The 57,671-nt window shown below is 65.6% G+C and carries 3 protein-coding genes (2 of these 3 running past the window's edge); all 3 read right to left on the reverse strand.

Annotated features, from left to right (window positions below; translation table 11 throughout):
• Tightly spaced (at most 22 nt apart), the 3 genes in view from RUU78_RS15905 to RUU78_RS15915 form a layout consistent with a single transcriptional unit that may run on beyond the window.
• Positions 1–17,675 carry the 5' portion of an SDR family NAD(P)-dependent oxidoreductase gene (locus RUU78_RS15905; protein ID WP_313918318.1) on the reverse strand. 12,070 nt of this gene lie to the left of the window's left edge, so only the first 17,675 of its 29,745 coding nucleotides appear in the window; the start codon lies at positions 17,673–17,675; its stop codon lies off the left edge, out of view.
• Entirely contained in the window at positions 17,668–32,340 is a 14,673-nt protein-coding gene (locus tag RUU78_RS15910) for an SDR family NAD(P)-dependent oxidoreductase (protein ID WP_313918320.1), read from the reverse strand. Before RUU78_RS15910 ends, RUU78_RS15905 begins: the two co-directional genes overlap by 8 nt.
• Before the next feature lie 22 nt (positions 32,341–32,362).
• Positions 32,363–57,671: the 3' portion of an SDR family NAD(P)-dependent oxidoreductase gene (locus RUU78_RS15915; protein WP_313918322.1), read on the reverse strand. The gene runs 2,324 nt beyond the window's last position; only the last 25,309 of its 27,633 coding nucleotides appear in the window; its start codon lies beyond the right edge, outside the window; it ends in the stop codon at positions 32,363–32,365.

Genomic DNA, 57,671 nt, shown 5'->3' on the forward strand with positions numbered 1-57,671 from the left:
TCCTGCGGCCTGCGGCCCAACCAGACGAGCTGCGCCTGGTAGCGCGTGATCAGGTGCTCGCTCCAGACTTCGCCCAGCCCGCCTGCGCCACCGATGACGACATAGACGCCCCGATGCACATACGCCGGGGCCGAAGTGCCGGTCATCTCGCAGGCGATCAAGCGCTGCGCAAACCACTGGTCGCGCCGATACGCCATCACATTGCCGAACGGATCGGCTGTCTGCTGCAGGCATGCCTGGACGAGCGAGGCGTCGATACCACCGCCGGTTTCCTGCGACGACGGCAGATCAAACGATGCGGCATGCCAATGCGGGTATTCCTTCGCAAACGAGCCGGCGAGGCCATGGATGGCGGCATCGGCGACGTTGCCGGGTATGGATTCGTCGCATGGCAGTTGCTGTGTGCCCTGCGTGATCACGCGCCAGTCGAGGCTGCACGTTTCGTAGCCACAGGCCAGGAAGCCCTTGATGCAGCGAAACAGCAGCAGGACCCCCGCGTCTTGCCGGGCTACGATCGCCGGATCAGACAGCGTTGCGATGCACGGGTCGGAAAACACGCAGACCACCTGCTCCACCGACTTGTCCGCGCCGGCCATGGCCGCGAATGCCGGGACATCGGTTGCCGGCCCCACGACCTCGATGCGCCCCCTCATGCCGGCCTCGGCGAGCCGGGCTTTCAATAGAGTGGAGTCAACCAGGATCAGTCGCGTCACTGGCGACCGCGCAGGCGCTTCGTGTTGTGCCGCAGCACAGTCCAGTGCCTCCCACACCGGTGCCAGCAGCACTCGACCGTCAATGACCGGCATCGCCGCCGCCGGGGCATCGACAGACGCTGCGGCAACGCGAGCCGGCACCGCGCGGCCGCGCGCTGGATGCTCCTGTGGCGGCGCGACGGGAGCCGCCTGCTGCGTGATCACGTAGTGCGCGTCGGCGGAACCGCTGCTCAGAGAAAAGCTCGTGAGCCAATACGAATTACGCGCAAACGGGTAACAAGGCAAGCTGATGCGCTGCGGCGCCTTCGCGCCGTACAGCGACCGCCACGGCACGTCCACGCCGCGGCACCAGAATTCCGCCGCCTTGGCCAGCTTGCCCTGGCGCAGCCACTGGCTGGACAGCTCCAGCAGATCGCCATCCCTGTCGTTCCACAGCGCCGCCCCCGGCTCGGCCTGGCCAGTCATCAGCTGCGCATCCGCACTGCCGGCCAGGAAGGCATCCAGCCTGGTCCGCAGTTCCTCGATCGAGTTGACCACGAGACCCAGGCGACTGGACATGGCCACGCGTCCCGTCTGAAGCGTGAATGCGATACGCGGCAGGTCTGCATCACCCCTGCCGCGGCGTTCGATACCGCGCAGCAGGTTTTGCACCTGTTCGCGCAGTTGCGGCTGAGTTTTTGCGGACAGCACGATGACCACCGGCGCGCGAGGCACAGCCTGATCTACATTTACACTATGTTCCTGAACGATCAGATGGGCATTTGCGCCGCCTGCACCGAAAGAAGACACGGATGCGGTGCGCAACACCTGGCGCTGCTCGCCTGCATGCCTGACGAGTGGACGTGCCCAATCCTCGTATACCTGCTGCACCACGAACGGCGTGGCGGCGAGATTGAGCTGCGGATTGGGCGCTTCCGCGTGCAGGCTGGGCACCAGCTTGGCGTGCTGCAATTGCAGCAGCACCTTGGTCAGGCCGGCAATGCCGGCGGCGGATTCAAGATGACCGATGTTCGACTTCAGCGATCCTATGCGGCAATGGCGGGCAGCCACGGCTTCGACATCGCTGATACGCGTCGAGAATGCCTCGGCCAACGCCGACACCTCGATGGGATCGCCCAGCGCCGTACCTGTGCCGTGAGCTTCCACGTAGCTGATCAGCCGCGGATCGATGCCGGTCTTGCGCAGCGCGTCGATGACCAGCTGGCGCTGGGCCGCCGGGTTCGGCACGGTGAATCCGTGGGTCTTTCCGCCCGCGTTGATGCTGCTGCCCTTGAGCACCCCGTAGATCTGGTCGCCATCATCCAGCGCCTGCGACAGGGGCTTGAGCAGCACTGCGCCGACGCCCTCGCCGTCCACGAATCCGTCAGCGCCAGCGCCGAAGGATTTGCAGCGATTGCCGGCCGTCAGCATGGTCGCGCCACACAGGCCCAGATAGTGCTCCGGCCGTACGATAAGGTTCACCCCGCCCGCGATGGCGAGCTCGCTGCTACCGCTGTAGAGGCTCTCCAGCGCCAGATGAACCGCCGTCAGGGATGCCGAGCAGGCCGTGTCAATGGCCATGCTGGGGCCGTGCAGGTCGAGCACGTAAGACACCCGGTTGGCAATGGACCAGAAATTGCTCTGCAGTCCATATGTACTGTTCATCGCGCCTACATAGACGCCGACTTTGCGGCTTGCGCACAAGTTCGCAGGGGTGTAACCGGCGTCTTCGATGACGTGGTAGGCGGTCTCCAGGAACAGACGTTCCTGCGGGTCGATGAATACCGCTTCGCGCGGCGACATGCTGAAGAACAGCGGATCGAATTTGTCCACATCGGCAATGAAGCCGCCCCAGCGCGAATAGATTTTTCCCGGCTCGCCTTTGACGTCGGAATGGAAAGCGCGCCAGTCCCAGCGCATCGGCGGGACCTCCCCGATGCAATTTTCCCCATTGACCAGATTGTCCCAGAAGTCATCCAGCGTGGCCGCCATCGGGTAGCGGCCTGTCAGGCCGATGACGGCGACATCGATGATCCCACCCCTGGGCAGGGACTGCGCGGTGCCGTGTGGATACGCAGGCGCGCCAGCTTGCCGGTCATCGCTGGCTGAACCCAAAAACGGATTCCATAAGTCAGCCCCGCCCGATCTGGTCGCGCGCGCTGGCGCCGGCAAGGAATCTGCGGTCTGCGGCAGCGACACACGCTGCAATAGCTGTTCGCGCTGCCGGGTGACGAAATAGCGAGCCAGTGCGGTGACGGTCTGATGCTCAAAGAACAGCGGGCTGGACACGTTGTCGAGGATTTCCCCCACCGCGTTGGCCAAGCGAACCACGATGATCGAATCCACCCCGTAGCGCTCGAACGGTGTATCGGCGTCCAGCCGCTCGGGCGGCAGCTTCAGCGCTGCGGCGATCGGCGGCTTGAGCAGTGCAACGGTCGCAAGAATCAAGGCATCGGTAGTGGTCGGCACCGCGGCAGTCCCAGTCGCTGGCGCGCTTGCCAGTTCCTCACCTTGCGGCACCAGCACGCCGTCGGCGCGCGTCTTGTCCGGGTCACCGCCGACGCGGCGGCTCTGAAAGCCGCGCAATTGCGCGCACACACGACCTTGCAGGTCGATCAGATCGACGTCGAGCTTTACTGCCGCGCCGCTGCCCTCACCGCTTTCTTCACTCAGCCGGATATGCGCGACAGCGCGCCGGGGGCAAGGCCGCAAGACCAGTACCTGCTGCAGTGCAAAGGGCAGGTAAAGATCGGCTGTTGGCGTGTCGCCGCTCAGTCCAATGGCGCCCTGCAGCGCAGCGTCGAGCATTCCCGGATGCAGCGTATAGCGCTCGAAATCCGGTACGCAGTGGGTCGGCAGATGCAGTTCGCTGAGTACCTCGGCACGCCCTTGCGCGTCGCGGCAGGTGAACAGTCGTTCGATGGCGCGGTGACTGGGGCCGTAGCACAGGCCTACCGCCTCGAAGCGGCTGTACAGCGCGTCTGCGGCAATGCCGCTGCCCTCCATGCGCTGACGCAGCAGGTCGATATCCACGACCGGCGCGACGCCGCTATCCCGGCGATAGGTAATCTGTCCCTGGCTGAACAGTACCTCGTCGTCCGCGACGGCCGGTGCCGCGGCCGACGTGATGCGAAAACGAGCGGAAGCCGGCGATGCCGCCAGCAAAGCCACCTGTAGCTCGGTCACCGGAGTGTCAGCCGCCACCGGTGCTGACCAGACGATATTGCTCAACTCTAGGTGCACATCGCCATCGGCATTGCCAAAAGCGGCAATGAACGCGGCGCAGGCGATCTCCAGCTGAGCAGCTCCCGACAGCACCGGCCGGCCTCCCACCACATGGTCGCGCAGGCACCTCTCGTCGCGATGCAACTGCGAGCGGAACGCCAACCCACGTAGCGTCGAAATGTTCTCCGTCAGGAGCGGGTGCAACGCCTGGCTGCGCTTCGCCCCACCGTGGTCGTCGCCGTCGCCGTGCACAAGCGTGGCACCGACACCGACCGCATTGGCAATCACCGTGGGCGGCAGCCAGTAACGTTGCGGGTCGAATGGATAGCCCGGCAGACGCAGCGGCACAGGACGCCGACGGCCCTGCACCGGCCAGTCGATGACAATTCCTTTTATCCATAAATCCAGCAACGCGTCGGTAGCGGCCGGCGCGCCGTCACTGGCCTGCGGCGGATCGGAATCGAGCTCCTCCCGCGCCACGCCAGACAGGATATCGCTGCCGTCGCGGCCATCGGCGATACGCCGCAGCCCGTCGATCACCTGCTCCGCCGAGGACGCCATGAATCCGAAACGCTGCGGCATTGCCTCGCGGCCTGCCTGCAAGGTATACGCGAACCGGTGCAGGAAACCGACCTCCCCCCTGGCTGGCTGCGCAAGCAGTGCATCCCAGCAGCGCACCAGATCCGCTGCACGCTGGCGCGCCTGCGCTATCGTCATGGCCGACAACACCACCGCGACGGCAGCGGTGTATTCCTGTGCCGCCGCCTGCCCAGGCGCGGCAACGTACTCCTGCACAATAAGATGCGCGTTTGAACCGCCGGCACCGAACGACGACAAGGCCGCACGCAAGGGCCATTCCGGTCGCACCGGCTGCCAGGGCGCCAGGGTGCGCTGCAACTGGAAGGGAGTACGCGAAAATTCGATGTTGGGGTTGAGCTGGTCGGCATGCAGACTGGGCAGCAGCATGCGCTGCTGCAGTTGCCAGATCAGCTTGGTCAGTCCGGCAATACCCGCTGCCGCTTCAAGATGGCCGATATTGGATTTCACCGATCCCAGCGCGCAGTTGCCGGCGGCAATTCGTTCAAAGCCGAATTGCCGGCGCAAGCTCTCGTTCTGGAACGCGAGCGTCAGACCTTGCACCTCGATGGGATCGCCCAGCACGGTGCCCGTGCCATGCGCCTCGACGCAGGTGATGGAGCGTGGATCGATACCGGCCGTCTCTATCGCTTTGACAATCAGCCGCGACTGGGCGACCGGACTAGGCACGGTGAATCCGTTGGTCTTGCCGCCGTGATTGGTGCTGCTGGCCAAGATGCAGGCAAGAATGTTGTCGCCGTCTTCGAGCGCCGTATGCAGAGGTTTCAGCAGCACCGCACCTACGCCTTCGCCCGGCACGAAGCCGCTTCCGCCTGCCCCGAAGCTCCTGCATTTGCCGTCGCCAGCCAGCATCAACTGGGAACACATGGCGATGTAGTTGACCGGGTGCAGGTAGAAGTTGACTCCGCCAGCGATCGCCATCTCGCATTCACCAGCGCGCAGCGCGCTGCAGGCCGCGTGGATTGCGGTCAGCGAAGACGAGCACATGGTATCTACCGGCTGGCTGGGCCCTTTAAAGTCGAACAGGTAGGAGACACGGTTCGCGACGGAACTGAATGAGGTATACGGCGCAATGTCATGACCGCTGCGCCACAGGTCCGGTCCGTGCAATTCGAAGCCCGTCTTGGTGATGCCCACGAACACGCCGACGTTGCCGTCGTGGCGGCGCCGGACCAACTCGCGCGTATAGCCTGCGTCCTCCAAGAGGTGGTAGCAGCACTGCAGGAAACGCCGCTCCTGAGGATCCAGGTTGGTGGCTTCATGCGGCGACAGGTTGAAGAACAGCGGATCGAATTCGTCGAAACCACGCACGAAACCGCCCCACTTGCTGTAGCTCCTGCCAGCGCGGACAGCCGCATCAACGTCGGGGTTGAAGAATCCGTCGGTCGGCCAGCGCCGCGACGGAATTTCTTCGATGCAGTCACGCCCTTCGCGCAGATTTTTCCAGAATGTCTCGACATCATCTGCCTGCGGGTATTCACCGGCCACGCCGATGATGGCGACAGGTCCATCGAGCTTTTGCCTCGCCGGAAGCGGCTCATGCACGGAAACCGAAGGGGCCGGCGAATTCGATGGAGGCGCGGTGTGGACTACCGCCGGCGATACGATTGCATGCGCCGCCATCGTTGCAGCCGGCGGCGGCGGTACGGCCGATCCGAACACCCAGCGCGCGCAGTCGACGGCATGCGCCTGCACCAGGTGGCCGGCCAAGGCGTCGAGACAATCGAACTCGTAGAACAACGTCTTAGGGATGGTGCTGAAATGCGGTGACAGTGCCTCATTCAGCTGCGAAATCATGATCGAGTCGAGGCCGAACTCGTCAAAGGTGCGCCGACGGCTTATCCGCGCCGGCGGGATCCGCGTCACCGCGGCGAAAATTTCCGTCAACTGCCCGAGCGCGGCTACTTTGAGCTGACCAGCCTCCAAAGCGATGTCGGCTTCGGCAGCGCGCGGCGGATCGGCCGCCGTGCCGCGCGGTGCCGCGCCGGCCAGCAGCGCCCGTGCGGCCTGTTCATTCCCGCACAGAACGACGATCTGCGCGACACCTGTGGAAGCCATCGCCTGTCGGAACGCTTCCAGTCCCCGTTCGTCGGACAGTTCCGCCAGTCCCGCTTCGCGCAGCGCAGCCAGCACCGCCGGCGTTGTCTTCATGCCGCCGTTGCTCCAGTACGGCCAGTTGATCGAGATCGAGCGTCCACGCCGCGTGCCCACTTTGGCGCATTCCAGGCGGTGCGCCGCAAACAGGTCGAGAAATCCGTTCGCGGCGGCGTAATCCGCCTGCCCGGCGCTGCCGGTCAGCGCTGCCAGCGACGAGAACACGACGAAGAAATCGAGCGGGCTGTCCTTGGTCAGCTCGTCGAGGTTGACCGTGCCGGCGACCTTCGGCGCCAGCGTGCGCGCGATGTCTTGCGCCGATTTGCGCAGGATGAAGCCGTCCGACAGGGTGCCGGCGCAATGGATCACGCCATTGAAATCGCCATGTGCGCAACGCAGCGCGGCGAGAGCCGATGCCAATGCCTGCGCGTCGGCCAGATCGACGGCGTGGTAGGCCGCACGCGCGCCCAGGGCTTGCAGCTGCGCAAGCTGCGTTTCCACCCTCGCGTCGGTCGCACGCAGGCCGAGCAGGAGCAGGGTCGAACCTGGTGCCTGGGCGGCGATATGGCAGGCAATGAGAAACCCTACCCCGCCCGTGCCGCCCGTTACCAGATAAGTGCAGCCCTGGCGCAGCAGAGCCGTCTTTACCGCGGATGCGCCGGACTCTTCTTCCGACAATGGCCGGTATCGCAGTACTTCGCGGCGCTCGCCGACGTAGCGGATGTACGCCTCCGGCTGCGCGGACTCCAGCAGCAGCCGCTGGCGCAGTACGGCGGCAACCGGCATGTCGTCGATTTCCATCAATTGTGTTTCGACCTGCGGGTTTTCCAGCGAAAGGGTGCGCAGCAGGCCGCCGAGTCCTGCGCCCAGCCGCCATCCTTGCCGCTGTCCGCACACCACGACCTGCAGCCGTTTCACCGTGCGCTGCAGCAGCAGGTTGCGCGCGAGGTCGATTAGGCCCGTCGCGAGTTCGCAATACGCCGTCGTCACGCACGAAGCGCCGATGCGTAGCGCAGCCACTGTCGCAGTGGGCAGCAGCGCAACCAGGTTCGCCAGGAGATCGTCCGCCAGGTATCCGCTGGCATGCTGATCAACGACCAGACATACCATTGTCGTTTCATCGTAGCCGGCCGCGGCCGCCTGTGCCGGCGCCTGCGCCAGCCAGTGCGGGCTGGCCAGCAGCAGCGAAGGGGGGAATTCGTGCGCCGGCTTCGGCTCCGCCGGCGCGGGCACGACCGCGCTCGCGGCCAGGCCGGCCAGCGCTCGCTGCATCAGCGTGCTGGATCGGTCGAACTCGACCGCCTCGCCGTCGCCGCCGACCCAGTAGGACTCGCGCTCAAATGGATAGGTCGGCAGCTCCACCCGCCGACAGCTGCCAGGCTCAAACAATGCCGCATAAGACAATTCATAGCCTTGGATAAAAAGTTCGGCGACAGCCGACAGGCGTGTCATGTACTCGGCAGGTGGTAATCCTTCGCGACACGCGCGAATGCAATCGTCGCCATGCTGTTTCAGCGATTCCTGCTCACGCCGGTCTTTTTCCTGCAGGTGAGCGCAATACACCTTGGACGAGTGGCCGCTGGCCAGCCATTGGTCGAGTCTGCCGGCCAGTTCGCCGAGACTGCGCACGACGGTCACCAGCTTGTGCTCAAACCTGCGGCGTCCCAGCAGCAAGGTGAAGCTGACGTCGCTCAGGGCTGGCGCCGCAATGTCACGCACAACACCGAGCAGGTTCTCCACGCAGCGCTGCAACTGCGCCTCCGTACGCGCCGAGAGACAGACCAGATACGCCGACGCATCGACGCGCCGCAGCGCGAGCGGCGTTGCTTCCTGGATGACCACGTGGGCATTGGTGCCGCTGAATCCGAACGAACTGACGCAGGCAGTGCGCCTGCCCCCCGTTGCGGCTACCCAGTCGCGCAGCTGCGTATTGACGTAGAACGGTGTTTCGTCCAGCTGGATATGACGGTTCAACGCCGTGAAATTGATGCTGGGCGGGATTTTCCCGTGCCTCAATGCGAGCAGGACTTTGAGCACGCCCGAAATGCCCGCCGCGGTCAGCGTATGTCCGAGGTTGCTCTTGATCGAACCCAGTGCGCAGTAGTTGCGTTTCTGTGTGTAGTGCGCAAATGCCGCGCCCAGCGCCTGCACCTCGATAGGATCGCCCAGCTTGGTCCCCGTGCCATGCGCTTCGACGTACTGGATATGCTCCGGATTAATATCAAAGCGCGCATAGACTTCGCGCTCCAGCGCTTCCTGTGCGCGCCCGTTCGGCGCCGTGATGCCGTTGGTGGCACCGTCCTGGTTGACACCGGACCCGATGATCACGCCGTGGATGTTGTCCCGGTCACGCAGCGCGTCATCCAGACGCTTGAGCACCACGACGCCAACGCCTTCGCCGGGCACGAAGCCGTCCGCCGCATCATCGAAGGTCCTGCAGCAGCCACCCTTGGACAGCATGCCCGCGGGGCTCGCCGACAGGTAGAAGCGCGGAGTCAGCATCAGCGAGACACCACCGGCCAACGCCAGATCGGTCTCTGCGCTGGAAAGGCTCTGGCAGGCCAGATGCAGCGCAACCAATGAGCTGGAACACGCCGTATCGACGGCCAGCGCCGGCCCCTTGAGGTTCAGATAGTAGGCAATGCGTGCGGCAAGGATGGACGAGGAGTTGCCCCAGAACGCCTGTGCCGGCGGCTGCCCGGTAAGAAATTCGCTGTATTCGCCAGCCAGGCAGCCAACGTAGACGCCACAGCGCGCGCCGCCGATCGACTGGCCTACATAGCCAGCGTTTTCCAGTGCCATCCAGGAGTGTTCGAGGAATATCCGCTGCTGCGGATCCATGTAGGTCGCTTCGACGGCGGCGATGTTGAAGAATTCCGCGTCGAAACGATCAATGCCGTCGAGAAAGCTGCCATCGGCACGCAGCGGGTTTTCGACGGCGCCAAACCGGTCGTCGTAGCGCGGCAGGTCCCAGCGCGTTGCCGCGCTGACCAGATTATCGCCGCCGGCCAGCCTGTCCCATAACTGCTCCAGATCCTGCGCGCCCGCGAAGCGGCCGCTCATGCCGATCACGGCGATCTGATCGCCGCGTGGTGACACGGGCCGCGGCGACACGGCATCGTGCGTCCCGGCGCCAACCGGCATGCGCGGAAGATCGCCGGGCTGCACTGGCGACGATACCCAGTCGGCGCCGAGTGCGGCGGTCGCCGCCGTGAGCCGAGGCCCCGCTGATGCTGGCGGCACGTCGGCGGGATCGTGCTGCGCCAGCGCGCCGGGGAACAGCCCCAGTAGATGGCTGGCAAGCTCGCGCACCGAAGCGTGGTTGAACAGGCTGGTCGTCTCCAGAGCAACACCCAGGCGCTGCCCCAGCGCCTGAGCGACCTGCACGCCGGAAATCGAATCGATGCCCAACTCGCCGAACGCACTGTCGATGTCGATCTCGTCGCGGGGAATCTCAAGGCGCGAAGACAGCTCATCCAGGATGCAAGACTGTAGCTGCGCCCGATCCATGTCCGAGCCGGTCACCTGCAATGTGGATGAAACTTCGTTGTGGATATTTTCTACCGCAGCGCCGACGAGTGCGCGACCGATTTCAAGGCCGTGCTCTTCGCTGATATGGCTGACCAGATCGTCAATGGTGGTGTGGTTGAACAGGCTGGTCGTTTCCAGTCGGATACCCAGTGCGCGGCCTATGCCCTGCGCAATCTGAACGCCGCTGATCGAGTCGATGCCGTAGTCGGTAAACGCACCCGAGCGGTCAATGTCGCGGCGAGAAACGCTCAGCTGTTCCGACACGATGCCTATCACGCAGTCCCTGACATGTTCTTCGACCAGTTGGCTGCTCGCGCGCGCGATCGAACGGCCCTCGTGTGCCGGGCCGGCGCGGACGCCAGACCGGGTGGCAGCGGCCTGTGCCGGCAACACCCCAGGCAGGATGGGATTTCGGGGGGAACGCAGGATGCCGTCGCTGTAGGCCACGATGACCTGTTGTCCCAACCCGTGCGCTGCGGCGGCCGGGAACTGCAGTGCGTGGAATCCGCTTTGCCGCAGCGCCTGGGCCCAGCGCTCCGGGGCCAGACCCGGACAGCCCGGCAGACGGATATCGCCATCGTCGTAGTTCCACCAGCCATCCAGCAGGCCGAACGTGAGATGCGTGAAAATCGGATTGTTCGTGATCTCGTTCAGCAGCACGACGCCGTTGTGCCGCAGCAGTGCCTTGACGTTGCGCAACGTGTCAAGAATGTTGCGGGTTGCGTGCAGCACATTGGTGGCGACGACGAGGTCATAGCTGCCCTCCTCGATGCCTTGTGCCGCTGGTGCCTGCTCGGCGTTGAAGATGCGCGTTTCGAAGCCGCGCAGTTTGTCCGCGAGGATACGGCTTCCATGTTTGAGAAAAGCGTGCGAGACATCGGTATAGGTGTAGCGGGCCACTACGTACGGTTCGGCGGCAAAGCGTGCGGCAAGCCGCTGCGTGGTGCTGCCGGTGCCTGCCCCGATTTCGATGATGCGAAGTCCGTCGCCGGCCTGCACGCCGCGCGTGCCGATGATGCTGGCCGCGGCCTCGGCAAGCGCATCGTTGTAGTAGTCCGACAGCGGATTGCCGCCGTACATGAACTTGATCGAGTCGACCGAGGAATCGGCGAACAATATGTCCGTCGCGGGGCGCTGGCCGCGCAGTACCTCCGGCAGCGCGGCAAACATTGAATCGGCCAGCGTCAACTGGGCGTGCAACTCGCTCCGGCGCAATTTCTCCTGCTGCCATTGCAGCCGCACGGCGGCGACGTCGAAATTCTGCGGCAGACGCAACTGCCCGCCGCGCGCCGGGTCTCGCGCTGTCACGCCCAGCGCGCAGAGAAATTCGATGCTGGCGCCCAGCCAGGCCCGGTATTTGCCAACCAGACCGCGACGCTGTGCCTTGGCAAGCACGCTGTCGACTGAGTCGGCACCGTCACCGAGGAACCCCGATTCGCGCAGATGCACGAACAGCAGCTTCGCAAGAAGTTGGTCCAGCGCCTTCGACGCTGCACCGTCAATATCCAGCGCCGGTAGGGGCAGAGCGTCGACCGCACGACTGATTTCTTCGCGCAGCGCCGGATCCGGTGCAACGGCGCGCGGCAATGCGCGCAGCGGGCTCGCGTTGTCGGCCAGTTGCGCGTCCCGCGCTGAGGCGCTGAGCGAGGTAAAGCAGACTTGGCGTGCGGCCGTCGACAGCAGCTGTTCCAGCACCTGCATGGCTGCGCGCGGTTCGACAGGCATTACGCCTGCCGCGGCCAGGCGGCGCCGGTAGGCCGGTGCGGCCACACTGCCTACTTCCGCCCAGTAGCCCCAGTTGATCACGCGTACGTCGCAGGGGAGTGCCTGCGCCAGTGCTGCGGCGTAGCTGTCCTTGTAGGTGCAGCCCGCCGCGTAGTTGGCCTGACCTGCGGCCTTGGTGAAACTCTGCAGCGAGGAAAAGAACAGGACGAAATCCGGTGACAGCAGCACTGGCGCGACGGCGCAAAGCACGTGGCCCATTGCTGCGCATATTGCGATCTTGGCCTGCAGTCCGGCGCGGAAGCGCGCCTCATCCATATTGGCCAGGCTTTGATCGCTCAATTCCAGCGCCGAATGCACCAGGCCGTTGACCGGACCTATCGTTTCGCGGACCTGCTGCAGGACAAATTCCAATTGTTGCGGATCTGCCGCATCGGCCTGGAAGTAACAAGGCGCCGGGCCGTGCGCGCCAATGCGCCGTATCGACGCGGCAATGTCCGCGTCGGGCGCACGCCGCCCTATCCAGACCACCCGTGCCGCATAAGTTTCGACCAGATATTCGCTATAGGCCTGACCGACGCCGCCGGCACCGCCGATAAGCACATACACGCCACCGTGGCGGTGCCTCGAAGGCAGTAGCCGCTCATCAGCCAGCAGCGGTCGCAGGGCCTGGCGATACCAGCGGCCACCACGCCAGGCCAGAGGGTCGCCGCGCTCGCTGAAGGGCAGCGCGAGCGAATCAGCCAGCACGGAAAAGACACTTGCCTCGGACTGCAGCACTGCGTCAGGCCAGTCGAGCACGCGCATCTTCCACAACGGATATTCCTTGGCCAGCGTGCCCAGCAGGCCATGCATGCCTGCATGATCGGGAACGACCGGGTCATCGCCCAGAACCGCGCAGGCCTGGGCGGTGACCACAGTCAATTCCAGCGGCTGGCTGCCGCGCCCCTGGGCCAGCAGCGATTTGATCAGCCGGAAACAGGCGATCAGTCCGTGCTCCTGTGCCGCCATGCGTGCGCTGAAGTCGACCAGCCCGGCGTCGGCCGGCGGCGTATGCGCAAGTACCAGCACAAGCTGGGTGGCCGCGCCGTCGATGGCCGGCTCCGACCCCGCATCGCCGCTCCAGCACGACAGCGGCAGCGCGCCCGCCCGAGGATAGTGGCGCGCGGCAGACTGCAGCCATTTTTCGTCGCCGAATACAAACAGCGTACGCGCCGCGTCCAGCGCCTCCGGCAGCGCCGTTGAAGCATGCGTATCCACGACTTCCCAGACCGGCGTCAGCCGCAACGGATGGCTGTCGTCCGGCGGCGCGGAAGCGATCAGCGGCGCATGCACTGCTGCGCGGGAAACAACCGCCGCGCTGGCTGCGCGGGACATGAACTCGCGTATCGTCAGCACCGGCTGGCCCTGCGCATCAATCACGTCGATGTCGACGCTCCTGGCCGCATTGCGCCCCGGCGAGGCTTCGTGGAAGCGGCAGCGCACCTGACAGCGTCCTGTCAGCGGCCGGTGCAAGCGCAACTCGCGGATCGCAAACGGCAGCACTGCGCCGCCGGACGCGGCGGTGGTCTCCCGCTCGTCCATCAGGATCAGGCCCAGCGGCGATTGCAGCACGCTGTCGAGCAGGCAGGGATGCAGGCCCCAGCTGGCGTCGGCCGAGGCGGCCGGCGGCAGCTCGATGATGGCCTCGCACAGTCCCGCGCCACTGCCGTCACGTCCCAGACGCAGGGAGTGGATGCCGCGCATGCGCGGGCCGTGATCTATCCCGCCCTGCCGGAACCGCTGGTAAAGCGCCGACGGGTCGATCAAAGCAGGCAAGTTCGTGGCAAAGGCCGGCAACTGCGCATGGCGCGGCATACCGCTGGCATACGTTCGGGCACTGCCCTGGCTGCACACACCAGCGTCGCCCTGCGGCCCCGCGTGCACGATGCGATAGGCCAGCGTATCAGCCCCGCGCCATTCGACCACGACCTGCAACTGGACGTCCGGCGCGGCAGCAACCACCGGCTGCAGCCATACGACATCAAGCAGCTCGATGGCTGGCGCCCCCCGGCCGTGACGTGCGAGCACGGCACGCTCCAGCGCCTGCCGTGCAAATTCCAGATGTACCGCGGCGGGTAACAAGGCGACGCCGTGGACACGGTGATCGGCGAGGAAGAAATTTGCATCCGAAAGGCGGAAATCCATCCGGCCGCCGTTTTCATCGAAGCATTCCGTCGCCGGGGAAGTGGTGCTGGCGGCCGCGCCAATGGCCAGCGGCCCTGTCCAGTGGGAATCGGACGCAAATGGATAGCCCGGCAGCGTAATGCGTCGCGCGTCGACACCTTCGAACAGGGCGGAATAATCCAGTGCGTACCCGTCAACGAACAGTTCTGCAACCGTCGTGAGCAGGCTTCTCGCCGCCTGGGCCTGTTCGGCAGGTAGCTGGCGCAGATCGCTGATGCACTGGTTGCCGACCTGGTTCAGCGCGGGCTTGAGCAGCTTGCGCTGCTTCTCCTTGCTGCGCCCGCACAGCACACCTGCCGGCTGCCCGCCGTCGAGCCACGCCTGCAGCGCGCTGCGCAGTCGAGCAACGTCATCGGCGACGATGGCAAGCCGGTGTTCCAGATGGCGGCGGCCCAGCAGCAGCGTGACACTGATGTCGGCCAACGTCAGGTCCGGTTGCCCGGCCAGACGGTTGGACAGGTTCTGCGCAAGCTGGCGCCGCTGAGTTTCATTGCGTCCCGAAAGGACGGCCAGCATCGGCTGCTTGCTGGCCGCGCGCGGGCGCGGCGGCGGCGCTGCCTCGATCACGAGGTGCGCGTTGGTTCCGCTGAAGCCGAAGGAACTGATGGCTGCCAGGCAACGCTGACCGTCGTGGCGAGGCCAAGGCAGCAACTGCGTGTTGACGAAGAACGGACTTGCCGTCATCTGGATTTCCGGATTGGGCGTGCGGAAATGCAGCGAGGGCGGAATGGCATCGTGCTGGAGGGCCAACAGCACTTTGACCAGGCTGGTCACTCCGGCAGCCGATGCCGTATGGCCAAGGTTGGTCTTGATTGAGCCCAGCGCACAGTATTGGCGCCGACGGGTGAACTGCCGGAACGCTTGCGACAGGGCATGGAACTCGATCGGGTCGCCGAGCTGTGTCCCGGTTCCGTGCGCCTCCACGTAGCCGATGCGCTCCGGATCGATCTGTGCGCGCCTATACAGCTCACTGATCAGGCGTTCCTGCGAACGCGCGCTGGGCGCGGTGATGCCGTTGCTGGCACCGTCCTGGTTCGCCGCGGAAGCAACGATGGTGCCGTATACGTGATCGCCGTCCCTGACCGCATCAGCGAGACGTTTCAGCACGACCGCAGCCACGCCCTCGCCCGGCACGAAGCCGTCGGCGGCAGCGTCGAAGGTGTGGCAACGTCCGCTCGGCGACAGCATCCCGGCGCGCATCGTCAGCACGTGGAAACTTCGGGTGCAGGTCAGCGTGACGCCGCCTGCCAGCGCCAGCGAGATCTCGCCTGCATTGAGTGCCTGGCAAGCCAGATGCGTAGCGACCAGGGAACTGGAGCACGAGGTGTTGACAGCGACGGCTGGGCCCTGGAGGTCCAGGAAATAGGCGATGCGGGCAGGCAACACCGCCGTCGAATTGCCCCAGAACGCCTGGGCGGGCCAGTCGTCGCCGAAGTTCAGGTGATAGTCACCGTCAGCGCAACCGACGAACACACCGCACAGGCTGCCTTCGATCTGTCGGCCTGCATAGCCCGCATCTTCCAGCGCCAGCCAGGCTTGCTCGAGGAACTGGCGCTGCTGTGGATCCATGTAGCGCGCTTCGCTACCGGAGATATTGAAGAACAGCGGATCGAAAGCGTCGATGCGTTCAAGGTGGCTGGCGTCGCCGCAGAATTCCGCGTCCGGATAGACGTCCCGCAGATCGTCCAGCTGCCAACGGCTGACCTTGTCGACGAGGTCGTGTCCAGCCGCCAGATGCTCCCATAGCGCATCCAGATCCGCGCAGCGGGCGTAGCGTCCACTCATGCCGATGATGGCGATGCGGGTGTCGGCACTGCCGCTGTCCGCAGCTGCCGCAGGATCTGCAGCAGGCAACGGCAGTTCGTACACTGGTTCATAAATGCGCGTGACGCCCGCAGCCGCCAGGGCGCCGTCATCGTCGCCGGGCGAAACGGCAGGCGCGTCCGGCCAGGTCTGCACCAGATGCAGCGCCAGCTTGGCGATCGAGGTATGGCTGAACAGGCTGATGGTGCTGAGTTCGACCTCGAACGCGCTGTTGATCATGCGCACCAGCTTGACGCCGACGATGGAGTCCACGCCGTACTCCATGAAGGGCTGGTCGGCGTCGATCTCCCGCTCCGGCAGCTTCAACGCGCGCGCCACCAGGCCGGCGAGTCGCGCAGCCACCTCGACCACGCGATCCTGTTCGCCGCCCGTTTCCGGCGAGCGTTCCTCGCGTAGGGAATCGACCTTCCGGGCCGCGGTATTTGTATCCGGGCCGACGGTTGCCGGTTCGCTGCTGGCAACTGCCGCCGCCGTATCCACCACGGCAGCTGCCGCCGCCTGCGCGACGATGATCTGCTGGCCCGCCGCGTGCGATTGCGGCAGTGGCTGCCACACTTTCGCGAAACCCTGTTGCATAAGCACCCGCTTCCAGGTGTCCGGTGCAAGCGCCGGCGAGCCCCGCAGGCGCAGTCCGTCGCCCTGGTGCGCCCACCAGCCCGGCAAGAAGGCGAAGGCGACGTGACCGACGAATGAGTTGCCCGCCAGTTCGTTGAGCAGCACGACGCCGTTGGGCTTCAGCAGACCGGCGACGTGGGATACACACTGCGGCACATCCGCTGTCGCGTGCAACACGTTGGCCGCGATGACGATATCGAAACTGTTTTCCGCCAACCCCTGATCGAACGGCGAGCGGCTGATATCCAGCAGCTGCGTGTCGATGAAGGGATTGTCCGGCTTGAAGGTCTCTTCGGCATGCAGCAGGAAGGCGCGTGACACATCGGTATAGCAATAGCGCTCGATATTCGCGCGGTAGGGTTTCAGCGCCGCCAGAATCGAAGCCGTCGTGCCGCCGGTGCCTGCCCCTATCTCGATCAGGCGGATGCGGTAGCGCGGATCGGCTGCGATCTGCCGGGCAACCACCAGAGCAGTGCAGCGGCTGATCAGGTCGTTGTAGTAGCGGGCACCGTCATTGTCCTTGTATATTTTTTCCGCACTGCTCATGGAACCGTCGCCGAACAGCAGGTCGGTCATCAGGGCTTTGCCGCGCAGGATCTCCGGTGCCCGCCTCAGCACCTGATCGATCAGCGAAAGGTGCCCGTCCTTCTGCCACACGCCTTGCAGCGAGTCCCATTCACGCCAGCTCTGTGCCGGCTGCGGCGATTGCGTCAGCACATACTCCTGCCCTTTGCGCCTGACGAAGCCGCGCTCCTGCAGGAAGCCGAGCGTTGGCACAAGCCACGGGCGCAGGTTGGCGACAATCCGCGACACCGCCTTGGCTGGGCGGCAGCGTCCTCGCACATCGAACAGGCCGAGTTCGCTCATCTGGCCAACCAGAAGCGCGCAGAACAGCGATTCCAGTTTCGCCAGCCCAATGCCGTCGAAATGCTGGGTATTGGGAATCGGCGTCGTGAAAGACTGCGCGACCTTCTCAGCGAACTCGTGATCGAGTTCAAGCAGCGTTTCCAGCGCTGCTGCGCCGGTGTGCGGCGGCATCGGACCCGCCGGTGCACCAGACTGGTATTGGCGCAGCAGCGCCACCGCCGCAGTAACGGTCAAGCGGCCGGCATTCACTTCGCCGTAGAGATAGTGCAAAAAATCAGTCACGGGCATCCCCAATGAATGACGCGTTCATTTGTGCATGCGTATGCGCAATGGCGTCATCGACAGACAGTTCGTTGTCGGCGAGCTTTGTCATCAAAGCCGTATAGAAATCCATATCGAACGCCGGCACTGGCCGTGCCTGCACAGATCCACCTGGCGGCGGCTGTGCCGCAGCGAGCAGGGTGTTCCAGATGCCGTCGGCGCTAACTGCGCTGTGCGGATCCCGTTCCGGATCGCCGCCGTTGCGGCCGCCGATCCAGTAGTCCTTCCTGGAAAACGGATAGCCGGGCGCGTCCAGCGGCGTCAGGCACTGGCCGGCGTGGCACTGCGTCCAGTCGAGGTCGTAGCCCTGAAGGTAAGCCGACAGCGCCTCGGCCAGTGCCGGGACGGATGCCTGGCGGATCCGCGCGTTCAATTTTGCAAGCGTTGCCGGATCGGCTTCGAAATCGCGCCGCACCACGCGGCAGCTGCCGCCAACATCCTGCGCCGCAAGTCCCCCGGCCTGCTCGAGCTTCGCTATTGCTTCGGCGGCACTGCCTGCGATCAGTGCGCAGCGATGGCGAAAGTGATGCCTGCAGACGCTGAGCGTATAGCTCAGCCGCAGCAGTGCCGCCTGATCGGGATCGCGGCGACGGCAATAGTCCGCCAGTTCGCGGATCTTGCGTTGCAGCGCGGCGGCGCTCCTGGCCGACAGCAGCAGCAGCACCGGCCCCGCAGGAACTGCCGGCTGCGGGGCGGCCTCCACGGCCTCGGCGATGACCATATGTGCGTTGGTGCCACTCATGCCGAATGCGCTGACCGCACCGAGCCGGGACCGCATCGGACTAGTGCCCCAGGGCTGCGCCGTCTTGTTGACATAAAACGGGCTGGCCTGCCAGTCGACCAGTTCGTTGTCCTGCTCGCAATGCAGGCTGGCCGGAATCAGCGCGTTCTGCAGCGCTTTGACCATTGCCGCGACACTGACCAGGCCGGATGCCGCGAAGGTATGGCCGAAGTTGGTCTTGGTCGAACCGACGGCACAGAATCCGCGGCGGCTGGTGAACGCGCGGAACGCCTCGACCAGCGCGTTGACTTCCACGGGATCCCCCAGGCGCGTGCCTGTGCCGTGGGCAAGCACGAAGCCGATGTGCGTGGGATCGATCGCATGCCTACGATAGATCGCTTCGATCAGCCGGCGCTGTGCAGCACCCGATGGTGCCGTGATGCCGTTGGTCCTGCCGTCGTAATTGATACCGCTGGCGACGATCACGGCCAGTACGGGGTCATTGTCCGCGCGCGCCTTATCCAGCGGCTTGAGCACCAGCACCACGACCGCCTCGCCAGCGACAATGCCATCGGCGCGTGCATCGAAAGCTCGGCAGCGTCCGCTCGGCGACAGCATTCCTGCCTGGCTCATGGCGACCAGCGTGCGTGGCGACAGCAGTAGCTGAGCGCTGGCCGCCAGGGCGGTATCGCATTCGCCGCTGCGCAGACTCTGGCAAGCCTGGTGGGCAGCGACCAGGCCGGATGAACAGGCCGTGTTGATGGTCAGGACAGGTCCGTGCAGGTCCAACTGGTAGCTCAGCCGTGCCGCGAGTATGGCGTCGTGGTTCGTGGTGAGGGCGTTGGTCGACTCAGCCTGGGTGCCCAGAAACTGTTGGTAGTCGCCTTGTTCCACGCCGACGAACACGCCTATCGTGTGCCGCGCGCAAGCAGAGGGTCCATAGCCCGCTTGCTCCAGCGCCTTCCAGGATTCCTGCAGCAAGAGGCGCTGCCGTGGATCAATCTCCTCCGCTTCCAGCGGGGAAATCCCGAAGAACAGGGGATCGAACTCGGCGCAGCCCGGCACCATGCCTAGCCACCTGGAACAGGTCTTTCCTACACCGTTGGCTGGATCGAAAAGCCCGTCCAGCGCAAATCGGTGCACAGAGATTTCGTCCACGCCGCAGATCCCGTCGCGCAACGAATTCCACATTGCATCCACATCTCGGGCGTTCGGAAAAATCCCGCTCATGCCGATGATCGCGATCGGCGCCGGCGTGCCCGCCGTCGACGCTTGGCCAGAACCGGTGGTCATCGCGCCGGCCTGGCCGCCGACGTGCGCCGTGGTCGGGGTCGATCTGTCGCTCTGCCGCGCTGCCGCAGCTTGCAGATCTGGCCTGTCGCCAGTGAGGCGGGTCGACAGGAACTGGCCAAGCGCCCTCGGCGACGAATGGCTAAACAGCTCAGTAGGCCGCAGCTCAATGCCCAGCTCAAGGCTGATCGACCGCGCCAGGCGGGCCAGATGGACTGAATCGAAGCCCAGGTCAATGAACTGCTCGGAGCCGGCTATTCGCTCCGGCGGCACACCGACGATCTCGCCGATATGCCGCTTGACGACCTGCAGCAGCGTACGGTATTCGCCCGTCTTCGCTGGCGACAGCTGCCGGGACCCGGCAACCGGCTGCATCGGCTCCGCTGCCGCCGGGGAGCTTCGCTGGGACACGGCGGCTTGCGCAGCGCGCGCGCGCAAGCGCGGCGGATCGCCGTGCAGCAACAGGAATTGGCCAAACTGCGCGCCAAGCGTGCACTCGAACAGCGCCAGCGCGGCAGTCGTTTCCAGTGCGCTTTGCCCGCTGGCTGCCAGGAAACTATCGGTACGGGTAGCACTGTCGCGTCCCATGCCTCCGTCGCGCCATAGCGGCCAGTGGATGGCCTGGTGGCGTGTACGCCTGACTGGCGAGGCCGCAGCAAGCGCGCACTGTGCCATGAAGCGGTTGGCGAAGGCGTAGTTTCCCGTGCCGAAATCGCCCAGCAACGCCGCGGCCGAACCCATATAGACAACAAAATCAGGTTCGCGGGTACTGAACACTTCCGCCATGGCCAGGCTCCCTTCGACCTTGGGCCGCAGCACTTCGTAGAACTCTTCGCGCCGCATGTCGAACAAGCTGCGCTCGGCCACCATGCCCGCGGCATGTACCACGCCGTCGATGCGCGAATGCATGCGTTCGACATGTTCCACCGCCTGCCTAAGGCTGGCGGCATCGCCGACATCGGCCTGCAGGTACAGGACGCGCGCAGGGTCGGACGCGAAACCGCGCAATCCTGACAGGTCGACACAGTTTTCCGGCGACCGGCCCAGCAACACCACCGAGGCGCTGTATTCGCGCAGCAGGAACGCCGCGATCAGACGGCCCAGGCCACCGGCGCCGCCGGTGATGAGATAGGTGCCGGCTTTCCGCAGGCGCGGACAGGCAGGTTCGAAACGCACTTCCCGGGTCTCGTATACGAAGCGTTCGGCAGCGACAAAACGGACGCTTTCCAAGCCCTGCTGTCCGTCTGCGGACAGCTCGCTGTGAAGGTTTTCCGCCCATGACAGCCAGTCCGGCGCCGCATCGACACTCTGGCTGAACAGCCCGACCGCCGTGTCGGGCAGAACGGCGGACAGGGATCGCCGCAGCCCTTCCCAGCCCTCCAGGTAGGCGTTGCTGCCAGTTGCCTCGCCATGCGGAAAATGCGCTGCCGCAATAGCCAGACGGTCTACGCGGCCTGTGCGTCTGATACTCCTGAGCAGCTCGACGAGCAGCCACGGATCCTGCAGACGGCGCGGCTGTTCCATAGGCGCGGCAAACACCACGCTGAAAGGACCGTCGATTGTCGCAGCGAACCGCGATAGCTCGCTGACGAAGAACGCGGCCACATCGGTTCCATCAGCGACCGCTGTATCCGGCGAGACGTCGGGCGGCGGCAAGGCGAATTCCACCACGCCACCGCGGCGCGCGAAAACCTCGGCGATGGCGTTCCTGTGTTCGGCATTTGCTGCGAAGTACAGAACTGGGCCGGCTGGCGCGGAAGCGGCTGTGCGGCCGGACTCACGCAACGGTCGCGCCTCCAGTGTCTCAATGAATGCGAGGGTCTCCGCGGGTTGTGCCTGTGCCGCAGACCAGTCCTGCCCTGCAATCGCCGAGCGCGCAAAGAATGACTCTGGTGCTGTAAGCCGGTCCTTGATCCAAAAGCGGTCCTGGCGGAAAACGTAGCCGGGCAGATGCAGGCGACGCGCCCTGCAGCGGCCAGCTCCCTCGCACCAGGCGCGCGACCAGTCCACCCCATCGTTGTTCAGCCATTGCTGCAGCAGCGTCAGGTTCACCGGCTCAAGCAACGGCCCAAGGCACGAGCGCAGCTCGGCCGCATCTGGATGGCTCTCGCCAGCGTTCACACCCTGCCACAGCAGCCCGGGTGCAACCGGACCATCTCCCGTGCTGATCTGCTGCAGGCGCTGCAGAAGCTCGGCCGGCGTGCCCACAGCGGCAATGGCACGCACGGATCGCGTGACGCGGCCAATCTGCAGCGTGAAAAGAAAATCCGCCAGGTCCGCATCCGAGCAGACCTGGATGCGGGCGACGGCCAGCAGCTGCGACGCAGCAGTGCGCAGTTGCCCGACGCTGTCCGCGGACAGCAGCAGCAGGCCGGGCAGCCCCTGTTTACCCGCCGGTGGCGTTTGGTCCGAACGCTGCAGATATTCTTCCACCACGATGTGAGCGTTGGCGCCGCCGGCACCGAAGGACGACAGTCCCGCGCGCCGCACGCCATCGCCGCCCGCCGGCCAATCGGCCAGCGTCTTTTGCAGCCGGAACGGCGACTGGTCGAAACCGATATTCGGATTGGCCTCTTCGATGTGCAGCCCAGGCACCCACTGGCGGTGCTTAATCTGCAGTACGATTTTCGTCAGGCCCGCGATACCGGCCGCGGCTTCGAGATGGCCGATGTTCGGCTTGACCGAACCCAGCGCGCAAATTGCCTGGCGTAGCGGCAGCGCACGCGCCACCTGGCCAAAGCCTTCGGTCAGGCCGGTGACCTCGATTGGGTCGCCCAGCTCCGTGCCGGTGCCGTGGGCTTCGACGTAGTCGATCTGCTCGGCGTGCAGTCCTGCATCACGGATGGCGCCAGCTACCACCGCTGCCTGCGCAGTCGGGCTGGGTACGGTATAGCCGTGGGTGCGCCCGCCGTGATTGATCGCGCTTCCGGCAACAAGCGCATGTATGGGATCGCCATCGCGCTCGGCATCGTCCAGGCCTTTGAGCAACACGGCCCCGACACCTTCGCCCGGCACGAAACCATTGCTGCCGGCACCAAAACTCCTGCAACGTCCATCCGCCGACAGCATCTTCCTGGCGCTAAGGCCGACATACGTCGACGGATGCAGGTACAGGTTCACCCCACCCGCGATAGCGGCATCGCATTCGCCGCGACGTATCGCCTCGACGGCCTGGTGGACCGCGGTCAGCGAGGATGAACACATGGTATCCACCGGCATGCTCGGCCCGCGCAGATCGAACAGGTACGAGATTCGGTTCGCGACCGAGCTGAACGAGGTATAGGGAAACAGCATGTCTCCCTGCCGCCACAGATCCGGCCCGTACAGGTCAAACCCGGTCTTGGTGATGCCGGCAAACACGCCGACCCCTCCGCCATGCCGTTTCGCCAGCGTGCTGGGTGTATAGCCGGCATCCTCGATGGCATGCCAGCAGCACTGGATGAACAGGCGTTCCTGCGGATCCATGCACTGCACCTCGACAGGGGCCATGCCGAAGAACAGGTAGTCGAAGAAGTCAAAACCCTCGATAAAGCCACCCCACTGCGAATAGCTCTTGCCGGCAGCGATGGCCGTCTCGATTTCAGGCTCGTAGAACCCCTGCAGTGACCAGCGGTCCTGCGGGACCGGCCGGATGCATTCCTTGCCGCCGGCCAGGTTGTCCCAGAACTGCTCGAGCGTGGCGGCGCCGGGATAGCGCCCGGCCAATCCGATGATCGCGATCTTTCTACGCGCCACGCTGTACTGCGGGTCACGGCTGGCTACCGCTTCGCCGCCTGGCTGCGCAGGCACGATGCCATCGCCCGCTGTCTGCGCTGCAAGACTGTCGCGCGATACCAGCGTGCCGGATCCGGTACCGCCCGCTGTCGCCAGCGGCAACTGCCAGCGCGCGCAATCGTGCGGATGTGTCCTGAGCATGTGCCAGGCCGCTTCCTGAAGGGTCTGGAACTGGTAGAACAGCGTCTTGGACAGCGACGGAAAATGCGCCGCCAGCGAACGGTTCAGTGCTGCAATGACCACGGAGTCAATGCCGTATTCTTCCAGACGCCGGTGCGGATCCACTTCGCCTTGCCGCATTCCTGTCTGCGACGCGAACACCGCGGCCAGGCGCGCGGCGATGCCGTCCACGCCAGCAGCGTCCATTTGACACAGTTCCACATTGCCGCGGGCAGAGCCCACGCCTGCCGCAGTCCGCGCATCGCCCAGGCCGACAAAGCGCGCCGCCAGCGCGGCTCGCATGCTCACGGCATCGCCGCAGAAAACGTAGTAGTCCGTTTCCGGGCCGCGCAGAGCGAGGATACGCTGCAGCGTCTGCAGTCCCTGTTCGCGCTCCAGCGGCTGCATTCCTGTCGACTGGAGCTTCTGCTCGCCGGCAAGATCCACCGTCATTCCGTCGGAAGCCCAAAGTGGCCAGTTGATCGACAAGGAACGCCCGTGCCGGATACCGGTCGACACGCCCGCATTGCGCTGTTGCAGATAGTGATTCATGAAGCCGTTGGCGGCGGCGTAGTCCGCCTGGCCGCGATTGCCGAGGCTGGCGATGGACGAATAGCAGACGAAGAAATCCAGCTCGAAGGCGGCTGTTTGCGTATCGAGATTAACCAGCCCTTGCACCTTGGGCGCAAATACCCTGTCGGTCGCCGCGTCACCGCTGCGCAGTACGGGGCCGTCGTCCAGCTGTCCGGCGCAGTGAATGACGCCATGAAGGTGTGCGTGCCGTTCGCGTATGCGCCCGATCGCCACTGCCAGTTCCGCTGCACAGGCCACATCCGCCTGCAGGTATTCGACCTGGCCGCCACCGGATGTCCATCGTGCAAGATAGTGCAGTCCTGCCTCGTCCAAGGGCCGTCGCCCAACCAGCACCAGCGTTGCGGACGGCTCGCTGCGCATAGCGTCTTCGATCAGGTAGCGGCCGAGTGCGCCCAGCCCGCCGGTGACCAGATACACCCCACCGGGACGCCAGGCGCAAGCGCCACTGTGTGTTGCATCGGCCAGTTCAAGCAGCGAAAAATACTGCAGCTTCCCCTGCCACTCGCGAAAATGCAGCGCCGCTGCGGCATGCCCGGCGCGGCTTGCCAGCCGGGCCAGCAAGGCGCCATCGATGTCGGGCGGCACGCTGAAGCAGCGCGCGGTGATGCGTGGCGCTTCTTCGCTGGCGCTGAACAGCAGGCCGGCCAACCCGCCCAGGCACACGTCCAGACCTTCGTCGTGGAGTCCAGCGGCCGGGTCCGCGCAGGCCGACACCAGCAGCACGTTCAATTGACACGGCCGGCCGGATGACAGCAGCTGCCTGAGGGCCGCCTTCATCTGCTTGGCCTGTACGGTGTAGTTCTCAGCAATATCCCCAGCCGTCGGCGGCAGGCGCCAGATACGTTGAGCGGGAAATGCCGCGGCGAGCAGGCTGTCGTCCAGCCGGCCATGCGCGCCTACCAGCCACAGGTATTTATCTGCATTGAGATCCTCTTCCATTGTGGAAGATGCATGGCCGGCCGCGGCAGCATCAGACAGCTCGAGCCAGTGGCCGGCAAACAGCAGGACTGCCGGCCTGTCCCGGTAGACCCCGGCGGCAGGCGCGGCCCCTCTGCCGGGCGCGCCGGGCGCCGCAGTGGCTGGTTTGCGCACAAGCCTGTCCGGCAGCCAGTAGCGTCGCTGCGCAAAAGCGTAGCCGGGCAGCTCGATCTTGCGCGGCACAAGGCCGGAGAGATAAAGCTGGCGCCAGTCGACACGCAGGCCATAGCACCAGGCCTCAACCAGCCGCCGGTATTTGCCCTTGCGGATCCAGGCCGAAATCGTCAGTTCGATATCGTCATCCGACAGCAGGCTCGACAGCTTGTCTGCCTGCCCGCTGGACTGTCCGTTGAACACGCGTATCGAACGTCGCTGGCCTATGCAATCGTCGAGTCCCTCGATCAGCTCTTCGACGCTGGCGGCGACGATGGCGCATCGGTACGCCATAGCAACGCGACCGCATTGCAGCGTGTAGGCGACGCGGGCCAGAAGGTCCGCTGTGGCAGGCCTTGCGGCAATCCACTGGCGCAGCGCGCTGGCCCTGCTGGTCAGTTGGGCCTGGCTGGCGGCGGACAGAACCACCAGTGCTGGCTCTGCCACCGAGGCCGCGGCGCTGTCGTGCGCGACATACTGTTCGACGATCAGATGCGCATTGGCTCCGCCCGCACCGAATGACGATAGCCCCGCGCGCAGCGGAACCACGCAGCCTTCGCGATCGACGCCGGCACGCCAGGGCGAGAGATGCCGCTGCACGGACAACCCCGTGCCCGAGAACACGATCGCGGGATTCGTCGTCTGCGCATGCAGGCTGGGCACCAGCTCACCGTGCCGCAGCTGCAGCACGATCTTGGCGAGCCCCGCCATTCCAGCCGCAGCCTCGAGATGGCCGATATTGGACTTGACCGAGCCGATCGCGCAGTTCCAACCGTCCAGTGTCACGCCCAGTTCCCGTGCCCGGGCTTCGAACGCCATCTGTAGCGCCTTCACCTCGATCGGGTCACCAAGTGCCGTACCAGTGCCATGCGCCTCGATGTAGGTAACGCTGCGCGGATCGATCGCGGCGCGGGTCAGGGCCTGCTGGACAAGCGCCTGCTGTGCGTGCGGATTCGGCACGGTATAGCCGTTGGTCCTGCCGCCATGATTAGTGGCCGAGGCGATAATGACGGCGCGGATATCGTCGCCGTCGGCCTGCGCGCGGGCCAGCGGTTTGAGCACTACAGTGCCAACCCCTTCGCCCGGAACAAAGCCGTCGGCATCAGCCGCGAAGCTCTTGCAGCGGCCATCGGGCGCCAGCATCCGCGCGCGGCACAGGTAGACATAATTGTGCGGGTGCAGATACAGGTTCACGCCACCGGCGATGGCCACTTCACAAGCGCCGCGGTGCAGGCTCTCGCAAGCTTCGTGGATCGCCGTCAGTGCGGCCGAACACATGGTGTCGATGGGAAGGCTGGGACCGGTGAAATCGAACAGGTAGGAGACGTGGTTGGCGACCGAACTGAATGAGGTATGCGGAAGCAGGGTTTCGCCCTGCGCAACCAGTTCGGGCAGGTACAGGTCGAAGCCAGTTTTTGTCACGCCCGCATACACGCCGGCACGCGCGTCGCGGCGCAGCGACTCCGGCGTATAGCCCGCATTCTCCATCGCCAGCCAGCAGCTCTGGATGAACCAGCGCTCCTGCGGATCCATGCAATGCGCTGTATTGGGCAGTATTCCGAACAGTTCGCTGTCGAAATCGGCGAAGCCGGTGATGAAGCCACCCTGGTCGCAATAGCTCTTGCCATTCTCGATGGCTGCGTCGACGTCGGAGGTGTCCAGCCAGCCCTCGCTCCAGCGCTCATGCGGCACCTCTGTGACGCAGTCGCGCCCCTCGCGCAGGTTGTGCCAGAACGCATCGAGATCATCCGCCTGCGGGAAGCGGCCGTGCAGGCCGATGATGGCAATCGGTGCATAACCCGCTTGTGCAACAGCCGTGACGTCCGCACCGGTCGCGTGCGTCAGCAGCGGGGCTGCGGGCTTAACCGGTGCATGCGGCGGCGCAGAGACCGCCACCGGGGCGGCAGGCCCGGGTTGCACGGCCGCCATGCCGGCCAGCGCACGCACGCTGTCGGGCTGCGTGTCGATGAAATGCCGCACCAGGGCGTGCAGTGTCTTGTGCTCGAAGAAGAGCGTACTGGATACCTGGTCCAGATGACGCTCGAGAATCTGCGTCATATGCACGATCAGGATCGAATCTATGCCATAGGCTTCCATCGCTTCGTGCGGGTCTATCTGGGACGGCGGCATCTTCAGCGCGTCGGCGAGCAACTGCACGAAGACCGCCAGGGCCTGCTCGAAGAAGCCATCGTCGCGCTGCGGTGGCAACCCGCTCGCCACTGGCGCGGACGGCACCGAATAGTGCGGCGTCGCCTGGACTGCGGCGTCGGCCTCGGTGCCGAGCTGCCATATCACGCGGCCGTTTTGCATGCCGGTGAAATCGACCTGCAGCTCACGCTGGCTGGAGACGAACTGATGGCCGCCGCCGCTGACGGCCAGCACTGCGAGCTGGCGCAGGGGACTGCGCAGGAAGGCTTCCAGGTCACTCATTGCCTGGGCGGGTTCGATACCCGCAAGGCCCAGGCGTTCCATCCGCACGATGGCGGCCTGCGGCACGCTGCGCGATACACCGACATCCGCCCACCAGCCCCAGTTGACGACCTTTACCCTGGCCTTGGCCTGCGCGCCAAACTGCAGCGCGAATGCATCTTCAAACGTATTCGCCGTGGCGTAGCCGCTTTTGCCGTGATCGCGCGCGAAGGCATTGATCGACGAAAAAAACAGCATGAAATCCAACGATTCCGGCAACACGGTCTCGGCGATGCGGACGCAGATGTCGATCTTGGGACGACTGGACGCGTTGAATTGCGCCTCGTCCATTGCGGCGATGCCGGCGTCGAGTTCGCCCATTGCGGCGTGGACCAGCCCATGGATGGCGCCGAAACGCGCTGTGGCCTGGGCCAGTGCGGCGGCCAGCTGGCCGGGGTCCGCGGCATCGGCCGACAGATACACTGGCGCCGGTCCGTTCGTGCCCAGCTCACGCAGTTGCGCGGCAATGGCAGGGTCCAGCGGCCTGCGGCCGATCCATACCACCTGTGCCTGATAGCGCTCGCCCAGGTAGGCCGTGAGCAAACTTCCGATGCCTCCGGCACCGCCGATGATCACGTAGACACCACCACGGCGATAGGCGCTGGTGATCGCGTCCGCATGCGCAAACCGCACGCGCGCCAGGCACTGACGCAAGGCTACGCCACCGCGTATCGCGACAGCGTCGCCGCTGGGCAGCGCATAGGACGAATCCAGGGCTTGCTGCAAATCGCTCTCAGTGGCGAGATCCAGCACGCGCACGCGCCAGCGCGGCTGCTCCTTGGCTACCACGCCGACCAGCCCGTGCACCGCCGCCTGCACCGGATCGGGCGCGGCATCGCCGTCGGCCTGTACTGCCTGACGCGTCACGACGGTCAGACCGAACGAGCCGCCGGCGCAGCCGGCCAGCAGCAAGGCCTTGACCAACCGGAAGGTGAACATGACGGTACTCGCCAATCGCCCGGGTATTTCTTCGGCAAGCCCGGCCGCTGGCGCATCGAACAGCAGCAGCAGACTTTGCAGCTTGCCTGACCCGGCAAGCAGGCCGGCGAGTTGTGCGATGGTTTCGTCGAAGCACACGGCGACGCGCACGAAGCCGGGCAACCCGCTCCGGCGCGCCAGCAAGGATTCGCCGGCCATGACCAGTCGCGCGCCCTCGCCTACCTCTGGCGCGGCCGCGGCCGCTGCAGGCTCCCACGTCGGTACCAGCAGCAGCGGCGTACCCACTCGGTGCGCAACGGTCGGCGCGGCCACGGCTTGCGCCGCGGGAGACATCGCGGGACGCCGCTCGCCACCGATCCAGAAGCGCTGCCGGGAGCGCGGCACGGCGGGCACGGCAACACGGCGGGCGCGCCGCGGCGTGAGGGGTTGCCAGGAAAAGGCTTCGCCGCTGCACCAGTGCCGGGCCAGGTCGATATAGGCGCCGGCGCTGACGAGCTGACGGACACGTTCCGCGCCGTCATGGTGCGCGGCAATACCCTGCTGTGGCGTGGCGCCCGACGCTGATATGCCGGTCGCGATCTGGTCCGATGCGGTCAGCCCGTCCAGCACCTGCTTGAGCAGGGTGACCACCTGGTCTGTTGTGGATGCCACCAGGCACAGGCGTGCCTTCATTGCCAAGCGGCCCTGCTGCAAGGTGAAGGCCAGCGCGGCCAGGTCAAGCGTGGCGCTTTGCCGTTCCAGCCAGGCCAGCACCGTCTGCACGTACTCCTGCAGGCGCTGCGGGTCGTGCGCCGAAAATGGCAGCAGCAAGGGCAGCCGCACATCGCCCGGCGGCGGCGCGGCACAGGCAGCCTCCTCCAGCAGTACAAATGCATTCGAACCTGTCGCGCCAATGGAATTGACCGCAGAACGTCGCGGACCCAACTGCGGCGCCGGCCAGGACTCGCCGCTTCGCTGGACATGAAACGGCGTCGATTCCAACGCCAGATACGGGTTGACCGGGTCGCAATGGATCGACGGCACCAGCCAGCGGTGATGCAGTTGTAGCACTGCCTTGATCAGGCCAGTGATGCCCGCGGCGGCCTCGGCATGCCCGAGGTTGGATTTGACCGAACCCAGGGCACAGCGCGGCACGGCGCCGTCGGCGGCAGGGAATGCGGAGAATACCTTTGACAGCGCAAGAATCTCGATCGGATCACCCAGCGATGTGCCGGTACCGTGCGTCTCGATATAGCCCAGCGAAGTCGGATGAACGCCGGCGCGATCCAGGCAGCGCAGCATTAACGCACCCTGCGCCGCGGGATCGGGCACGGTGATACCGCTGCCGCCGCCGACATGGTTGATGCCTGTCGCCAGGATGGCGGCGTAGACCAGATCACCGTCGCGCCGGGCCGCATGCAGTGGTTTGAGAACGACGGCGGCTACGGCTTCTGCCGATACATAGCCGTCGCCGCCCTGGCCGAAGGAGCGGCAGCGGCCGTCGCTGGAATGCAGTCCCATCAGCCCATAAGAAATGTACTTGTTCGGGTGCAGGGAAAGATTGACGCCACCGGCGATGGCTACATCGCATTCGCCCAGGCGCAGGCTTTCACAGGCAAAATGCAGGGCGGTCAGCGACGCCGAGCACACGGTGTCGATCGCGACCGACGGGCCGCGAAAATCAAAGCAATACGACACACGATTGGCGATCGCCGCATAGTTCAGCGACAGCGGCGTCTGCCCGTCACCTTGCGCCAGCGCCTGCGCGCCGACGAAGGAATAGTCCTTGTGCATGCAACCGACATAGACGCCGGCCGCACGGCTGGGGCCCCCCAGACTCGCGGTTACGTAGCCGGCGTTTTCGACCGCCTCCCAGCAGACCTCGAGGAACAGGCGTTCCTGCGGGTCCATTGCCTCGGCCTCTCGCGGTGCAATCCTGAAAAAAAGCGGATCGAACTCATCAACGCCGTCGATGAATCCACCCCAGCGCGAAACCGACCTACCCGCCGGCAGCACAATGTGCTGCAGCGCGCGCCAATGCCATCGGTCATCCGGCACTTCGGTGACGACATCCTTGCCGTCACACAGGTTTTGCCAGAACACCTCCACGTTACGCGCCTGGGGGAAACGTCCGGCCATTCCGATAATGGCCATTGGCTCCTGCTCTGACCCGACTGCGGACCGGGAATGCGCGCTGCCGCCAGCTACGGCCGCCGCGATGCCGGCATGCTCGGTGCCCGCAGGCGGCGGATCGGGCTGCCCACGCAGGCCTTTCACCGTGGAAGGCTGCGGCGCCGCAGCATCTTTGCGCAGCGCCGGATACTCCTGCAGAAGGTGGTCGACCAGGGCCGCTATCGTCGTGTATTCGAAGAACAACGTCGGGGCCAGCGGCAAGCCCAGCGCAGTACGCAATTTCTCCACGATTACCAGCAGCGAGGACGAGGTCAGTCCCTGCGAGTAGTAGCCTGCGTCGAGCGCGACCTGCGCAGCATCGCAACCCAGTTCCTCGGCAACCAGGGATTGCACCCGCTGCGCCAGGGACGTGGCAGATGGCGCAGACGTCACGGCTTGCGGAGCACTGCCAGAGCGATAAAGCGCGGCCCCGTCGCTGCGCGTCGACGCCGTGATTGCCTGGCCCGGCCGCACCAGCTTGCAGGTGAAATCGGTAAGCGTGGCAATGGCCTGCCCGGTATCGGAAAAGAACTCCACGTTGCAGCGGATCAGATCCTCGGACCGGCGGATGCCGGCGAGATCGACTCGGGCGATACATGTCGCGCTCAATTGCGACAATGCATAGAAACGCCCATAGAGCAGCGGCAGGAACAGCAACCCTTCCTCGCCGGCGACCTCCAGCAGAAAAGGCGACAGCGCGACACCCATCGCATCAACCAGCACAGGATCAATGAAATGGCGGCTCGTACCGGCCGGCCCGGAGGCCAGGCGCAGCACGATTTCGTGCGCGACGCGACAGGCCGATCCACTGGCGCGCATGATCCCGGTGTGCTCCAGTCCCTGTGATTCGCAGCGGCCGTAGCTGTCACCGATCGGCGTACCCGGCGTGCGCTGCAACAGCTGCAGCGCATGCCCGAAAGGCGCGAGGGTCCGTGGCTGTACCTGTGCCACGCTCACGGTCGCGAGTCGCACGGGCGCCAAATCGCCCTCCCCGCACAGCGAGACAATCTGCAGTTCGATTGGCGGCGACGACGCGGCCGCCGCTTCAACACGCACGCAATAGCGTTCGCCGGCACCGACGACCAGCGGGTGGTGCAGGGTCAGGTTATGCAGCTCGATCCGCTGCGCTGGCCAGCCCCAGTTCAACGCCGCCTGGTAGACCAGATCGACGTATACCGCACCTGGTAACACGTGCGCGCCCTGCACCCGGTGATCGGCCAGCAGCGGCTCGGAAAGATCGAAAATGATCTGCCACGGACTGCCTGCCGCTGCGATGGCTGACGCATCTGCTTCCTGGCAGATTTCCGGCAGGTGCGGGTCTGCCGACGCTGCGCTGCGCAGGTCGACGGGCTTCAGCGCAGGCAGTCCCAGTGGCCGCCGTTGTGGTCGCTTGTCCATTACATCCCCTGCGTCGACGCGGTCATCGTTGTGGTGCCGTCTCGTGTGCGGCGAGCGGCGCGCCGCGGGCGGCGAAGATCGCGCCGACATCGGCGTCTCCCGCCTCGACGATCAAATGACAGTTGGTGCCTCCGTCCGCGAAACAGTTGAGCGCGGCCAGCGCCAGCGGCCAGCGCGTTGCCACGCGGCAGAACTCGAAGCGTGTGCCGGAGAACGGGAAATGCTCCAGCGGTTGCTGGCCCGACAGGAACGGCGGAATCTCTTTCTGGCTCAGCATCAGAACCAGCTTGATGAAAGCCGCCATTCCCTCGGCACACATCGGATGGCCGATATTGGGCTTCATCGAGCCCAGGTAACACGACGCCGTAGCGCCGCTCGTGCCGTAGACCGAGGCTATCGCCTTGAGCTCCAGCAGATCAGTCACCTGCGAACCCGAGCCGTTGACTTCGATGTACCGCACATCCTCAGGCTGCAGGCCGCTCGCGGCCAGTGCCTTGCCCAGCACCTGCTTTTGCTGCACGAGGTTCGGCGTGGCCGGCCCTGCAGTGCGTCCGTCGTTATTGATCGCGATGGCCTTGATGGCGGCATAGATGCTGTCACCGTCGGCAATGGCCTGGCGCCGCGTCTTGAGCAGCACCATGCCGGCGCCTTCACCCGGAATGATGCCTTGCGCACGCTGGTCGAAGATGCGGAACTCGGCGCCATGCGAGAGCAAATTGCGCTGTTCGAACAGCTGCTGCACGCCGTCGTCCGCGAATACGCTGACGGCGCCGACCAGGGCCGCGTCGATGGACCCTAGCCGCAGTGCCTGGGCGGCGAGGTCCATGGCGACGAGTGCCGAAGAACACGCGGTATCCACCACCAGACAGGGGCCGTGCAGATCAAAGAACTGGGAGATGTTCGCCGCCAGGTAGTTCTGTCCGGCCACCACGACCGGGTTGCGCGCGGACTCCAGGCGCTGGCGCTGTACGCTGTGCAGGCTGCGCCCACCGATATACACACCAACTGGTTTACCGCCGAATTCGTCGCGCATATACCCGGCATGGAAGATCGTACGCAGGCTTTCTTCCAACAGCACCAGCGCCTGCGGATCCATGAGCGCCGCGTCATCCCGCGACAGATGGAAATATTCGATGTCGAAGGAATGCACATTGTCCAGCAGCCCAAGGAATACGTCGCCCTGCGTCGCCCAGCGTTCAGCCGGTACGGGCCTGATCGCGCAGCCGCCTTCGCGCAACAGATTCCAGTAGTCCTCCAGCGAGGCCGCCCCGGCGAAGCGGCAGGAAAGACCGACCACCACGATCTCGTCGCCGACGCCCCGGAGGCTTGTAGCAGTCACCTGTGGTCCGGCAGCGACACCTGGCGCACGAGTGCTGCCAGCCAACGGTGCCGCGGCGCGGCAGGCTGCGAGGATGCTGGCACCGACCGCGCGTTCGAGGTAGGCAGCCAGACTCGCCAGCGTGGGATGTTCGTACACGACGGAGGGATCCACCGACGTGCCCAGCCGCTCGCCGATGCCTCGCACCAGTTGGGTGAGCAAGATCGAATCGACACCGTAGTCCTGGAAGCGGGCGTTGACATCTATGACCCTGCCGTCATGCATCTTCAGCTCGGCCTGGAACAGGCGGTAGAGCCAGCCAAGCGTCGTTTCGCTGTCGTCGACCGGATACACAAGCGTTGCGCGACCGGGCAGCGGGCGGTGTGCGGGGGCGACTTCGGGCGAATCCGCCGGTGCGTCGGCGCGCGCGCAATGAAGTAACGACCCGCCGTCCGCAAAAACCTGTTCATCGACAGCCAGCGGCGCCACGACGCGATAGCAGGACTGACCCAGCACCTCGTCGAGCAGGCCTAGCCCCTGCGCTGCTTCCAGGCGGCGCAGGCCCCGGCGCTCGTAGAGCGGCAAACTATCGGCCGCCATGCCGGGACCGTTCCATGCCGGCCATTGGATGCTGTAGCTGGCGCATCCGAAGCGCCCGCTCGCCGCGACGAAGTCCATATAGGCATTGGCGATGGAATAGTCGATCTGACCCACCGCCATTTCCGGCAGCAGCGCGGAAACTGATGAAAAAAGCACAACAAATTTCAATGGTTGCGCGGTCAGCGCCGTTGCCAGTCCATCCAGACCGGAAACCTTGGGCGCGAGCACTTGCGCAATCCGATCGAGCGGCTTGCGCACAAACGCGAGGTTGTCCCGGTCCACCTCTCCTGCGGCGTGGATCAGTCCGTGGATAGGCCCCAGCGGCGCCAAAACAGCGGAGCACGCTACCGCATCCTCTGCAGCCAGGGACAGCTCGACGACATCGACCTGCGCGCCGAGCTGCCTGAGTTCATCCAGCATTGCCGCACGGGGATCCTGCGGCGACGAGATTCCACGGCGCGTGGACAGCACGAGATGCTGAACCCCCCGCGCAATCACAAGATGCCTCGCACAGGCAAGCCCCAGGCCGCCAAAACCGCCGGTGATCAGGATGCGGTCCGTGGCCGCGATTGCTGCGGGCCTGGCCTGTGCCGCGGCGCGGGACCGGAACGCTGTATCCGACAACACATCATTAGTCGCCACATGACGCACGCCCTGGCTGTAGCTCACGGCACAGCAGGTATCGCTGCTGTAGAACTCGCAGGCAATCGTGCGTGCCAGTTGCGCGATATCCATGTCGTCCGCGGGCAAGTCCACATGACGCGAATCGATAGCGCGACATTCACTTTGGAGCATCCGGTACAACGCCGCACCGAGCACCGCCGCCGCATTGTAGGCATCGCGGCCGGCACCTGCGAGGCCGCGGGTAATTCCCAGCAGCCGTTTGCGCCGTTGCTGTGTCCCGGCGCGGGGGTTGGCCTGGATGAATTGCTGCAGGAACTGCAATTGAGGCAGCTGTGGCCGGTCCGACAGCCGCATTCCGAGCAGATCGATTACCCCGTCCAGCTGTGCGCACTCCTGCGTGCATTCGGCGACAGCGCCCGGCGCCGCTTCGATCATGCAGGCCGACGTAAACCACGCCTGCAGCTGCTGCGCAAGGTCCCTTGACACCTCGTCGAACAGGATCGTGACGCGGCACTGCGTCTGCTCTATCGCCTCAATCGGCTGCGGCGCCCAGTCAGCGAGGACAAAGCGCAGGCCGCTGGTTGGAGCCGGCCGGCGCGGGTCACAGTCAGCGACCCAGTAGGCGTGCTGTCCGAATGGGTAGCCGGGCAGCGGTATTCGCGCCAGTGGCGCGTCGCTAAATAGCTGGGACGCGTCTATGCGTTCTCCGGCGCAGAATGCCCGCCCGATCCGCGCCAGCGCGGAACTGTCGGGCCTCTGCGGGTCATGGCCGTCGCGGTGGCGCGTATCAGCTACCCCGCCCTGACCCTGCCACCACTGGCCGTGGCTACTTCCCTGCAGGAACAGGCGCAGTCTGCGCTGAAGCTCGCCGGCGTCACGCACGACCGCCGCCAGCCTGTGCGACAGCGCATGGCGCCCGGCGATCAGCGTATAGCTCAGGCGGGCGAAATCGGCCGCGGAAAGCTGGCTATGGCCGACATGCGTCAGGAGCTGTTCCGCTCGGCAACGCAGCGCTTCGGGCGACTTCGCCGACAGCACGATCAGCCGGCCATCCTGCGCGGGCGGCGCATCAGCGAACGGCCCGGCGGCCGCCTGAAGATACGGTTCGACAACCATGTGCGCATTGGTGCCGCTCATGCCAAAGGCGCTGAGGGCACCGTACTGACGCCGCGGACGATCCTGCGACAGTGGCTGCCGGCTACCAAGTACCCAGTCGCGCCGCTGCGTATTGACGAAAAACGGGCTCGTCTGCCAATCGATATAGTCGCTCAGCGGCTCGGCATGCAGCGAGGGCGGAATCGCGCCGGCCTGCATCGCCTTGACCAGCGCGATGAGACTGACCAGCCCCGATGCGGCGAAGGTATGTCCGACGTTGCTCTTGACCGATGTGACGGCACAGAACGCGCGCTTGCCGGTGAAGCTGCGGAATGCCTCGGTCAGCGCATTGATCTCGACCGGATCGCCGATGCGTGTGCCGGTACCGTGGGCGATCAGGTACTCGACTTCTTCGGGGTCGATGCCATAGCGGCCGTAGGTCCGCTCCACAAGCTGGCGCTGGGCGTGTCCGCTGGGCGCCGCAATGCCGCCAGTACGTCCATCGTAGTTGATTCCGCTGGCACGGATGACCGCGCGCACAGGATCCAGGCGCGCGCGTGCCTGCGCCAGTGACGTCAGTACCAGCGCGACCACCGCCTCGCCCGGCACGATGCCGTCCGCAGCGGTGGAAAACGCGCGGCACTTTCCCTGTGGCGCAAGCAGGCCGGCACTGTCGAGGATCCGCGTCAGCTGGTCGGTAAGCAGCAGATTGGCGCTGGCAACCACGGCCGTGTCGATCTCGCCGGAGGCAATCGCCATGCACGCCTGATGCGCGGCCACCAGGCCGGATGAGCAGGCCGTGTTGATGGTCATGGCCGCGCCCGACAGATTAAGGCTGTAGCCAAGCCGCGACGCGAGCAGGGCATCGTTGTTCGCCGTTGCGCTACACGCCGGTTCGACCAGGCGCTGATAGTCGCCCTGTTCGGCGCCGACGTAGACGCCGATCCGCTGATTGGCCAGGTGCTCCTCGCCGTAGCCGGCATCCTCGAGCGCGTTCCACGCCTCCTGCAACAGCAGCCGCTGGCGCGGATCCATCATCTCGGCTTCCAGCGGCGTGATGTCGAAAAATCCGGCGTCGAATCCGGCCACGTCATTGATACGGGCGCAGGCGAACGGTGAAGCGGCATCGGAGGCGAGCAGGTCACGCCCTTCGCTGATCGCCTGCCAGAAGGACTGGATAGAGTTCGCCGACGCGATGCGGCCGCTCATGCCGACAATCGCGATGGACAGGCGCCCGTCGGCCGGGCCGTCGGGAGTGGAGATGTGTTCTCGCGCAATGCCAATGCTCACGGCATTGCGGCACGAGTCCGCGGCTTCCGCGCTCGCGGCGGAAGCGCTCTGCGCGTTACCCGCCGCAAGGTGGCGCGCCAGCGCCTTGATCGAACCATGGGTGAAAAACACAGAAGGCGCAATCCGTGCCCCGGTCAGTTCACCGATGCGCGCGGCGTACTGGGCGAGCAGGATCGAATCGAAACCGAAGCGGGTGAGGTTATCGGTCGTGTTGAGCAGGGTGGCCGAGGTCTTCAGCAGGTCTGCCGCGAGACGCAGCAGCCTGTCGGTCATCGCGCGCTCGTCCAGCCCCGGCGCTGGCGTGTCCAGCGCCGGGGAACTGGCCGCCACCGGGGCTGCGTCGCGGCGGCTTGCGGGCGCGCCGAAGAAACCCGCCCAGCGCTGCGGCTGCATCGCGAGCAGCGTCGGTCCCGGCATCGCCGTGGCCAGCACAAGCTCGAGCACACGCAAGGCTTCATCCGTGGCGATCGGCCGCTGGCCGGTAGCCTCCAGGTAGACCTCGGCAGCGGCCTTGCCCATGCCGCCCTCGGCCCATATAGGCCAATTTATACAAATTAACTCCACGCGATCTGGACTGCCGGAGGCACGCATGGCCTGCGCCAATGCATGCTGATAGCGGTTGGCCACAGCGTAGGAAATCTCTCCGCCGTCGCCTACCACAGCGGCGACCGATGAGAAACAGCAGACGAAACCCGCGTCGAACTGCGCGGCCACGCCAAGCAGGTTGTCCGTGCCTTCGATCTTGGGACTGATCACATCGACGAACCCGTCGACATTGCAGTCCAGAGCGGAATCGTCTGCGAGCCTGCCGGCCAGATGAAAAACGCCGTCCACCCTCCCGAAGCGCGCGACGGCGGCCTCTAGCACCTGTTCGATGTCCTGGCGGCTGGTCGGATCCGCGGCCAGCGCCAGCACGCCGTCGGCCGTGCCCTGCGCGCGTCCACCACGGCGGCTGCATACCACGACGCCGGCTCTGTATCGGCCGCGCAGATAATGCGTCAGCAGGCCGCCCAGCGCGCCGCTGCCGCCGACCAGCACGTAGACGCCGCCCTCGCGCATACGCGCAGCCCGCGGCGCCGAATCCGCCCGAAGCGCTGCGTCGAAACGCGGCATTGGCCGCATGGTGCGCATCAGGCGCGCACCATCGAGGTAGCGCTCGCCTGGGCTGCAGGCCGCGGTGGCAGCCTCCAGCATCGCCGTGACAAAGGCGGGATCAGGCGTTTCGCGCGTCCGCGCCGCCGTCCAGTGTACGAGACGGATGTCGAAACCGATCGGCAGCTGTACCGCCGAAAGCTCGAAGCCCCGCAGCGACTCGACGCGCGCCTGTTCCTGCGCCGTGCGGCTGACACCGGCGATGACCAGGCGCCGGCAAGGCCGCGCCGAACGGGCCACGGCGCGCATCAGCGCCAGGCTCCCCACGCAGGCGCTGGCCGTGCTGCTGCCGGCGGCCAGCAGGAACACCGTGCAGGGTGGCAGTGTGTTCCTGCCCAGATCTGCCAGCGCCAACTCGTACATGCGCTCGAACGTCTGGCGATAAGAATCAACAGTGCTGGCCGTCGCGTGCGCGGGGCCGACAATGAGGTAGCGGGCGTCAATGTCCACACCCAGTGAAAACAAGGTCGCCGACAGGCTGTGCTGTGCGGCTGCGTCGGGCACGACGAACAGGCAGACCTCTCCCGACAGTGAGTCCAGCGCAGCAACGCGGTCGCTGGGCTGCCAGTGCTCTTCGAACAAGGCCAGCGGCTGCGTCGCCGGCAAGCCGCCGCCCGGGCCAGAAGGGTCGCGATCATGCCAGTAGCGGTGCGAGGCAAACGGATAGCCTGGCAGCGAAATCCGCGTCACCGGCCAGCGCCGGAAAAGCGCGCCGTAGTCGAGCTTGCAACCCGCGGCAAACAATTCGGCAAGCAGCAGCAACTGGCGGTAGTAGGCGTCCCCGTCGAGTTGCTGCAGGGACTGCAGACACAGCTCGCCGCTTCGGCGCAGGGCCGGGCCGGCCGCGCTGACGTCACCCGAGGCCAATTCATTGACCTTCAGGTGTTCGCGCCCGGTCTGGTAACGCCAGTCTGCCAGGATCACCAGCAGCTCGGCCCGATCATGCGCGACGAGCGCGAACCGATGCCGGAAATGCCGCCGCCCGCAGAGCAAGGTATGGCTGACGTCGGCAAGCGAGAGTGCCGGTTGTGCGCGGCAATGTGCGGTGAAGTTTTCGATCTGCTGATGCAGCTGGGCCGCACTTTCGGCCGACAGCACGAACAAATATGCCGGCGGCGCGATCGCGCTGGACGCCGCGTGGATATATTCCTCGACCACGACGTGGGCATTCGTGCCGCTGAAGCCGAACGCGCTGACGCCTGCACGGCGCACACCATGGGCGGGGCGCGGCCACTCTACCGGCTCACTGTTGATGTAGAACGGCGACCCGGACAGGTCGATGGCCGGATTGAGCGACCGCAGATGCAGGGACGGCGGGATACAGCCGTGGCGCATACCACACACCGCCTTGATGACACCGGCCACGCCGGCGGCCGCAGCGGTGTGGCCGATATTGGTCTTCACCGAACCCAGGGCGCAGCGCACGCCGGCCGCCGTGGCGAATACGCGGGCCAGGGCGGCGCATTCAATGGGATCGCCCAGCGTCGTTCCGGTGCCATGCGCCTCAAGCAGTTGGATGCTGTCCGGACCGATGCCGGCCTCGCGGTAGACACGCTCCAGCAGGCGCTGCTGGGCATCCCCGTTTGGAGCGGTCAGGCCGTTGCTGGTGCCATCCTGGTTGGTACCGGTCGCGCGGATCACGCCATGGATGCTGTCACTGTCCCGGATCGCTGCGGACAGCCGTTTCAGCACGAGTATGCCGGCCCCCTCACCGGGCACAAAGCCGTCCGCGGCGGCATCGAACGTGGCGCAACGTCCTTGCGCGGACAACATGCCCGCCTTGCCGGCCATGCCGAAATGCGCCGGCGTGGCCAGTACCGTCACACCGCCGGCAAGTGCCATCGCGCACTCGTCCGCCAGCAGACTCCGGCAGGCCAGATGAATGGCTACCAGCGAACTTGAGCAGGCCGTATCCACAGCCAGGGCCGGCCCGGTCAGATTCAGGTGATACGAAATGCGCGAAGCCAGCACGGACAGCGCGTTGCCCCAGAACGCCTGCGGTGGAGGATCGCCGGCGAAAAGGTAGGGATAGTCGGCGCCGATGGTGCCGACGAACACGCCGCAGCAGAAACCCGGCTCGGCGTCGCTTACCTCTTGTCCGGCATAGCCCGCATCCTCGAGTGCATGCCAGGCCTGTTCCAGGAACACGCGCTGCTGCGGATCCATGAAGCTGGCTTCGTGGCCGGAGATGCCGAAGAAAGGCGCATCGAACACGTCGATGTCGGCAAGCAGGCTGGCGTAGCGCGGAGCATCGGCGGGCTGCGGCGCCCAGCGCGTCACTTGCTCGACCAGATCGCGCCCCTGGGACAGATGCTCCCAGAACGCATTCACATCCGCGGATCGCGCAAATCGAGCACTCATTCCGATGATGGCAATCAGCGCCGTGTCGTCAGCCGCTCGTGCCAATAGCGGCCTGTGTGTGGACGCAGTGGTGTGCGGCGACATCGCCGCCGGTGACTCGCTGGCCGCGACAGCATGCGGCGCCAGCCTTGCGCGTACCTGCGCATCGAACTCCCTGGCGATGAAGGCCGACAGCTTTTCGACCGTCGAATGGCTGAAGATGCTGGTGGCGCCCAGCTCAATGCCGAATGCGTCGCCGAGGGCGCGGGTCAGCGCGGTGCCGGTGATGGAATCGACGCCATAGTCCATGAACGGGACATTGGGCCGTATGACGGCCTCGTCGATCTGCAGGCAGCGCGCGCATTGCCGGCGCACTTCCGCGCGAACCCGTTCCTTGAGAGTGTCGCCGTCCTGCGCCGCGGCCGGCGCCAGCGAGGCCGGCGCCGCGCCGGGCAGCACGTGATCGGCGCCACGCCCGGCCAAGGGGGTATTGCTGGCCTGGATCATGTCGTGCAACGCCGCGCCGCCGATCGACGCATAGCAGAACAGCTGCGCGTGCGGGCTGGACAGGAAAGATTCGAGCGCGGGCAGTGCCTGGTCCGCTTCGAGCGACCCCATTCCCGACTGCGCCATGCGGACGCGATGGCGCGCATCGGCGACCGCTCCGACACTGCCCCAGTATCCCCAGTTGATTACCTTGACCGGACATGACCAACGACCCGGCGTGCCCAGCGCGAAAGCGTCCTGGAACACGCTCCCGGCGGCGTAGTTGGCCTGCCCGGCCGCCGTGGCGATGCTCTGCACGGAGGAGAAAAACAGCACGAAATCCAGTGCCAGATCGGCAAAGACCTGCATCAGCCGCACACTCACGTCGAGCTTGCTCTGCAGCGTCTCGCGCAATTGCGCAGGCTGCAGGGTCGTCACCGCGCGGTCACGCAGCACGAGGCCGGCATGTACCACGCCGTGAATAGCGCCGAACCTCGCCAGCACTTCGTCGCGTGCCGCGCGCAGCGCGTCGGCACAGGTCGCATCAGCCATCAGATAGCAGGGTTTCGGCCCGAATCGCGCAATCGCATCCTGTGCGGCCTGAATGCCGGCGTCGGCTCCGCGCCGGCCGATCCATACCACCTGGGCGGCATGGTGGCGGGCAAGGTATTCACTCCAGGCTTGACCGATGCCGCCGGCCCCGCCGATGACCACATACACGCCACCGCGGCGATAACACACGCTGCTGCCTGTGCCCGCACCGGCGGCCGGCCAGTCAACCGGTGTCAGCTCGCGAAGGTACCACTGCCCTTGCCGATACCACACCAGTTCACCGCGTGCGACGGCCAGTTCACCGCGTGCGACGGCCAGTTCGGCGCCACAGGCGTCAATGAATGACCGTTCCTGACCCGCCGCGACCCCGGCGAAATCGACCCGCGCAAATGACCAGTGAGCCTGCTCCCGGGCGACTGAGCCCAGCAGGCCGTGCACGCCCGAATGGGCCGGCATCACTGGCTCTCCCGGCGACAGCGGTACCGCCTTCTCTGTCAGCACCAGCCAGGAAATCGGCGCCAGCGGCGCTTCGCGTAGCAATTCCTTGAGCAGGCGAAAAACAGAATACACGCCCAACTCCTGCGCCTGCAGCAGCAGCTCAGGATCGGCGCTTGCTCCGTTGTCAGTCAGCAGCAGCACGATCTGCCCGATGGCAGGTGCAGCACCTTCCTGGCGGAATCGGGTTGCCAGGTCCGCCGGCATATCCCCCGGCCGCAGCGTCAACGCGAGCGAGTCTCCCAACACCTGTTGCAGCGCCGTGGCGACGGGATGAAAGAGATCCGTCGTCAGCAGCAGGGTCGGGATTTCCCGCCGAAAGTGTGCGCCAAGGGACGGCACGAAGGGCCGGGCCTGCGTAGTTTCCATGCGCAAATGCCCGCCATCTGTCACGGACATCTGCTGCGTGAGCGATGGGTCGGCCGTGCCTGACGCATGTAGCGACGCCGGTAACCCGCGTGATTCGCGAAAGCAGAAACGCTCGAAGCGCACCACCACCAGCCCGTCGTCGGCGCACACATCGATGTCCAGATGCTGCACGGAATCCGCGGGCCCGCTGCCGGCCGAATACCGCACCCATACAACGCCTTCGCAGGGGGTCTGCTGCCAGACCCGCACCCGGTCGACGGAGAAGGGAAACTTGGTCGAGCCCCGCTGCGTCGATGACAGCGCGATGGCTGCCTGCAGCGCGCTGTCGAGCATTGCCGGATGGCAGTGGAACCGGCCGGCATCGGCCGCGACACCGTACGGAAGGACCAGTTGCGCCAGCACCTGCTCGAAGCCGCGCGCGTCATGTCCGACGCCGACCTGTTGCAGGGCCTTGAGGCGCTCGCCATGAATGATGCCGAAACCGCCGAACAGCGCGTAGATAGCCGAGCGGTCGACGGTTTGCGCCGCGCATTGCTGCCGAAGCGGCGTGAGGTCCAGGCGTGGCTGCGGCGTTTCGTCGAGCATCACGCGGCCTGCGCTGAACAGCTCTGCTGGTGGTTCGCCTGCGCGCCGGATCTGATATTCCCATTCGCTTTGCGCGGCAGGCGTCAGTCCGATGGACAAGCCGTCTGGCGCCAAAGTGCCTGCCATGACCGGCCGCAAGAAAACCACCTGAGCCAAGGTCACGCAGCGCGACAACGCCCCGGGAAGCGCAAGCCCGAGCGCAGCCAGTGGCATCTCCAGCTGGGCCACTCCCGGCAACAGCGGCTGGCCCAGGTAGCGATGATCGGCCAGAAAGAATTCTTCGCCGCTGAAGCTCGAATCGAAGCCAATGCCTTGCGCCAGCGGCCATCGGATCTGCAGCAGGGGGTGTGCCCAGCCGGCCTGCGTCGGCGATGACGCCTGCGCCGCCGGCGTAGCCGAGAGCCATTCGGCCGCATCCGGCACCCAGAATCTCTGGCGCGAAAAAGGATAGCCCGGAAGAGAGACTCTCCGGCGTCCCGTCGGTGGATGCAGGCGTGGCCAGTCGATCTCGGCGCCCCCGACCCAGGCGCGGGCCAGCGCATCGAAATCCTGCTTGCGTATTGCCAGTTCCAGCGCGGCGTGATCTTCAGCGGCCGCAGCGCTATCCGGAGCCTCCACATCGTCGACCTCGCCGACATGGCAACCCGCCCCGCCCGGCAACTGCGCGGCGCAGTGTTGGAGGCAGGATTCCAGCTCGGCGAGGCTCTGCACAACACACGCAAGTCGGTAACGCATGGCTTGCCGGCAACATTGCAGCGTGTACGCGATGCGGGAAAGGCCCGCAGCGCGTGCCGCGCCGCGGCAGGCCTGCAACAATCGCCCAGCCTGCAACGCCAGCTGCCCCGGCGATCCCGCCGACAGCACGATGATCTGCAGATCGGCAAGCGCCTCGTCGCTATCGGCCACGGGCGCCACGTACTCCTGCAGGACCACATGAGCGTTCACGCCGCCGAAACCGAACGAGCTGACGCCAGCCCTGCGTGGAATTTCTTCGCCGCCAGACGTCCTCAGGCGCGTCCAATCCCGGGGCTGGTTGAGGATGTAGAACGGCGAGCCGCCAACTTCGATATAGGGATTGAGCGCCGCACAGTGGATGCTCTGGGCGAGCCGCCCATGGCGGAACTGCAGCAGCACCTTGATGACCCCAGCAACTCCGGCGGCGTATTCGAGATGGCCGATGTTGCTCTTGACCGATCCTATGCCGCAGAAAGCCTCGGCTGGCGCCAGTTCCGCCCGCGCCAGCACCGGGTCCTGCAGCAACTCGCCGAAAGCGACCTTGAGCGCATTGATCTCGACCGGATCGCCCAGCGGCGTGCCGGTGCCATGGGCTTCCACGCAAGTAATGCTGCGCGGATCCACACCAGCCCGGCGATAAACCTCGCACAGCAAGGCGCGCTGCGCCTCCGGATTTGGCGCGGTCAGGCTGTGCGCTCGCCCACCATGGTTCTCGCCGCTGGCGAGCAGCAGCCCATGGACAGGATCGCCGCCGGCTTGCGCCTCGGGCATCCGCTTGAGGACCACGATGCCTACGCCCTCGCCTCGCGCATAACCATTGGCACCGGCCGCAAACGCCTTGCAGCGGCCATCGGGACTGAGCATTCCCGCGCGGCCGAAGCTGATATGCAGGTCAGGCGATACGATGGTGTTGACGCCGCCGCAGATCGCGAGATCACACTCACCCTGCTGCAACAGCGTCATGCCGCGGTGGATGGCGACCAGAGAGCTGGAGCAGGCCGTTTCCACGGGTTCGCTCGGCCCGCGGAGGTCCAGCAGGAAGCTCATCCGGTTGGGCCCCATCGAGGGTGACATACCAGTAGCCATGCTGCCGTCGCAGGGAATGCCGGCCGCCTTGAGCAACTCGTGATAACCGCTGTTGTGCGTTCCGACAAACAGCGTGGTACGGCTGCCGCGCAGTTGGTGCGGATGGATGCCGGCATCTTCCAGCGCCAGCCAGACATGGGTCATCAGCAGGCGCTGCTGCGGATCCATCAGCTGTGCTTCGCGCGGCGAAACGCTGAAGAACAGCGGCTCGAACTCTGCGGTCGCCTCGAGGAAGCCGCCCCAGCGGATGTTGGTAGTCCCCGGCTGCCGCTCCGGATCGCCATGGATGGCCCGCCAATCCCACCGGTCGGGCGGAATCTCGGTAATGCAGTCCCTGCCCTGGCTCAGGTTTAGCCAGAACGCGTCGATATCGCGCGCCTGCGGAAAAGCCCCGCTCATGCCGATCACCGCGATCGGCACGGGCAAACCGGAAGCGGCTTCGCCACGCGGCGGATCAGCGCCGACAGGTACGACACGCGGCTCGGCCAGCAGATACCCCGGATCGGCGTCGTTGGCCGAGCCGGCGCGGCGCGGCGAATCCTGTTCGGCGGCGGCGCTCAGCGCCTGGGGGTGCTTTTCGAGAATGTAGTCGGCCAGCCTGCCCAGCGTGGTGCGCTCAAAGAACACTGTCGGCAACACCTGAACACCGAGCCGCTCGCTAACAAGGTTGCTCAGCTCCATGAAGGTGATCGAATCGAAGCCGTAGCGGCTAAAGTCCTTGTCCGCGGCAATTTCGCCGGCCCTGATATGCATCAGCTGCTGGATGCAACCGCTCAGCACCTGCTCCACGTTCGCGCGCACCGGCGAAGCGGCGCTGCCGGCCGCACGCGTCATGGCGAGGCCTGCCGCAGCCTCCCGGTATGTGGTGGATATATTCGCGAAGAGCTTTTTTTCATCGCCACACACGACCAGAAGTGCGTGCAGGCCCGCGCGGCCAAGACGTAGCGCATCCTCCAGCGCAGCCAGGCCCTGGGCATCTGACATGGCCAGCAAACCCTTCTGCGCCAGCATGCCCTGCGCCGCGGCCGACAACGGCATGCCGCCGTCACGCCAGTACGGCCAGGCAATGGCGAGACTCAGCCCACGCCGCGTGCCCGCGGCCACCTTGGCAGCCCGCGCCTGCAGGAACGCATCGCAGAAGCGGTTGGCGATTGCGTAGTCGCTTTGGCCGGGATTGCCGATATATGCGGCCAGCGTGGAAAACGCGACAAAGAAATCAATGCAGAATCCGGCCGTTATCTCATCCAGGTTGATCAGTCCCGCCAGCTTGGGGCGCAGCACGGCGGCGACGTCGGCGGCACTCTTGTGCGCGATATAGCTGTCGCGAGTGACTCCGGCCGAATGGATGACACCATCGACGCCACCGAAACGGGCCAGCGGAGCGCGCATGGCTTGCGCCAGACGCTCGGCATCGGCGATGTCCACCGTCACGCATTCGACTTCGCAGCCCAGCGACTGCAACAGCGCCACATGCCTGCGCTGCTGCGCCGAGGGTTCACTGCGTCCGAGCAGGACGAACCGCGGATGCGCGCAGCGCTGCGCGATATGGAGGGTCACGCTCCGGCCGATGCCACCCAGGCCTCCAGCCAGCAGATATACGCCGCGGTCGCGCCAGGGCACTGATTCACCATCTGCAATGCTCCTGCCGGCCGGTGCGATCTGCACTTGACGGAAACGCAATACGCTCCGCTCTCCATCGCGGTACATGACGCTGGGTTCGACCGGCAGGCGCGCGTTTTCGCGCAGCAGTCGGGCCAGCGCCGCAGGCGAGGCGTCATCGCAACGCAGGTATTGCGCCCACTGGCGGCTGCTTTCCTGGCTGAATGTCCGCGCCAGCGCATCAAGGCCTTCACTCAGCCCTGCGTGGCCAGCGTGCAGATCGACTATTTGCACGCGCCGCAAGCGTTGCGGCGGCAGCGCTGGCAGGCGCTGCAGGCAGCCGATCACTTCGAGCGCCGCCAACTCGGCCTGCTGACCGGCGTCCTGCGCCTCATGCCCTTCGCGCCGAGCCGCAAGGCTTTCGATCTGCCACGCGGGCAGCAGTTCGCGCAGCGCCGCCGGCAACGCAGCCGCAGCGTTCACCAGTAACACGCAGTGCTCGACGCTGTCCTGCGTCGCTCCGGCTGCTTCCTGTGCCAGCGCCTGCGGCAGCCACTCCGGATGCAGATAGGTCAGTGTGGGCTCGGGTTGGCCCAGCTCGGGATGCGCTTGGCGGGCATCTTCAGCGGCCTGCCCGTCATCAGTCGAGGGGGGCTGCCTGTGCGGGTCTACCTGCCGGTTCGACAGTTCGCGGAAACTGACGCAGACGCGGCCGGCCGCGTCCAGGACATCGACATCGATCTTCTGGATAACATGGTCCGGATCGTTGCCTTCGCTATACCTGACCCAGGCGTACACCTCGTCGGGACAGGCGCGGTAAATGTTCACATGACGCACGGCAAACGGCAGCGACAGACGGCTCGCATGGCGGCTGCGCGTGCTTTCGCACAGGGCCATGAAGCCCTGCAGCGCGCTGTCGAGCAGCGCCGGATGCGCGAAATAATGTGAGCGCGTCGCCGCAGCGGCAGCGGGCAGCTCCAAGCGGGAGAGGATCTGCGCTCGCGATGTGTCCGGCGACGCACCGATCCAGCGGATGCAGCGGAAGGCGCTGCCATGGTCGATGCCGATGGCTCGATACCGCGCATACAGCGCTTCGGGCGCGAGTGCAGGACCATTGCACTGCTCCTGCAGCCCAGGCAGATCAACTACCGGCGGCCGTTCCATTCGCGCCACGCGGTAACTGCCCTGGCTGACGTGCCCAAAAGACCCTTTTTCATTTTCCACATAAATTCGGAAAGGCACCCGCGCCCCATGGCCAGGCTGGGCCATTTCGGTCGCGTCGGCAACGCCGACGGAGATGGCAATGCGCGCGCCGCCAGCATCCGGTGAAATCGGACTGGCCCAAACCAGATCGGAAAATTCCAGGAAGTTGTCCGGTCCAGGCACGATACGCAGTCCTGCGCGGACGAATTCGATCTGCGCGACCGCGGGCAGTACCGGCACGCCATTGACCCGATGCTCGTCGAAATAGAATTCGCCGGCATCAAGCTCCAGCGAAACGCTCACCGGCTGCTGTACTTCTGCGTTCACCGGCAAGACCGTGGCAGGCCGCGAGCCCGTGCCAGCATCGAAGCGCTGGAAACCGCTCCAGTAGCGGTCCTTGGCAAACGGATAGAGCGGCAGCCAGACCCGGCACCGCGGTGTGCCTGCGTGCAGCGCGCTCCACTGGACAACAGCACCAGCAACCCATTTCCGCGCCAGCAGGGAAAGATCCGCCGGTTCCTCGGCGTGCAGGCGCTGCGGCGGCGGGTCATCGCGCAGCAGACCCCGCTCAGCGGCTTCGCCGACGAACATCGTCTGGTCAAGCTGGCCGCCCAGGAAAGCAGTCAATGCGTCGCTCAACCCGAAGTGGCTGCTGGCGAGCACCGCAAACCGGTGCGCCAGGGCGGCGCGCCCTACCTGTAGGCTGAAGGCCAAGTCGCGCAAATCCGGCAACGGCTGCGAAGGCGTCTCCAGGTATTGGCGCAGCCGACCGGCCAGCTGTCGCAGCTGCGCTGCGCTACGTGCGGAAAGGATGACTAGCGCAGGTTGTTCGAGCTGCGACGCGGCACCGGGCCTGACCGCAATGTTCGGCAAGGACGTAATGACGTTCGGCGTGTTCCATTCACTGATCACAACATGTGCATTTGTTCCACTGAAGCCGAATGAATTCACCGCCGCCATGCGCGGAGCTGCGCCAGCGGGTGCCGGCCAATCGCGCAACGTGTCGTTGATGAAGAACGGAGTGCCGTCCAACTCGATATGCTCGTTGAGACGGCTAAAATTGATGCTCGGCGGGATCTGCCGGTTCCTGATCGCAAGCAGCGCCTTGATGACGCCAGTGACGCCGGCCGCCGCCAGCAGATGCCCGATATTGCTCTTGACTGATCCAACCGCGCAGGCGCTCTGCCTGCTGGTCGCGCTGCGGAAGGACTCGATCAGCGCCTCGATCTCGATCGGGTCGCCAAGCTTGGTGCCGGTTCCATGCGCCTCGATCAGCCCTATGTCAGCCGGATCAATCGCGAACCTTGCATAGACTGACTGCTGCAACGCCGCCTGCGCGCGCTGGCTGGGCGCGGTTATGCCGTTGGTGAGGCCGTCGTGGTTGATTCCCCAGCCGCGAATCACGCCGAGGATGCGGTCGTTGGCGCTGGTCGCGTCCCGCAATCGCTTCAGCAGCAGCAGACCTACGCCTTCGCCTGGTACCAGGCCATTCGCGCGCTGGTCGAAGGCATGGCAATGACCATCGTCCGACAGCATGTTTGCCTTGCTGGTCAGCAGATGGATTCGCGGCCCGGCCATCACCGTGACCCCGCCGGCCAGGGCGAAGTCGCAATTGGAGAGGCTCAGACTGTCGCAAGCATTCGCAATCGCGACCAGCGACGACGAGCACGCCGTATCGATGAACTGGCAAGGACCGCGAAAGTTGAAAAAATACGCGATGCGGCCGGCCACAATGGAGCTGTCGCTCGCTGTGATCGAATGTGCGTCGATCGATTCCGGCGCCTGTTGCCCGTAGTCGGAAGGCGCACAGCCGACGAACACTCCGACGCGGTCCAGATCCATCGACTCGGGCGCGTAGCAGGCGTCTTCCAGGCAATGCCAGGCCGCCTGCAGCAACAGCCGTTGCTGTGGATCCATCGCCAGCGCCTCGCGCGGCGAAATGTTGAAGAACGGCGCATCGAAGCACTCCGCGTCGTCCAGCGGCGCCATCCAGCGCCCATAGGCCTTACCCGGCGCGTGGCGATCATCACTGCAGAATTCGTCGACCGGCCAGCGGCTGGCGGGCACGGGCCGGACGGATTCTTTTCCCGCGCACAGGTTGTTCCAGAAGGTGGCCAGGTCGGGCGCATCCGGGAAGCGGCCAGCCATACCGACGATGGCTATGTCGCTCAGCAGGGGACGGCCGCCGTGCTCGCCGCCTGCCAGCGTCAGCGCCGCCGCGTCAGGATCCTTGGTGACGGGCTGCGAAGCCGGCTGCGCCGCGACATCAGGCGCCGGCGGCAGTGGCACACCGCCGCCGGCCGCTGCCGGCGTTGCAGCCACCAGCTCAGCCCGTGCTCCAAGCCGGGCCAGATAGCGAGCAAACACATCCAGCGTCGGGTACTGGTAGATCGCGGTCGCCTTGACATTGAGGCCGAGCGCAGTGTTGACCTTGCGGATCCACGTCACGCCGATGATCGAATCCAGGCCCATTTCAGTGAACGGAGCAGATTCGTCAACGTCAGCAACATCCAGCGCGAGTTCGGCCGCCAGCAGTTCCAGCAGACGCCGATAGACGGCGGCACTGTCCGCTGCCGTGGGGTTGTCCACGCTTCGTGCCGGCGAGCCCGCTCCGATTTCGGCGGCAGCGGGTTCAAGCTGGTCGAAATGCGCGTGGATGCGGCTGAGCACTTCGTCGTTGTTGACGAAGGTTTTTGCGTGCATCGACAGTTCCAGCTCGAACGCGACGTCAACTTCCGAACGCAGCAGGGCCGTGCGATTGTCCTTTTCGGCGACCAGGTCGTCGCGCCGCGTCTTCGCCATATGCATGGCTATCGCCATCGCCGTGGAGAGCACCTTGTTCGTTGCAACGCTGATCAGATCGCCAGTACGCGCGGCCAACGCGTCTCCGCGCTGCTCCTGAGCCAGGAAAAGGATTTCCCGCGCCAGCGCGAATCCGAAACGCGCCGGAAAGATCAGCGTCGAGCCGGCCCCAGGCGTGAAGCCATATTCCATATAGGGAGAAATATACGACGAATTGCGCGCGTAAACGGTGACGTCGCAGAAATTGCCCAGCGACCAGCCGGCACCGATGGCATGCCCCTGCATGGCGGCGATCACCGGGATCGCGCACGTCAGCGGGAGGTGATAGATGTTCTGGTCGGTGAACTTCAGCTCGCCGCGCTGGATCGCGAGCAAGCCAGCCTTGTCCCCGCCGCACGCAAAATAGCCGTCGTAGCCAGTGAGCACAGCGACCCTGTATTCGCTGCTGGCGGCAATGTGCCCGAACGCCTCCGCGATACCGGAAAAAGCGGCATCTGTGAACATGTTCTTGTTGGCTTCGTCGCGCAGCGTGATCACGACGATGCCTGGCTCGAACACGATGAGCGAAACAACGTCGGATTGCAGGGCGATGCGGCGCCCCGCGGCCAGCTGCGGAGCAAACTCGAGCTGGTCAACGAAGTTCTTCCATCGGCGTTGGTAGTCCTGCACGCCACGGCAGACATCCGCCATGGGCGGCCACGCCGCACGCCCGGCCAGATTGGCCTTGAGCTCCAGCAATGCGCGGCGCGGTTTGCGCGCCAGCTGCCGTGCATGTTCATACCCGCGCGCGTGCGCCGAACCTGCGCCCCCCGCAGCAGCGGTTGCCTGGTCCGGCGCGAACACGAAATCGACAGCTTCCGCCAGCGGCGCGGCGCCGGCATCCAGTGGACTGCCCCAAAGCAAGACTACAGGCACAGCGACGTCCGCAAGCAGCGCGGCCCATTGCTGAAGTGCTGCCGTGCGCATTCCGTCATCGGCTTCGATCAGCAGCACGCGCACTTCCTGAGCCCGAAGCACACGCGCCAGCTGATCGCGCCACTCAGCGACTTCACAGACGGGTGCGACCGGCAGCACCAGCGCGGCTACACCGTCGACATCACGCCTCCAAGCCAGTGACGCTTGCGGTTCCGGTGCGTGGGAGGTTTCTGTGGGCATGAGCCCGAAAGCACCCCCCGCTCGCCCAGGCACGGGACGCGCAGCCGCCGCCTCGGGCGGGCTGAGAACAATGCCACTGGGTTTGGCCAGCGCCGCGACCGGGCCGCGGCGGGCAGCCAGCGACGAGACGCTGGCGGCGACGGTGCGAGCCGCGGTTCCCGCGACGTCCGCACCCGTCTCGACAATGCCAGGAACAGGGGTTTCTGGGGCATCACCGCGCGAGGATCCCGCCCGCGCGCAGTCAGCAGCAGGCTCGTACGCGCCGCTGGCCAGCCGCTCGGGCCAATGCCGCGTCCTGGCGAAGGGATAGCCCGGCAGCGGCAGTGCAACGCCGCCGAAACCCTGATACAGCGGCGCAAGATCGTCCAGATGTCCAAGGCAATAGAGTTCGCCCAGTGTCTGCAGCAGACCAGCGCGAAGCCCCACCTGTGCCGCCTCGCCGGGAATACGCGCCAGCACGGCAGCCGCAGCGGAACGCTGCGCCGCATCCGCTTCGAAATCGCGCCCGACTCGATGGAACACGACAGCGGTACCGCTCGCCAGGTCCGCTGAAGAACCAGATCCGGGTACGGCAGCCTCCAGGCGCGCGAATGTGCCAGCCTCGCCGAAAGCACTATCGGCTTTGGCGATCAAGGACAGGGCGCGCCGGAATTCGTCCAGGTCCGCGGCGACGAAGCTGCAGCGGCAGCGGTAGTGGTGTCGCCGCTGGCTTAGTGTGTAGCTGATCGTGACAAGCTCGGCATTGCTAAAGTCGCCGCTGGCGCAATAATTGCTAAAGTCGCCGCTGGCGCAATAGTCAAGCAGATCGGTGGCCCTCTGGCGCAGCGCCCGCGAATTCTTGGCCGACAGCAGGAACAACTGCGCGACAGGCGGCCCGGCGTCAGCGGTTCCCCGCTGCGCGAGAAGCCCGTCCTCGGCCAGCACGATATGCGCATTCGTCCCGCTCATGCCGAACGCGCTGACGGCGCCGTGGCGGCGCCGGCCGGAGACCTTAGGCCAGGGCCGGTTCGCCGTGTTCACGAACAGCGGGGATGCCGACCAGTCGACATAGGCATTGGCGCGATCAAGATGCAGGCTGGCAGGAATGACCTGGTGCCGCAGCGCCTGGACCATCGCCACCACGCTGACCAGTCCGGACGCGGCGAAGCAGTGGCCAACATTGGTCTTGACCGATGTGATCGCGCAGGAAGCCACCTCGACCTGCGCTTCGAGCAACACCTCGGCCAGCGCGCCGGCCTCTATCGGATCACCCAGATCGGTGCCCGTGCCGTGGGTCAGCACATAGCCGATATCGCGGCAATCAATTCCGTAGCGGCGGTAGGTCTCCCGGATCAGCCGCGCCTGCGCTTTGCCGCTGGGCGAGGTAATGCCATTGGTCCTGCCGTCGCAGTTGACGCCGCGCGCCTCGATGATGGCCTCGATTCGATCCCCATCGGCGCGCGCCTGCGCCACCGGCTTGAGCACCACCGCCAGAACCGCCTCTCCAGGGACGATGCCATCGGCACTGTGGTCGAAAGCGCGGCATTTTCCCGAAGGGGACAGCATCCCCGCGGCAGACATGGCCAGATAGGGCTGCGGGGTGATGAGCACATTGACGCTGCCCACCAGTGCCACATCACAATCTCCGGCATCCAGGCTGTTGCAGGCCTGATGTAGTGCCACCAGCGACGATGAACAGGCCGTGTTCACGGTCATGACCGGCCCGCCCAGGTCGAGGAAATAGCTGACCCTCGACGCCAGCATGGCGTCATGGTCGGCGGTCAGGCTGCTTCCCGGCGGCGCCAGCGTGGCGGCGGCGAAATTCTCCGCGCCAACGAATATGCCCACCTGCTGCTTCTTGAGCTGGAGAGGCCCTATGCCGGCGTTCTCCAGCGCATGAAAGCTCTCCTGCAGCAGCAGGCGCTGGCGCGGATCCAGCACGCGCGCTTCGTTCGGCGACAGTTCGAAGAACGTCGCATCAAACTCGTCTATACCTTGCAGCGCGCCAAGCCAGCGGCCAACGGAACGCTGCGGCTCCGCGGGCGCAGGCGTGTAGTAGTCACGCCAGTCGAAGCGCGAAGGCGGAATCTCACGCACCAGACTCTGCCCTTCGAGGAGGGCGAGCCACAGTTCGTCGATCGATTGTGCCGAGGCCACCCGGCCGCTCATTCCGATGATCGCAATACCGCGCTGCGCTGCCTGCAGCGGCATGCCGACGGGCAGCTCCGTTGTGGGCGCACCGGCCACACGCAAGCGTCCTGCAAACGTGCGCATCAGGTAATCGGCCAGGTCGGCGATGGTGGGGTGGTTGTAGAAGACGACCGGCGTCAGCCCGCCGACGCCCAGGCCGGCCTCGATGTTCCGCGCGAAAATCTTCAGGCCGATGGAATCGAAGCCGACGTCGCTGAAATTGACGCGCAAGCCGAGCTTGTGCAGCGGCTGCTTCAGGTAATCCGCGGCAATCCGGCGCAACACCTCGCGCAGGTCTTCTTGCAGCGGCGCAGCGGCTGCGCCGGACACCGCATCGCGATCGGGCTCCGTGATGCCGAGCGAGGCACGCAGGTGGCGGACATTGCCAAAGAAGATCGCGCGGTTCACCCATCCTTCGCGAAGCGCGCGATCGAACAGGTCCATTCCCGCCGCGTCCGTCAGCGCTTGCTGGTGCGTCGCGCGCAGATAGCGCGACGTGGCTTCAGGAGCGGCCAGACCCATGCTGCCGGACGCCCACAACGGCCACAGCACGTTGATGAGCCGCGGCTCTCCGGCATCGGTGCTGCGGTTCGCCAGCGCATACTGATACCGGTTGGCAAAACCGTAGGCGCACGACCCGAAATCGCCAAGTAGCGCCGCGACCGACGAGAACAGGAATACGAACTCGCACTGCCGTTCCCGTGCCAGCCGCAGCACCACATCAGTGCCGTCGACCTTAGGCCGCACAATGGCGTCGAGGTCTGCCTCCTCCAGCTGCTGCAAGGGTCGCGGATCGTGCAGTCCTGCCGCATGGATCACACCGACGACACGGCCAAACTGCTCTTGTGCGCGATCAAAAACCTGAGCCATCGCCGGGATGCTGGCCACATCGGCGCTCACATAGCTTGCACGCGCGCCGAGCGCCTCCAGACTGCGGATCTGCTGCTCAATCGCCGCGTTTGTCGGGCGCCGGCCCACCAGTACCAGATTGGCCCGGCAGGTGCGCGCCAGATGGGCGGCGACAAGCGCGCCAATGCCGCCGCAGCCCCCCGTGATGACGCAAGTGCAGCCTTCAACCAGCCAGGATGATGACGCCGACGCTGCCGGACTGCCTGGCGCAATTTCTTCCAGGCGCGCGACATGCCGCAGCCCGCCGATGTAGCAGACGTTCTCGAGCACGGGCTGACAGAGTTCGTCCAGAACGAGATCCAGCTGCGTCTCGAAAGGAGCGGACGGCAGGCAGGCCACGGCGACCCGCAGCTGCGGCAACGACTGCCTTGCACCCAGCACCAGCGCATTCCACGCGTCGAACTGCGCCGCCGCGTGCGTGCTGCCGCTGCCGTCGCCGTTGGGCACGGCGAGCAACAGCGTCAGCGGGCGAGCCATGTCGCCGTCGCCCAGGCATTGCAGCAACCGCAGGATGAAACGCGAATCCGCTGCCGCTTGCGGCGATTCGATCGCCGGCAGATAAAGCAGGCAGGTATCGGCGCAGGCCTGCTCCAGCAGCCAGCGCCGCGCACCGACCCAGCCACCGTGCCCGCCGGCGGCGAACCTATTGAGATCGTCTTCGTCGCAAGCCATCGGCTCGCCGTCCGCCGCGGCTAGCACCACAAAGCTGATCGAGGTTCCGGGAGAGCGCAGCGCGATCCACGCGCGAACCCGCGCGCGATGCAGCGCGCTGTCGCACAGACAGATCACCCGCGCCGGCAATGCCGTGGGCAGAGGCACCGGTAGTGCTGTCGGCTGCCATGACTCGACCGCCAGAAGAACCTCGGCATCGACGACCGGACCGGCATGAAATGCCAGTTCCCCGGCCGGCAGCGCACCGCCCGAATGCCGGTCGTTGTCCAGCCAATGGCGCTCGCGCGCGAACGGATACGCGGGCAGCCGCACTTTGCGCGGCGGATGCGGATACAACGCCGTCCAGGGGATGTCCACACCACCGACCCACAGTCGCGCGACTTTTTCCACACCGCCGCGTGCCAGCAGGGACTGTATGAAATCCGGCGTCATCGCTTCGGCTAACAGGTCGTTGTCGACCGGACCGGCAGGCACGCGCGCGGAGATGAAATGGCGCAGGGTGTGTTCGGTACCGGCACGGCTGACGTCATCCAGCACCGAATCCAAGGTTTCGCAAAGCGCGTCAATGCCATCCACTACGCAGGCGAAGCGGCATTCAAATGCAGCCCTGCCGGCCTGCAGCGTGTAGGCGACTCCGTCCTGCGGCAGGGACGCCCTGCCGACGCGCGCGCGCACCGCCTCGCGCAGGTCGGACAGAGCCGCCATCAGCTGAACATGCGTTCGCGCCGACACGACGATGAGCCGGGAAATCGGCAGCAAAGCCGCTGGCGTCGACGGCGCCTGCTCGTACTGTTCGAGCACCACATGGGCGTTAGCACCGCCGAAGCCGAACGAGCTGACACCGGCTCTGACCGGCAGCGCCTTGCCGTTCGCGTCAGTGTGGACGCGCCAGGGCTGCAAGGCATGCACGACATACAGGGGACCCGACTCCAGTTTGAGATACTCATTGGCCGGTTCGCCATTGAGCGACGCTGGCACCAGCCCGTGGCGAAACGCCAGCAGCACCTTGATCAGCCCGGCGATACCCGCGGCCCCTTCAAGGTGGCCGATGTTCGTCTTGACCGAACCTAGACCGCAGCGCCGCTGCAGCAGTCGGGCATCGGTCGCCGCTGCATCTGCAAAGGCCATCTGGATGGCACTGACTTCCACCGGATCGCCCAGCGCTGTCGCCGTGCCATGAGCCTCCAGGTAACTGATGTCGGTGATTGGGAATCCGGCGCGCGCGTAGGCGCGCCGCAGCAGTTCCGCCTGAGAATGCGGGTTTGGCGCCGTCAACGATGAAGCGATGCCGCCGTGATTGGTCGCCGACGCGCGCACGAGACCAATGACCTGGTCCCCATCCCTCAAGGCCTCGTGCAGCGGCTTGAGCAGGACTAGTCCCGCACCTTCTCCACGCACATAACCGTCCGCGGTCTGCGAAAACGTCCGGCATTGGCCGGTGGGCGAAAGCATGCCGGCGCTGTGGAAGGACAGGCTGTTAGTTGGCGCGCAGAGGAAGTTCACGCCACCCGCCAGAGCCATGCTGCACTCGCCGTCACGCAAGCCAGCCAACGCCTCGTCAACCGCCACCAGCGCACTTGAACAGGCAGTGTCGAGCGCGATGCTGGGGCCGGTCAGGCCGAGGAAATACGATACGCGGTTGGCAAGAATCGATGCGAAGGTCGAGGTCGCCAACTGCGCTCCGCCCTCGGGAAAAGCCGCCGCGATTTTCTCGCGATACTCGAAGTGGCAGGCACCGATATACACGCCGATACGCCTGCCCTGCAGCGACTGCGGGTTGTAGCCGGCGCTCTCCAACGTCTGCCAGCTCAGCTCCAGGAGCACCCGTTGCTGCGGGTCCATGAGTTCGGCTTCACGCGGCGAGATACGAAAAAAATCCGCATCGAAACAGGCTGCGCTGTCGACCACACCAGCCTTGTGCACGCCGGCGAAATCGCGTCCGATCTCCAGACCCTGCGGCCAGCGCCAGCGCCACGCCGGAATGTCCTTGATCGCGCTACGCCCTTCGGCAAGCAGGGCCCAGTACTCATCCACGTTTTCCGCCGACGGGAAACGGCATTCCATACCGATGACCGCGATCAGCGAAGGGTCCACC

Source organism: Tahibacter sp., from assembly GCF_032229445.1.
Classification (GTDB): Bacteria; Pseudomonadota; Gammaproteobacteria; order Xanthomonadales; family Rhodanobacteraceae; genus Tahibacter.

What these genes read in the sequence shown, in the direction of transcription:
- RUU78_RS15910 (WP_313918320.1), bottom strand. Translation starts at nt 32,340, where the DNA reads ATGGACAAGCGACCACAACGGCGGCCACTGGGACTGCCTGCGCTGAAG.